Source organism: Pseudonocardia aurantiaca, assembly GCF_039526725.1.
Classification (GTDB): Bacteria; Actinomycetota; Actinomycetes; order Mycobacteriales; family Pseudonocardiaceae; genus Pseudonocardia; species Pseudonocardia aurantiaca.
This window is the reverse complement of record NZ_BAAAJG010000011.1, coordinates 335,298-391,945: the sequence shown is the minus strand read 5'-3', so window position 1 is coordinate 391,945 and position 56,648 is coordinate 335,298. Positions and strand designations below refer to the sequence as shown.

At 72.1% G+C, this 56,648-nt stretch carries 55 protein-coding genes (2 of these 55 cut by a window edge); 17 read left to right on the top strand and 38 right to left on the bottom strand.

Translation table 11 applies throughout. The features are described 5' to 3' along the window. The 4 genes in view from ABD143_RS19700 to ABD143_RS19685 are tightly spaced (at most 28 nt apart) and all read left to right on the top strand, a layout consistent with a single transcriptional unit that may run on beyond the window. Window positions 1-611 carry the final stretch of a hypothetical protein gene (locus ABD143_RS19700; RefSeq protein ID WP_343980196.1) on the top strand. 802 nt of this gene lie to the left of the window's left edge, so 611 of the gene's 1,413 nt are visible here — the last part of the coding sequence; the start codon falls outside the window, past its left edge; the stop codon is at window positions 609-611. Next, window positions 608-1,036: a hypothetical protein gene (locus ABD143_RS19695; protein ID WP_343980193.1), complete on the top strand. Its 429-nt coding sequence runs from the start codon at window positions 608-610 to the stop codon at window positions 1,034-1,036. The genes ABD143_RS19700 and ABD143_RS19695 overlap by 4 nt, the downstream gene beginning before the upstream one ends. Window positions 1,037-1,064: 28 nt before the next feature. Beyond that, complete coding sequence (locus tag ABD143_RS19690) at window positions 1,065-2,207, top strand: hypothetical protein (protein WP_343980190.1); 1,143 nt, start codon at window positions 1,065-1,067, stop codon at window positions 2,205-2,207. Further along, entirely contained in the window at window positions 2,208-2,840 is a 633-nt protein-coding gene (locus ABD143_RS19685) for a hypothetical protein (RefSeq protein ID WP_343980187.1), read from the top strand. 31 nt (window positions 2,841-2,871) lie between these two features. Here ABD143_RS19685 and ABD143_RS19680 read toward each other — a convergent pair whose 3' ends face one another. From ABD143_RS19680 to ABD143_RS19655, 6 genes are all read right to left on the bottom strand, one after another. Then, entirely contained in the window at window positions 2,872-3,480 is a 609-nt protein-coding gene (locus tag ABD143_RS19680; RefSeq protein WP_343980184.1) for an FAD-binding oxidoreductase, read from the bottom strand. A 173-nt stretch (window positions 3,481-3,653) separates the two neighbouring features. Next, window positions 3,654-4,907 (bottom strand): xanthine dehydrogenase family Fe-S subunit, encoded by a 1,254-nt coding sequence (locus ABD143_RS19675; protein WP_343980181.1) that lies wholly within the window; start codon window positions 4,905-4,907, stop codon window positions 3,654-3,656. Beyond that, on the bottom strand, window positions 4,904-5,785 hold the full coding sequence (locus ABD143_RS19670; RefSeq protein WP_343980178.1) for an FAD binding domain-containing protein: 882 nt from the start codon (window positions 5,783-5,785) through the stop codon (window positions 4,904-4,906). The genes ABD143_RS19675 and ABD143_RS19670 overlap by 4 nt, the downstream gene beginning before the upstream one ends. A gap of 19 nt (window positions 5,786-5,804) precedes the next feature. Then, a complete protein-coding gene (locus ABD143_RS19665) occupies window positions 5,805-6,584 on the bottom strand; it encodes an enoyl-CoA hydratase/isomerase family protein (RefSeq protein WP_343980175.1) in 780 nt (259 codons plus the stop codon). Window position 6,585: 1 nt separating this feature from the next. After that, complete coding sequence (locus ABD143_RS19660; protein ID WP_343980172.1) at window positions 6,586-9,018, bottom strand: xanthine dehydrogenase family protein molybdopterin-binding subunit; 2,433 nt, start codon at window positions 9,016-9,018, stop codon at window positions 6,586-6,588. Next, entirely contained in the window at window positions 9,011-10,531 is a 1,521-nt protein-coding gene (locus tag ABD143_RS19655) for a class I adenylate-forming enzyme family protein (protein ID WP_343980170.1), read from the bottom strand. The genes ABD143_RS19660 and ABD143_RS19655 overlap by 8 nt, the downstream gene beginning before the upstream one ends. A 175-nt stretch (window positions 10,532-10,706) precedes the next feature. On the opposite strand from ABD143_RS19655, the gene ABD143_RS19650 reads away from it, so the two are divergent. Beyond that, entirely contained in the window at window positions 10,707-11,291 is a 585-nt protein-coding gene (locus tag ABD143_RS19650; protein ID WP_343980168.1) for a PadR family transcriptional regulator, read from the top strand. A gap of 356 nt (window positions 11,292-11,647) precedes the next feature. Here the strand turns inward: ABD143_RS19650 and ABD143_RS19645 are convergent, their stop codons facing one another. The 12 genes from ABD143_RS19645 to ABD143_RS19590 all read right to left on the bottom strand — a co-directional run bounded on the left by ABD143_RS19645 (window position 11,648) and on the right by ABD143_RS19590 (window position 24,287). Further along, window positions 11,648-13,996 (bottom strand): xanthine dehydrogenase family protein molybdopterin-binding subunit, encoded by a 2,349-nt coding sequence (locus ABD143_RS19645; RefSeq protein ID WP_343980165.1) that lies wholly within the window; start codon window positions 13,994-13,996, stop codon window positions 11,648-11,650. Then, window positions 13,993-14,484, bottom strand: coding sequence for a (2Fe-2S)-binding protein (locus tag ABD143_RS19640; RefSeq protein ID WP_343980162.1), 492 nt, complete (start codon window positions 14,482-14,484; stop codon window positions 13,993-13,995). Before ABD143_RS19640 ends, ABD143_RS19645 begins: the two co-directional genes overlap by 4 nt. Then, window positions 14,481-15,350: an FAD binding domain-containing protein gene (locus ABD143_RS19635; RefSeq protein ID WP_343980159.1), complete on the bottom strand. Its 870-nt coding sequence runs from the start codon at window positions 15,348-15,350 to the stop codon at window positions 14,481-14,483. The genes ABD143_RS19640 and ABD143_RS19635 overlap by 4 nt, the downstream gene beginning before the upstream one ends. After that, window positions 15,347-15,661: a hypothetical protein gene (locus ABD143_RS19630; protein WP_343980157.1), complete on the bottom strand. Its 315-nt coding sequence runs from the start codon at window positions 15,659-15,661 to the stop codon at window positions 15,347-15,349. The genes ABD143_RS19635 and ABD143_RS19630 overlap by 4 nt, the downstream gene beginning before the upstream one ends. Window positions 15,662-15,754: 93 nt before the next feature. Next, complete coding sequence (locus tag ABD143_RS19625) at window positions 15,755-16,747, bottom strand: LLM class flavin-dependent oxidoreductase (protein ID WP_343980155.1); 993 nt, start codon at window positions 16,745-16,747, stop codon at window positions 15,755-15,757. Further along, window positions 16,744-17,868, bottom strand: a complete 1,125-nt coding sequence (locus ABD143_RS19620; RefSeq protein WP_343980152.1) for a branched-chain amino acid ABC transporter permease — start codon at window positions 17,866-17,868, stop codon at window positions 16,744-16,746. Before ABD143_RS19620 ends, ABD143_RS19625 begins: the two co-directional genes overlap by 4 nt. Then, a complete protein-coding gene (locus tag ABD143_RS19615) occupies window positions 17,865-18,746 on the bottom strand; it encodes a branched-chain amino acid ABC transporter permease (RefSeq protein WP_343980150.1) in 882 nt (293 codons plus the stop codon). Before ABD143_RS19615 ends, ABD143_RS19620 begins: the two co-directional genes overlap by 4 nt. A gap of 73 nt (window positions 18,747-18,819) precedes the next feature. Next, complete coding sequence (locus ABD143_RS19610) at window positions 18,820-19,551, bottom strand: ABC transporter ATP-binding protein (RefSeq protein ID WP_343980148.1); 732 nt, start codon at window positions 19,549-19,551, stop codon at window positions 18,820-18,822. Beyond that, a complete protein-coding gene (locus ABD143_RS19605; RefSeq protein ID WP_343980146.1) occupies window positions 19,544-20,299 on the bottom strand; it encodes an ABC transporter ATP-binding protein in 756 nt (251 codons plus the stop codon). Before ABD143_RS19605 ends, ABD143_RS19610 begins: the two co-directional genes overlap by 8 nt. A gap of 11 nt (window positions 20,300-20,310) precedes the next feature. Continuing rightward, complete coding sequence (locus tag ABD143_RS19600; protein ID WP_343980143.1) at window positions 20,311-21,516, bottom strand: ABC transporter substrate-binding protein; 1,206 nt, start codon at window positions 21,514-21,516, stop codon at window positions 20,311-20,313. Between the two features lie 130 nt (window positions 21,517-21,646). Beyond that, window positions 21,647-23,212 (bottom strand): hydantoinase/oxoprolinase N-terminal domain-containing protein, encoded by a 1,566-nt coding sequence (locus tag ABD143_RS19595; RefSeq protein WP_343980140.1) that lies wholly within the window; start codon window positions 23,210-23,212, stop codon window positions 21,647-21,649. After that, window positions 23,196-24,287 carry an S-methyl thiohydantoin desulfurase family protein gene (locus ABD143_RS19590; protein ID WP_343980137.1) on the bottom strand — a complete coding sequence of 364 codons (1,092 nt, stop codon included), beginning with the start codon at window positions 24,285-24,287 and terminating at the stop codon, window positions 23,196-23,198. Before ABD143_RS19590 ends, ABD143_RS19595 begins: the two co-directional genes overlap by 17 nt. Before the next feature lie 149 nt (window positions 24,288-24,436). Between ABD143_RS19590 and ABD143_RS19585 the strand changes: the two genes are divergently transcribed. Further along, on the top strand, window positions 24,437-25,963 hold the full coding sequence (locus ABD143_RS19585) for a PucR family transcriptional regulator (RefSeq protein WP_343980134.1): 1,527 nt from the start codon (window positions 24,437-24,439) through the stop codon (window positions 25,961-25,963). Between the two features lie 139 nt (window positions 25,964-26,102). Here ABD143_RS19585 and ABD143_RS19580 read toward each other — a convergent pair whose 3' ends face one another. Further along, window positions 26,103-27,803, bottom strand: a complete 1,701-nt coding sequence (locus tag ABD143_RS19580) for a dihydroxy-acid dehydratase (protein ID WP_343980131.1) — start codon at window positions 27,801-27,803, stop codon at window positions 26,103-26,105. Between the two features lie 103 nt (window positions 27,804-27,906). After that, window positions 27,907-29,442, bottom strand: coding sequence for a glycosyltransferase family 39 protein (locus ABD143_RS19575; protein WP_343980128.1), 1,536 nt, complete (start codon window positions 29,440-29,442; stop codon window positions 27,907-27,909). 96 nt (window positions 29,443-29,538) lie between these two features. Here ABD143_RS19575 and ABD143_RS19570 point away from each other — a divergent pair, with 96 nt between their 5' ends. Next, window positions 29,539-29,982: a group II truncated hemoglobin gene (locus tag ABD143_RS19570; RefSeq protein ID WP_343980125.1), complete on the top strand. Its 444-nt coding sequence runs from the start codon at window positions 29,539-29,541 to the stop codon at window positions 29,980-29,982. A 228-nt stretch (window positions 29,983-30,210) separates the two neighbouring features. On the opposite strand, the gene ABD143_RS19565 is transcribed toward ABD143_RS19570, so the two are convergent. After that, the gene (locus tag ABD143_RS19565) at window positions 30,211-30,873 is read right to left on the bottom strand and encodes a winged helix-turn-helix transcriptional regulator (RefSeq protein ID WP_343980122.1); all 663 of its coding nucleotides are present in this window, start codon (window positions 30,871-30,873) and stop codon (window positions 30,211-30,213) included. Between the two features lie 127 nt (window positions 30,874-31,000). Between ABD143_RS19565 and ABD143_RS19560 the strand changes: the two genes are divergently transcribed. Further along, a complete protein-coding gene (locus tag ABD143_RS19560) occupies window positions 31,001-31,459 on the top strand; it encodes a cupin domain-containing protein (protein ID WP_343980119.1) in 459 nt (152 codons plus the stop codon). Window positions 31,460-31,491: 32 nt separating this feature from the next. Here the strand turns inward: ABD143_RS19560 and ABD143_RS19555 are convergent, their stop codons facing one another. Beyond that, window positions 31,492-31,671, bottom strand: a complete 180-nt coding sequence (locus ABD143_RS19555; protein WP_343980117.1) for a hypothetical protein — start codon at window positions 31,669-31,671, stop codon at window positions 31,492-31,494. Between the two features lie 220 nt (window positions 31,672-31,891). Between ABD143_RS19555 and ABD143_RS19550 the strand changes: the two genes are divergently transcribed. Next, entirely contained in the window at window positions 31,892-33,328 is a 1,437-nt protein-coding gene (locus ABD143_RS19550) for a COG4705 family protein (protein ID WP_343980115.1), read from the top strand. 408 nt (window positions 33,329-33,736) lie between these two features. Here ABD143_RS19550 and ABD143_RS19545 read toward each other — a convergent pair whose 3' ends face one another. From ABD143_RS19545 to ABD143_RS19530, 4 genes are all read right to left on the bottom strand, one after another. Beyond that, window positions 33,737-34,084 (bottom strand): nuclear transport factor 2 family protein, encoded by a 348-nt coding sequence (locus ABD143_RS19545; RefSeq protein ID WP_343980112.1) that lies wholly within the window; start codon window positions 34,082-34,084, stop codon window positions 33,737-33,739. Window positions 34,085-34,240: 156 nt separating this feature from the next. Beyond that, window positions 34,241-35,008 (bottom strand): GAF and ANTAR domain-containing protein, encoded by a 768-nt coding sequence (locus ABD143_RS19540; protein ID WP_343980110.1) that lies wholly within the window; start codon window positions 35,006-35,008, stop codon window positions 34,241-34,243. A 358-nt stretch (window positions 35,009-35,366) separates the two neighbouring features. After that, window positions 35,367-35,654, bottom strand: coding sequence for a hypothetical protein (locus ABD143_RS19535; protein WP_343980107.1), 288 nt, complete (start codon window positions 35,652-35,654; stop codon window positions 35,367-35,369). A gap of 240 nt (window positions 35,655-35,894) precedes the next feature. After that, window positions 35,895-36,176: a hypothetical protein gene (locus tag ABD143_RS19530; protein WP_343980104.1), complete on the bottom strand. Its 282-nt coding sequence runs from the start codon at window positions 36,174-36,176 to the stop codon at window positions 35,895-35,897. A 205-nt stretch (window positions 36,177-36,381) separates the two neighbouring features. Between ABD143_RS19530 and ABD143_RS19525 the strand changes: the two genes are divergently transcribed. After that, window positions 36,382-36,642 (top strand): hypothetical protein, encoded by a 261-nt coding sequence (locus ABD143_RS19525; protein WP_343980101.1) that lies wholly within the window; start codon window positions 36,382-36,384, stop codon window positions 36,640-36,642. A gap of 201 nt (window positions 36,643-36,843) precedes the next feature. Here the strand turns inward: ABD143_RS19525 and ABD143_RS19520 are convergent, their stop codons facing one another. Continuing rightward, window positions 36,844-37,719 (bottom strand): hypothetical protein, encoded by an 876-nt coding sequence (locus ABD143_RS19520; protein ID WP_343980098.1) that lies wholly within the window; start codon window positions 37,717-37,719, stop codon window positions 36,844-36,846. Between the two features lie 518 nt (window positions 37,720-38,237). Between ABD143_RS19520 and ABD143_RS19515 the strand changes: the two genes are divergently transcribed. Next, window positions 38,238-40,859, top strand: coding sequence for a winged helix-turn-helix domain-containing protein (locus ABD143_RS19515; RefSeq protein ID WP_343980095.1), 2,622 nt, complete (start codon window positions 38,238-38,240; stop codon window positions 40,857-40,859). Window positions 40,860-40,954: 95 nt separating this feature from the next. Here the strand turns inward: ABD143_RS19515 and ABD143_RS19510 are convergent, their stop codons facing one another. Next, the gene (locus tag ABD143_RS19510; RefSeq protein WP_343980092.1) at window positions 40,955-42,397 is read right to left on the bottom strand and encodes a DUF2252 domain-containing protein; all 1,443 of its coding nucleotides are present in this window, start codon (window positions 42,395-42,397) and stop codon (window positions 40,955-40,957) included. Between the two features lie 79 nt (window positions 42,398-42,476). Next, on the bottom strand, window positions 42,477-43,001 hold the full coding sequence (locus tag ABD143_RS19505) for an NUDIX hydrolase (protein WP_343980088.1): 525 nt from the start codon (window positions 42,999-43,001) through the stop codon (window positions 42,477-42,479). A gap of 177 nt (window positions 43,002-43,178) precedes the next feature. Between ABD143_RS19505 and ABD143_RS19500 the strand changes: the two genes are divergently transcribed. After that, on the top strand, window positions 43,179-44,549 hold the full coding sequence (locus ABD143_RS19500) for a diacylglycerol/lipid kinase family protein (protein WP_343980085.1): 1,371 nt from the start codon (window positions 43,179-43,181) through the stop codon (window positions 44,547-44,549). Window positions 44,550-44,608: 59 nt separating this feature from the next. Here ABD143_RS19500 and ABD143_RS19495 read toward each other — a convergent pair whose 3' ends face one another. Beyond that, window positions 44,609-44,929, bottom strand: a complete 321-nt coding sequence (locus tag ABD143_RS19495) for an amphi-Trp domain-containing protein (RefSeq protein ID WP_343980082.1) — start codon at window positions 44,927-44,929, stop codon at window positions 44,609-44,611. A 97-nt stretch (window positions 44,930-45,026) separates the two neighbouring features. After that, window positions 45,027-46,223: an AI-2E family transporter gene (locus tag ABD143_RS19490; RefSeq protein WP_343980079.1), complete on the bottom strand. Its 1,197-nt coding sequence runs from the start codon at window positions 46,221-46,223 to the stop codon at window positions 45,027-45,029. 212 nt (window positions 46,224-46,435) lie between these two features. On the opposite strand from ABD143_RS19490, the gene ABD143_RS19485 reads away from it, so the two are divergent. The 3 genes from ABD143_RS19485 to ABD143_RS19475 are packed head-to-tail and all read left to right on the top strand — an operon-like array spanning window position 46,436 to window position 49,109. Beyond that, window positions 46,436-46,879: an SHOCT domain-containing protein gene (locus ABD143_RS19485; RefSeq protein WP_343980076.1), complete on the top strand. Its 444-nt coding sequence runs from the start codon at window positions 46,436-46,438 to the stop codon at window positions 46,877-46,879. Next, entirely contained in the window at window positions 46,876-47,412 is a 537-nt protein-coding gene (locus tag ABD143_RS19480) for a hypothetical protein (protein ID WP_343980074.1), read from the top strand. Before ABD143_RS19485 ends, ABD143_RS19480 begins: the two co-directional genes overlap by 4 nt. Before the next feature lie 44 nt (window positions 47,413-47,456). Further along, window positions 47,457-49,109 (top strand): MFS transporter, encoded by a 1,653-nt coding sequence (locus ABD143_RS19475; RefSeq protein WP_343980071.1) that lies wholly within the window; start codon window positions 47,457-47,459, stop codon window positions 49,107-49,109. A gap of 18 nt (window positions 49,110-49,127) precedes the next feature. On the opposite strand, the gene ABD143_RS19470 is transcribed toward ABD143_RS19475, so the two are convergent. The 4 genes from ABD143_RS19470 to ABD143_RS19455 all read right to left on the bottom strand — a co-directional run bounded on the left by ABD143_RS19470 (window position 49,128) and on the right by ABD143_RS19455 (window position 53,332). Further along, on the bottom strand, window positions 49,128-49,427 hold the full coding sequence (locus ABD143_RS19470; protein WP_343980067.1) for a DUF3040 domain-containing protein: 300 nt from the start codon (window positions 49,425-49,427) through the stop codon (window positions 49,128-49,130). A gap of 44 nt (window positions 49,428-49,471) precedes the next feature. Beyond that, a complete protein-coding gene (locus ABD143_RS19465; protein WP_343980064.1) occupies window positions 49,472-51,304 on the bottom strand; it encodes a glycoside hydrolase family 15 protein in 1,833 nt (610 codons plus the stop codon). Between the two features lie 419 nt (window positions 51,305-51,723). Beyond that, window positions 51,724-53,082 (bottom strand): chloride channel protein, encoded by a 1,359-nt coding sequence (locus ABD143_RS19460; RefSeq protein ID WP_343980061.1) that lies wholly within the window; start codon window positions 53,080-53,082, stop codon window positions 51,724-51,726. 40 nt (window positions 53,083-53,122) lie between these two features. Beyond that, window positions 53,123-53,332, bottom strand: coding sequence for a hypothetical protein (locus tag ABD143_RS19455; protein ID WP_343980058.1), 210 nt, complete (start codon window positions 53,330-53,332; stop codon window positions 53,123-53,125). Window positions 53,333-53,493: 161 nt separating this feature from the next. On the opposite strand from ABD143_RS19455, the gene ABD143_RS19450 reads away from it, so the two are divergent. After that, window positions 53,494-54,072 (top strand): potassium channel family protein, encoded by a 579-nt coding sequence (locus ABD143_RS19450; RefSeq protein ID WP_343980055.1) that lies wholly within the window; start codon window positions 53,494-53,496, stop codon window positions 54,070-54,072. Window positions 54,073-54,182: 110 nt separating this feature from the next. Further along, window positions 54,183-54,590: a YccF domain-containing protein gene (locus ABD143_RS19445; protein ID WP_343980052.1), complete on the top strand. Its 408-nt coding sequence runs from the start codon at window positions 54,183-54,185 to the stop codon at window positions 54,588-54,590. An 8-nt stretch (window positions 54,591-54,598) separates the two neighbouring features. Here ABD143_RS19445 and ABD143_RS19440 read toward each other — a convergent pair whose 3' ends face one another. From ABD143_RS19440 to ABD143_RS19430, 3 genes are all read right to left on the bottom strand, one after another. Beyond that, complete coding sequence (locus ABD143_RS19440; RefSeq protein ID WP_343980049.1) at window positions 54,599-55,942, bottom strand: hypothetical protein; 1,344 nt, start codon at window positions 55,940-55,942, stop codon at window positions 54,599-54,601. 111 nt (window positions 55,943-56,053) lie between these two features. Further along, window positions 56,054-56,515 carry an RDD family protein gene (locus tag ABD143_RS19435; RefSeq protein WP_343980046.1) on the bottom strand — a complete coding sequence of 154 codons (462 nt, stop codon included), beginning with the start codon at window positions 56,513-56,515 and terminating at the stop codon, window positions 56,054-56,056. A 74-nt stretch (window positions 56,516-56,589) separates the two neighbouring features. Further along, window positions 56,590-56,648 carry the 3' portion of a hypothetical protein gene (locus ABD143_RS19430; protein ID WP_343980043.1) on the bottom strand. It continues 754 nt past the right edge of the window, so 59 of the gene's 813 nt are visible here — the last part of the coding sequence; the start codon falls outside the window, past its right edge; it ends in the stop codon at window positions 56,590-56,592.

Below are 56,648 nucleotides of genomic sequence, written 5' to 3'. Positions count from 1 at the left end.
GGCCGGGCGGGCAGTTCGCCCACCTGCACCCGGCGCGGCTCGGGCCGGGCGAGCTCCGGGTGTGGTTCCGGCCGTCCTCGGGCGGCGAGCACCGCGTCTACGCGGAGCTGGAACGCCGGGGCGCAGGCACCGGACCGGGCGGCGTCCAGCTCGTACAGACGACCCTCTCCGCCGCCGGACCCGCGCTCGCCGAGACCACGCCCGCTGGTCTCGGCGACCGCGACCTCGCCGGTGGGACGAGCGTGCGCGTGGAGGCGTCGAGGCTGGTCGCCGGTGAGCCGAGTGTGCTGGCGGCGGAGTGGAGCGAGGACGGCCGCCCGGTGCGCGACCTGCAGCAGTGGCTCGGCATGGCAGGTCACCTCATCACCGTGGGCCCGGACGCCACCGTCGGGCACGTCCACGCGATGCCGCCCGCGGCGGTGACCGGCTCGGCGGCCGCTCCTGACGAGACGGTCGCCTCCGGTGGGCCGCGGATCGAGTTCGTCTACACCTTCCCGACGCCGGGCCGGCACCGGTTGTGGTTCCAGGTGGAGCGCGACTACGAGGTGGTCACCGTGCCGGTCGAGGTCGACGTGGCTGCGGCCGCGCCCCGGGCGGAGGCCGGATCATGACGGTCCGCGGCAGGTGGGGTGTTGCGGTCACGGCGCTGGCCGTCGTCACCGCGCTGGCGCTGCTCCTCTGGCCGCACCCGGCCGGGCCCGTCGACGTGGCCGGCGCGGCCGGGCGGCACCAGGTGCGGCTCGTCGTCGAGACACCCGCCGTCGGCGCGCGGGACCTGACGGTGGAGATCACCGGCCCCGAGCCCGTCGACCGGCTGGTGGTCGCCGCGGTGATGGCCGAGATGGGTCACGCCGCCGTGCCCGTCACCGCTGTGCCCGTGACCGCTGCACCCGTGGCCGCCGGCACTACCGCGCCCGGGCGGTTCCGGGCGGCCGGCGTGGAGTTCTTCATGGCCGGCCGCTGGGACGTCGCGGTCACCGTGCACGGCCCGGACGGGGCTGTCGAAGTGGTCCTCCCCGTGCTCATCACTTCCTGACACCGAGGCAAATCGAGAGGACGAGATCATGACCGAAACCGTGGCCCTGCGGCGCTCCGCGGGGGCCGGCGCGACCGGGAAGGGATTCCTGGCCCGCCCCTGGGTGCCGGCAGGCACGCTGCTGCTCGCGTCGGCCTCGACGCTGGTCGGCCTGGCCTGGGACCTCCAGTGGCACGGCGACGTGGGGCCGGACACGTTCTTCACGCTGCCACACCTGTTCATCTACGCGGGATCCGCCGTGTCCGGGCTGGTGAGCCTCGCCGTCGTGCTCGTCGCGACGGCCGCCACGCGTTCGGGCCGCGTGGTGGACAACGCCGTGGGCGGCCGCCGGGTGGCGGTGTTCGGTGTCTTCCAGGCGCCGCTCGGCTACCTCGTGTCTGGTGTCGGGTCGGCGTTGTTCCTGCTCTACGGGCTGTGGGACGAGTGGTGGCACGGCCTCTACGGATTCGACGCCGTGATCGCCTCACCCCCGCACGTCGGCCTCCTGACCTCGGTGATGCTCGCGATGCTCGGGTCGGTGATGACCTGCGCGGCGGCGGCGGGACAGAGGTGGTCCACCCCGGCACTGCTCGCGAGCGTGACGATCTTCCTCGGCTTCTCGATGGTCGTGCTGGTCGCGCTGCCGCCGTCGGGGATGGTCAACGGTCGAACCGTCACGATGGCGCTGCTGTCGATGACGGCCCTCTCGTGCGTCGCGTCGTTCACGCGCGGGCTGCGCGCCGTGCTCGGCACGGCCGCGGCACTGCTCGCCGTGCAGGTGGCACTGGCGTTCTTCAGCCCATGGGCGACCCGCCTCTACGCCGCATCGGAGGGCCTTCCGCTGCGGGACTACACGCGGGGACTGCCGCAGATGTCGATGCTCATGCCCGCCCCGCTGCCCCTCGCGGCCTGCGCGCTCGCGCTGGCCACGCTCCTGACCGGGCGGGCCGGCTCGCCCGCCGTGACGTTCGCGCTGGGTGGGGCGCTCGGCGGCGCCGCGCTCGCCGCGACCGTCCCCTGGCAGGTGCTTCTGTTCGGCGTCGACCGAGTGGTGACCGGCGGGGCCGCGCAGGCCGGCGTCACGATCGTCGTGGGTGCACTGCTCGGGGCAGCCGGCGGCCTGCTGGGTGCGCGCCTCGGCCGTGCGATGCGGCTGCTCGTCGCCGGCCCGGCCGTTCGCGAGGTGGTCTGAGTGCGGCGCCCAGTCCTCGGCCTCGTCCCCACCATCGTCCCCGCCATCGTCCCCGCCATCCTCACCGTGGGCCTGCTGCTCGGACTTGCGGTCCCGGCGCAGGCGGCCACCCAGGCCGCACCCGCCCAGACGTACGCGCCGGTGGTGGTCGTGCACCAGGAACGGCTCGACGTCGGTCCCTACGAGCTGACCGTCGGGTTCAGCGAGTGGCCGGTACGCGCGCAGCAGTCGCTCGACTTCACCTTCGAGCCGGCCGGAGGCGTCGAACAGGTCACCGGCACACTCGTCGCGGTCTCCCCCAGCGGAGCCGTGGACAACCTGCGCCGTCCGGTGGGGGTGGACGAGCTGCCCCGGCACCCGCGGCAGCCCGAGGTGTGGGGGCTCGACGTGTTCGCGCTCGACGAGCCGGGCGACTGGACGTTCACGTTCGGCCTCGACGGTCCCCACGGCGCCGCGACCGCGCAGATGACCCTGCCGGTGCTCGACCAGCCGGGACCGCCGTTCGCGCTGAGCTGGCTGGTCAGTTTGGTGCCGCTCGTCGTCATCGTGGGTGTGGTCGCCATCGCCGCCCGGCGGGGCGGTCGGGTACGGGCGGACGCCCCGGCCGGCGCTCGTCGTCCTCGATCACCGTGACGCGCACGACGGCACCGGCTGTCTCAGACGGCTAACGGAAGAGCACGAACGTCATCTCGGTGATCACACCGATGCAGGGCTCGGCCGGGTCGCTGCCGCACAGCTGCGCGAACAGGCGCCGGTCGCTCACCGGGGTGACGCGCCGCAGTTGCGCGTCGGGCGTGACGTACTCGATCGCCTCGACGTGCCCGGCGGCCCACCCGTAGTCCGGGCCGACCACACTCATGTCGCCGTACGGAGGCACCAGCGGGGCGAGACCTGCCTCGGCAGCACGGCGCACGACGTCGGACCACAGTGCCCCGGCCTCGGCGATCGCGGTGCGGTTCCTCCGGTCGATGTACACCCGGTTCATCCGGGAGGTGGTGAGGAGCAGGCCGCCGTCCTCGGATCCGCTGGGCTCGTGACCGGGCGACAGGACGATGAGCGGCAGCCCGAAGTCGGCGGCGAACCGGACCGCCGCGGTGACGTCGGTGGCGTCCGCGGCCCCGACGGCGATCGCGGGCTCGCCCTTGCATGCAGACGCCTCAGCACAGAGTTCGGGGCTGCCCGCTAGCAGCACCGGGCCCGTCGTCACGCCGGCGAGCGCGACGAAGTCCTGCGGCGTGAATCCGGGATCCCATCCGGGGATGCGGTGATGCATGCCTTCACGAGGAACTGGACAGGCGGTTAGAGACACCTCGAACCCAACAAATCGAGCGGCCGGGCCAGCGGCTCGCGTGACCAGTCCGTTCGGCGTGCTCAGCGGCTCGCGCGCGGCGTGGCGTAGAGGCCGTGGCCTCCTGCCCGACACACCCACCCCCTGAGGCAGTACGGCTAGGTGCGCCTTCGGACGGCGGACCGCATGCGCGCGCCGATCCTGGACAGCCTGCGCCGCAGCGCGTCCCGCAGAGCCGCGGCGGCGATCGCCACAGCACTCGGCCCGGTGGTCTCCGGGGCGGAGCCGGTGCGGGCGGTCTCGTCGACGGCGTCGGCGAACTGCTCGAACATCCGCCTGCTGACGTCACCCGCGAGTGCCCGCCCGAACTGCGCGATGCGGCCGGACAGGAAGAGGTCCACGTCGGCGCGCAGGCTCGTGCCGCCCCCGGCGTCCTGGTCAGCGGCCAGCCGGATGATCGCTTGGGTGGCGCTGCCGCTCGCGTCCGCGCCCTGGGCGAGCACCCGCATCCGGTGCCCGTCCGGGTCGTGCTCGACGACCTGGGCGAGCCCCTCGAACGACAGCTTGACCGGGCCGAGCGCCACGGTGGCGCGGCCCCGGTAGCGGTCCTCCCCCAGCACCTCCACGAGCTGCGCGCCGGGCAGGCAGCGGGCCAGTCGCTCGAAGTCGGCCAGCACCGGCCACACCTGATCGACAGGTGAGGTGAGCGCGCTGGTGACCTCGACGGTGGCCGACGGCGCGCCCGTCGGGACCCGCACCTCCTGCGGGAGCGCGGGCGCGTCCGCGGCGGGTTCCTCGGGCCCGCCTGCGGCCCGGGCACTCCCCCGCCCGACGAGCGTGCGTTCCCCGCAGTTCATCGGCGCGGGCGGCCCGTCCGGGTACGCGGCGGCCACGTCGGCGACGGCCGCGAGGATGCCGCGGTAGCCGGTGCAGCGGCAGAGCACACCCGACATCTGCTCCGGCAGGTCCGCCTCGTCCAGGCCCTCGTCGGGCCGGTTGACCAGCAGGTCGTAGCTGCTCATCAGCATCCCGGGGGTGCAGAAGCCGCACTGCAGCGCGTGGTGGGCGGAGAACGACCGCTGCAGCGGGTGCTGCTCGTCGGCGCTGCCAAGCCCCTCGACCGTCACGATCTCAGCACCGTCGCACTGCACGGCGAACAGCAGGCACGCCCGCGCGGCGTCGCCGTCGACGAGCACCGTGCACATGCCGCAGACGCCGTGCTCGCAGCCCAGGTGGGTGCCGGTGAGCCCCAGGTGCTCACGCAGCACGTCCGCCAGGTGCATCCGGGCCGGCACCGACACCGTCACCTCGGCCCCGTTGACGGTCATCGTCACCTCGACCGCCTCCCCGGCCGCGACCTTTTCCGGACGCGCGGGCGGGCGGCGCAGGCCCCGGTCGTCGAGCTGCGTCATGAGTGCTCCTCGTTCTTGCGTGCGCGGCGCAGGGCCGTGGCCAGCTCACGCGCGGCGAGCACGCCGAACAGCCTGCGCCGGTACCCGGTGGACCCGTGGGCGTCCCCGCCGGTGTCGACGACCTCGGCGGCCAGCTCGGCGGTCGCCGCCCGCAGCTCCCGCTCCACATCCGGGGCGTCCGCCGCAGCTCTCACCAGGTCGGTCACCGGCCGCAAGACCGGCCGGTCGGAGATCCCGAAGCCGGTCAGGCGCGCGTCGGCGACCGCGCCGTCCGCGACCGTCACCGCCGTCGCGACCCCGGCCAGGGCGAAGTCACCGTGCCGGCGCGCGATCTCGGCGAAGCCGAACCCCTGCCCTGCGGCGGCTACCGGAAACTCGACGGCCACGACCACCTCGTCGACGGCAGCCACGGTGGTCATCGCGCCGACGAAGAACTCGCGCGCGTCGACCGTGCGGCGACCCGAGGGACCCGCCAGCTCCACCCGCGCCCCGAGGCAGCAGGCGACGGCGGGCAGCTCGGCGGCGGGATCGGCGTGGGCGAGGCTCCCACAGACGGTGCCCCGGCTGCGCAGCTCCCGGTGCCCGACGAACGGGAGCGCCAGCCCGACGAGCGGGACGGCCGGCGTCTCCGCTGCGCGCTCCACGGTCCGCTGCCGGACGGCGGCGCCGACCCGCAGCGCCTGCCCGGCAGGACCGAACGCGTGCAGCTCGTCGACGGCGGTGATGTCGACGAGGGTGGCGGGCCTGCCCAGGCGCATGGCCAGCACCGGCACGAGAGACTGCCCACCCGCGAGCACCTTGCCGTCCCCGCCGGCCAGCTCGGCGAGCACGTCGTCGAGGGCGGCAGGGCGGACGTAGGCGAAGGGCGCGGCTTTCATGATCGGTGTCCCATCTCGGTCAGCGCCCGGTGAACTCCGGCTTGCGCTTCTCCCCGAACGCCTTGACGCCCTCAGCGAAGTCGCGGGTGGCGCGCAGCATCGCGTAGGCCTTCCGCTCCAGGTCGATGCCCGTGTAGAGGGGGCCATCGATGCCGCGGTCCAGCACCTCCTTCGCGGTGCGCTGCGCGGCCGGGGAGAACGTCGCCATCTTCGCCGCCAGCTCGTCCACGGCCGTGTTCAGCGCGTCCCGGTCGTCGTGCAGCCCGGCGACGAGGCCCCAGTCCAGCGCCTGCTGGGCCTGGATCCGGGTGGCCGTCATGATGTGGAACTTGGCCCGGGAGAGCCCGATCAGCCGCGAGAGCCGCTGCGTGCCGCCGGACCCGGGGATCATGCCGAGGTTCATCTCGGGCAGGGCGAACTGGCTGCGCGGGGTGGCGAGCCGGATGTCGCAGGAGAGCACCAGCTCCAGCCCGACGCCGAAGCAGTAGCCGTCGATCGCCGCGATCACGGGCCGTGTGCTGCGCGCCGGGGCGGTGATGTTGTGGCCGAGGTCGGTGAAGTCGATCGGGTCGACCTCCATGAACCCGGCGATGTCACCGCCGGACGTGAAGTGCTCGCCATCGCTGCGGACGACGACCGCTCGCACCTCGGGGTCGGCGTCGATCTCCGCGAAACGGTCCGCCACCAGCTGGCGCATCTGCCAGGTGACCACCGTGTACATGCCGTGCGACAGGGTCAGGTAGGCGATCCTGCCGTCGCTGCTGCGCTCGAGGAGGACGTCCCCGCCGGTCAGCGCCATGTCAGCTCTTCTCCTTCTGGTTGGTGGTGGTGGCGTCCAGCAGCCGGTGCAGGACCTCGCCGTGCAGCGGGAGCCGCGTGATGTCGATGCCGCGGGGCGCGAGCGCGTCGGCGACCGCGTTCGCGAACGCGACGGGGAAGCTCATCGACGAGCCCTCACCGCAGCCCTTGGCCCCCAGCGGGGTCAGCGGCGATGGGCTGACGACGTGGTCGGTGCGCAGGTCGTACCGGGCCTCCGCGCTCGTCGGGCACAGGTAGTCGAGGAAGGTCGCCGACGTCGGCTGGCCGGAGTCGGCGTAGGTGAACTCCTCGTACATTGCGCCGCCGAGCGCGTGGGTAAGCGCCCCGAGCACCTGGCCGTCCAGCAGCTGCTGGTTGAGCACAGTGCCGGCGTCGTGCACCGACGAGACCCGGTCGACGGTGATCTCCAGGGTGTCCGGGTCGATCCGCACGGCCACGATCTCGGCGACGAAGCCGTAGCAGAGCGAGGAGTTGATGCGGTCGTCCTTCGTCGCGGCGCGGACCTGCCGCGGGGTGAACGCGGCCTCCTCGTACAGCTGCGCCGACACCCCCTCCGGGAGCGCCCCGGGGTCCCAGTGGACGAGCCCGGCCGCGTGTCGGAAGAGCACCGCCTTCTCCGGGTCGCTGCGGTGGCGGACCTGCCCGTCGACCAGCTCCAGATCCTCCGGCGGCAGGCCGAGCAGCACGGACGCGGCGGCGCGGACCGTGATGGCGATCCGGTCGGCGGCCTCGACCACCGCGCTCGTGACGAGCGGGGCGAACCGCGAGGAGTAGCTGCCTGACGTGACGGTCCACGGGGTGGTGCTGGTGTCCATGTCCACGACCGCACGCACCTGCTCCTCGGGCAGGCCGAGGCGCCGCGCAGCGACCGAGCGGGCCACCGTGGCGTGCCCCTGGCCCTGCGGCACGCTCCCGAGCATCACCGTGACCTGGCCCTGCACGTCCACCGAGATGCGGACATGCTCGGTGGAGCCGGACTTGTCACGGCCCGGTTTCCGCTGCTCGGCGGGGGTCGCGAGCCCGACGTAGCCGATGTTCGTGCCGGACGGGTCGACGACCAGCCCGACGCCGATGCCGTAGAAGGCGCCCTCGGCACGGGCGGCGGCCTGTCGGGCCCGCAGCTCGTCGAGCTCCGCGTTCTTCTCCGCCAGCGCCAGCGCCGCTGTGTAGTCGCCCGAGTCGTAGACGCCACCCGACGGCGTCTCGTACGGGAACTCGCCCACGAGGTTGCGCCTGCGCACGTCGAAGACGTCGGCCCCGGTCGCGGCGGCCACGGCGTCCATCAGCCGCTCCAGCCCGAAGTAGAGCTGCTGGCCACCGAAGCCGCGGTTGAGCCCGGTGGGCATCGTGTTGGTGACGACGGCCCGCGCCCGCATCTCCACCGCCCCGATCCGGTAGGGCCCGGTGATGTTGCCGAAGCAGCGGTAGAGCGTGGAGGGCTCCGGCGGGCGCAGGTAGGCGCCGACGTTGTCGACGAGGTCGACCTTGAGGCCGGTGACCTGCCCGGCGGCGTCGACGGCCGCGGCGAAGCGCATCGCGCGGTCGGCCCCGGTGGAGCTGGCGAGCAGGTGCTCGATGCGGTCCTCGGCCCAGCGGACGGGGGTGCCCGCGTGCTTCGACGCCAGCGCCATCAGCACGACGTACGGGTAGATCCCGGCCTTGATCCCGAAGCTCCCACCGATGTCGGCCGGGACGTGCAGCCGCACCCGGGAGGTCGGGATGCCCAGCGCGCCGGCCATGACCGGGACCATCGTGAACGGGCCGTGGAAGTTCGCCCACGCCTCGACCGCGGGGCCCTCGCCCGTCTCCTGCCATGAGGCGATCACGGAGTAGCACTCCATGGGTACCGAGGAGTAGCGCGGGAAGTCGTAGTCGGCCTCGACGACGTGCGCCGCGGTCGCGAAGGCCTCGTCCACGGGGCCGAAGGAGAACGTGCGGTCGGTCGCCACGTTGGTCTCGGCGTCCTCGTGCAGCCGCGGTGCGTCCGGCTCCAGCGCCAGGCGCGGGGCGACGACCGCGTCGAGCGGCTCGTAGTCCACCGAGACGAGCTCGGCGGCGTCCTCGGCGGTGTACCGGTCGGACGCGACGACCACCGCAATCGGCTCGCCGACGAACCGGACCTTGTCCACCGCGGTCGGGTAGTAGGCCATCGGAGTGGCCGTGGACAGCGGGAACGGCCGGACGGCCGACCGCACCTCGTCCGGGCCGATCACCGCGGCAACCCCGGGGTGGGCGCGGGCGCGGGTCAGGTCGACCGACACCAGCCGCGCGTGCGGCTGCGTCGAGCGCACCACGGTGGCGGTGAGGGTGCCGGGCAGCGGGTCGAGGTCGTCGAGGAACCGGCCCTGCCCGGTGACCAGCGCGGCGTCCTCGACCCGGGCGGGAGTCCAGGTCGGCAGGGTGGGATCAGGCACGGGCCTCTCCCTTCGGGTCGTACTCGCCGGCCACCAACACCCTCCGCAGCGTCTTGCCGACACCGGAGCGGGGCACGGACTCGACGGCGATCACGCGCTTCGGCCGCTTCAGCGACGGCAGCGCGGTGCGGGCGAAGGCGAGTGCCTTCTCGGCGGCGGCGACCGGGTCGGCGCCCCGCGCGGGCACCACGAACGCGGTGACGGCCTGGCCCCAGCGCTCGTCGGGCATCCCCACGACGCAGACGTCGTCGATCTCGGGGCAACGGGCCAGCGCCGCCTCGATCTCGTCGGGGTACAGGTTCTCGCCGGCGGAGTTGATCATGTCGTCGACGCGGCCGGACACCCACAGGTCCCCGTCCTCGTCGGCGACGGCGAGGTCGCCGGTGTAGTACCAGCCGTCCCGGATGGACTTCTCGTTCGCGTCGGGGCGCTGCCAGTAGCCGGCGAACGCCTCGGGGCTCGCGAGCGACACGATGACCTGCCCCTGCTCGCCGTCGGCCACCACGGCGTCCGGCGGGGCGCCGACCTCCGGCGCAACCAGCCGCACGCGCGAGAAGATCCCCGCCCGCCCCGCCGACCCGGGCTTCGCGGCGACGTCGGGGTTGATCGTGAAGGTGTAGATCTCCGTGCTGCCGAAGTGGTTGACGAACGAGCCCGGGTGAAGCTGCGTGGCGAGCTCCTCGGCGAGCGACGGCGTCATCGCGGCCCCGGCGTAGGCGAGCCGGTCGAGCGCCCGGGCCTCCCCCAGCCGGCCGGTGCGCAGGAGCGACCAGTAGATCGTCGGCACCAGGTACAGCGACGTGACACCCTGGTCGAGGATCAGCTCCAGCGACCCGTTGGCGTCGAAGGCGGGCTGGGCGACCCACGTGCCGCCCACGACGATGCTGGCCAGCAGGGTGCGCAGGCCCATCGTGTGGAACATCGGCATCACGCCGAGCGCGACCTCGCCGATGCGCTGCTGGGTCTGCACGGCGTGCGCGACGGCGGCGGAGTGCTCCGCGCGGTGCGTGCGCGGCACGCCCTTCGGGCGCCCGGTGGTGCCCGAGGTGTAGAGCATGACGCTCACGTCGTTCTCGGCCGGCGAGTGCGAGAGGTTGCCGTCGGACTCCCCCGCCGCCAGCTCGTCGAGGTCGGCTGCCGTACGCAGTACGACGCTCCCGCCGTCGGCGGCTGCGGTCCCGCGCTCCTGGTTGGCCTCGTCCACGACGAGCAGCCCCGCCCCCGAGTCGCCGAGGCAGTACTGCAGCTCGTCCGGTCCGAACCTCGTGGAGAGCGGCACCGACACCGCACCCAGCTTCTGCGCCGCCAGGTGCAGGCTGGCGAGCGGCTCACCGCCGGTCAGAGCCAGCCCCACCCGGGCACCGGGCCGCACGCCCAGCCCGTGCAGGGCGCGGGCCAGCTGGTTGGTCCGCGCGTCCCACTGGCGGTAGCCGAGGTGGCGGCCGGCTCCCCGAACGGCCAAGCGGTCGGGATGGCGTTCGGCGGCCCATCGCATCGCCGTCGACAGGTCCATCGAACCCTCCAAGGTCTGAAACGGACCGTACAGTTCGAACCGTGAGGCAGCAACTCTCGACGCGGCAACTTTCAGACCGTACGGTCCGGACGGTCGACCGGCAGTCCGTATGCTCGCGACGCCGGGCTCGATGAACCGCCCGTCGCCGGGGCGTGGCGTCGAAACGAGGAGTTCCGTGCCCGAGGTCCGCCTGTCCCCGACGTCATACGTGGTGCTGGGGATGATCGCCCTGCGGGGCCCGTCCACCCCGTACGACCTCAAACGGGGCGTGAAGCACTCGGTGGGCTACTTCTGGAACTTCCCGCACGCGCAGCTGTACTCCGAGCCCGACCGGCTCGCCGCGCTCGGACTGCTCGCGCTGTCCACCGAGGATTCCGGCCGCAGGCGAAAGACCTACTCGCTCACCGAGGACGGCCGGGCGGCGCTGCGCTCGTGGCTCGCCTCGCCCACCGACGAGCATTTCGAGATGCGGGACATCGCCGAGCTCAAGCTCTTCTTCAACGAGGCGGGCGAGCCGGAGAACATCACCGCCCTCGCGCACGACCAGATCCGCCAGCACGAGAAACGCATCGAGGTCTACGAGGCGATGGTCGCGCGGTTCGGTGACGACGAGTCCGTGCGGCCCCGGATGCTCACGCTCGAACTTGGCCTGGAGATGGAGTACGCGGCGCTGCGGTTCTGGACCGCACTCGCGGGCGGCGACCTGGGTGTGCTGCAGGAGAGCCGGCGCGAAGGGATCGGCGTGCGCGCCCGGTCCTGAGCGGACACGGCGGGAACAGTATTTGCGGAGCAGGTCCGAGCGTGGCCGCGCTGCCGGGCATCGGGGACGCCGGTGTGGAGCTCCGGATTCCGCTGTGCGATCTCTCCGAGCGGCGAATGTACGTGAAGGCCCGCTGCGACGAGACTGCCGGCGGCATCATCAACCAATCAACCAGCGCCGGGCAGTCTCGGTCACTGCACAGGGCCGCTCCCCTACGCCCCCTCCCGTAACGCCCACCGGGCGAGATCAGCAAGATCCGACGCCACGACCGACTCCCGCGGCCTCCTCCACGAATATCGGCCGGGTCGCTTGGCGTGAGCCGGACACCAGCCCACGGCGGCCTCGGCGCCGACCCGTCAGCTGCCGGTGCCCCCGGCTGAGCCCCGCAAAGCGGCGAGCACGGCGAACGGGGAGATCGGCAGGTCGGTCAGCCTCGCGCCAATCGCATCCGACACTGCGCAGGCGATCACCGCTGCCACCGGCACGATAGGCGGCTCGGCCGCACCCTTGGCCCCGTAAGGCCCGGTCGGCAGCGGGCTCTCCAGGATCTCCAGGTCGATCGGCGGCACGTCCAGCGCGGTGGGGATCCGGTAGGTCTCCAGGCCCTGGTCGAGCACCTGCCCGTCCGGCCCGATCCGCAGATCCTCGTACAACGCGTACCCCACGCCCTGTGCGACGGCGCCGTCGACCTGGCCCGCGATCATCGCCGGGTTGACGGCCCGGCCGACGTCCTGGGCGACGACGTAGCGCAGCACCGTGACCTCCCCCGTGTCCGGGTCGACCTCCACCTCAGCCGCGTGTGCGTGCGACGAGGTCGCGTTGATCGTGCTGAACAGGCTGCCGATCAGGCAACCGGAGTCGAACTCGGGGGGCTGGGCAACGAACCGGCCGGTGGCCGACAGCGGACCGCCGGACCACATCGCCGCCGCGCTGACCGCGGCGAGCGTGACCGACGCGCCGGGGCTGCCGGTGACCCGCACGATATCGCCTGCGATCTCCAGGTCCGCCTCCGCCGCCTCCATCATGCTCGCGGCGGCTCGCAGGATCTGCTCGCGCAGCTCGCCCGCGGCCTGCCCGGCGGCGTTGCCGACCCCGTAGGTCGTGCGGCTGCCCTGGGCGCCGTTGTCGAAGCCCGCGGCGTCGGTGTCCGGGGCGGACACCAGCACGTCGTCGACATGCACGCCGAGCCGCTCGGCGACGATCTGCCGCACCCCGGTGAGGACGGCGCCGGTGCCGATCTCCGTGGCCGCGGTGGTGACGAGGACGGTCCCGTCGTCGGACAGCGATACCGAAGCCTCGCCAGGGCCCGGGTTGGTGAGCCAGGTCAGCGGCACGACGGCCTTGCCCCGCAGCTTCCCCGGTGCCGCCGGCCGCTCCTGGTTCCACGGAGCGCGGCGCTCCACCGACTCCATGGCCTCGACGAGGATCGCGTCGTCGAGGACCTGGCCGTTGATCATCGCCTCGCCGGCCCGCAGCACATTGCGCAGCCGCAACTCACGCCGGTCGACGCCCAGCTCGCGGGCGATGTGGTCGAGGTGCGATTCCTGCGCGAATACGACGTACGGCCCGCCGACCCCGCGGAACGCCGCCGTCGGCGGGGTGTTCGTGTAGACGACGCGGGTGCGATACCGGGCGAGCGGGATGCGGTAGGTCGACCCGAGGGCGAGCGCCGGCAGCCCGGCGCAGATGACCGTCTCACCGCTGGAGTTGGCGCCGTTGTCGGTGAGGACGTCCGCCTCCTGGGCGAGGATGCGCCCCTCGGCGTCGACGGCGGTGCGCAGCCGCAGTACCGCGTTCTCCCGCGGCCCGGCTGTGGCCAGCTCCTCGGCGCGTGTGTTGACGAGCCGGACCGTACGCCCGGAGCGCCGGGCGAGCAGGCACGCGATCGGTTCCAGCATCGCGTCGAGCTTGCCGCCAAACCCGCCGCCGACGGTCGGCACGATCACGCGGATCGCCGAGGGCCGGATGCCCAGCAGCTCGGCGGTGCGACCGCGGATCGAGTACGGGAACTGGGTGGAGGTGTGCACGGTGTATCGCCCGCCGCTGTGGCGGGCCACACAGGCGTGCGGCTCGAGCGGCGTCTGATGCTGGCGGGGCACGCGGAACTCGTCGCTCACCACCTGGTGCGCCGCGGCGAAGGCCCAGCCCCACTCCTCGTCCGTGCCTTTCTCGAGGCGGGCGTCCCAGGCGACGTTGCCGCCTCGGAATCCCTCTGCCGGCGCCTCGTAGTCGGCCCAGCCGGGGTGGATCAGCCGGGCACCGGGCGCCGTGGCCGCATCGAGGTCGACGACCGGGTCGAGCGGCTCGAGCTCCAGCGCGATCGCGGCCAGCGCCGCCGCGGCCTGCTCGGGGGTTTCGGCGGCGACGGCGGCGATCGGCTCCCCGGCGTAGCGGACGGTGTCGATCGCGAACACGGTCTGGTCCTTGACGACCAGCATGCCGGACAGGGCGGGCGCGTCCGCACCGGTGACGACGGCGTGCACGCCCGGCAGGCCGACCGCGGCGGAGGTGTCGAGCCGGGTGATCCGCGCGGCGGAGAGCTCCGCGCGCAGCACCGCAGCATGCAACATGCCCGCCTCGGCGAGGTCGACCGTGTAGACGGCGGCGCCGCGGACCTTGGCATCGGCGTCCGGCCGGGGGATCGAGCGGCCGACAGGGCCGGTCGCGGGGACGGCGCGGGCGGCGGGCTCGGACAGCGCGGTCACGGCCGGTCCTCCCTCGGGTTCGGGGTGGGCAGGGCGGCTGCTGCGGTCAGGGCGGCGTCGACGATGGTGTGGTAGCCGGTGCAGCGGCACAGGTTGCCGGTGAGCGCCTCGCGGACCTGCCCGGCGTCCGGTTGGGACACGGTGTCGAGGAACGTGTGAAGGGTCATCACCATGCCCGGGGTGCAGGCCCCGCACTGCACGCCGTGGCAAGCGACCATCGCCTCCTGCACGGGGTGCAGCGGCCCGTCGGGCGCGCTGAGCCCCTCGACGGTGGTGATCGGCTCGTCCTCGGCGAGGGCGACCGGCAGCAGGCAGGACGCGACGGTCCGGTCGCCGAGCCGGACTGTACAAGAGCCGCAGCGACCTGATCCGCAGGCGATCTTGGCGCCCCGTAGGTGCAGGTGCTCGCGCAGCGCGTGGGCCAGCGAGGTCGCACCGGGCACGTCGACCTCGGTGACGCGGCCGTTGACGGTCAGCTGGTAGCTCACCGGACCTCCTCGGTGACGGAATCGGCGAAACAGTCCGCCGCGGCGCGGACGAACACTGCGGGCATCACCGCGAGCCGGTACCAGCCGGGTGCCAGCAGGTCATCACGCGGCGTGAGAACCGCTGCCGCGGCCTGCCCGGCGGCGCGGGCGGCGGCCTCGTCGAGGGTGGTCCCGGCGAGCGCGGCCTCGGCCTCGGGGCACCGCCGGGCGCGGGCCTCCACCGACCCGACGGCGACGCGGACCGCGGACGCGACGCCCGTCCCGTCGAGGTCCGCAGAGATCGCCACGGACACGAGCGCGTACTCGCCGCCGCCGCGCACGATCAGCCGGGCGTACCCGGATCGGCGGCCCGCGGGGGCGGAGGCGCTCGCCGAGACCAGCAGCGCGGCCGGGTCGGCGGTGTCGCCGTGCGCGGCCCGCAGGTAGTCCCCGACGCCGATCCGGTGCCGTCCGGCCGCGGTCGCGACCTCCACGGTTGCGTCGAGCGCGAGCAGCGCCGGCACCAGGTCGGCCTCGGCGAAGCCGCGGGCGGCGAGGTTCCCGCCGAGCGTCGCCATGTTGCGGACCTGCGGGAACGCCGATGTCCGCGCGGCGGTGCGCAGGGCGCGGAGGGCTGGCGGCAGCGGCGCGGCGGCCAGCTCGGTATGGGTCGTCATGGCGCCCCACGTCCCGGTGGTGACTCCGCGCAGCTCGGGGATCCGGTGCAGCGCCACGAACATCCCTGGCGGTGTGGCCGACCGCATGAGCCAGGTGCCCCCGGCCAGCGGGGCCCCGTCGGGGCCGAGCTCGGCCAGTCGGCCCACCGCCTCGTCGACCGACCTCGCCACCTCCACCCGGGGCCGGGCGAGGAGCGCCGGGGCCGTCACTCCACCACCGTCCCCGCCACCGCGTCGAACGCGCTGATGTAGCTGCGGAACTGGTCGAAGAAGCTCGCCGGGGTCTCGGCGATCGACTTCTGGTAGGTCGCCAGGTCGCTGACCTCGATGATCTCGACGTAGCTGTAGGAGGGGGTGGCGACGCCGTCCATCACCGGGCCCGCCAGCCGCACCACGCGGTAGCGCTCGACGCCGGGCAGCGCCTCCGCGGTCGGCTGGTCGATCTCGCGGACCCACTGCTCGTAGGCCTCGCGCACGTCCTCGGACTGCAGGGTGGTCAGGAAGAACACGATCTCGCTCATCGCTCTCCCTCGCTGCGCTCGGTCGGCGTTGCGCGAAGGCGCTGTGACACTGGTTCGCTCGCAAGCTCGCTCATGGGGCCTCCCGGATCGGGGTCAGATATGGGGCAGGACGTCGGCGGCGGTCAGTTCGAGGATCGAGTCGTTGGCCTCGGCCGGGAACGGGGCCAGGACGACGGACGTGGCGCCCGCGTTGAGGAACGCCCGGATCTTGCCGACGCACTCCTTCGGCGTCCCGGCGATGGTGAAGGTCTCGACCCACTCCTCGGGGAGGGCGGCGCTGATCCGGTCGAGGTCGCCCAGCGCGAGGATCTCGGCGAGCCGCTCGTTGATGTCGTACGCGCCGGTCATCGGGGTCGGGCCGACGGCCTGCAGGTAGAAGGCGAGGGCCTCACGGGCGGCGGCCCGGGCCACGTCGCCGTCGAGGTCCGCCCGGTAGATGACGAAGGTGGGGATGCGGTGGGCGGCGGCGTCCCGGCCGGCCTTGGCGGCACCGACGGCGATGTGCTGCCGGGCGAACCGCAGGTACTCCGGCGCGGCGATCACCGACATGACCGTGCCGTCGGCGATCTCCCCGGCCAGCTCGAGGGACTTCGGCCCGATCACTCCGGCGTACAGCTGCGCCCCCGCCGGGTTGGGGTGGACAAGCGAGACGTTGTCGAACACGAACGGGCCGTCGTCGATGGTCAGGGTCTCCCCGGCGAGCAGCGCCCGGGTCGTCTCGATCACGGCGCGCAGCGACCGCAGCGGGGACTTCGGGTACAGCCCCATCTGTTTCGTCCAGAACGGCACACCGTGCCCGATGCCGGCGACCAGCCGCCCGGGATAGGCCCGGGTGAGGGTGGAGACCTCCATCGCGGTGACCGCCGGGTGCCGCACCACTGCGGACAGGATGCCGATCCCGACGGGGATGTCCCGGGTGGCCTGAAGGGCCATCGCGGCGCTCGTCGGACCGCCGAGGAAGAAGTAGTCCTCGCTGAGCCACAGCTCGCCGTAGCCCGCCTTCTCGATGCCGATGCAGACCTCGACAAGCTTCTCGGGCGGGGTGGTGCCGTGCACCAGGACGCCTACGGGGGAACGGTCGGTCATGGTGAGTCCTCTCGTCGGGAGTCGGAACCTGCACCGAGGGCGACCCCTGCCAGGGGGTCCGGTTCGGATGCCGTCGGGCTGACTGGCGGGGGGCGGTCGCCCGCGCCGTGTCGGCGCGGCCACCGCAGCTCGCGGCCGCCGGTGAGCCCGCCCGGGCGGCGTAGCAGCATCACCACAAGGACGATTCCGAGCACGACGTCGGCGAGGCCGGGACGGGCAGGCACAGGCAGGCCGAGCAGGGACCCGCCCTCCGCGCGGCGCAACACCTCCGCGAGCGCCGACACCGCGACGCTGCCGACCACGGCGCCGGTGAGCGAGCCCGCGCCGCCGAGCACCAACATCGTGATGATCAGGAACGTGTAGTCGAGGTAGAAGACCCCGGGGTTGATCGAGCCGAGCTGCAGGGCGAACAGCGCCCCACCGACTCCGGTGAGGAAGGCGCTGAGCACGAACGCCACCCCGCGCTGCACGGGAACCGAGATTCCCGACGCGGCCGCGGCGACCTCGTCGGACTTGGAGGCACGCAGCCGGATCCCGAACGACGAGCGCTGGTATGTCCATGCGACCAGCAGCGCCACCAGCACCCAACCCAGCGCCACCGGCATCGTCGTGCCCATGGGTATCGACGAAAGGCCCTTCTGTCCGCGGGTCACCGACTGCCACTGAGCGGCGACGACCGAGAAGGCGATCAGCAGCGACACCGTCGCGAGACCGGCGGAGAGCCCGCCGATCCGCGACAGCGGCACCGCCACCACCGCGGCGACGACCGCCGCGGCCAACCCGCCCACCACAACCGCGACGAACGGGCCGGCGTGCAGGTCGCGGACCAGAGCGGGGGCGTCGGGCAGCAACTGTCCCTTGAGCCGCACCGGCATCGCGAGCAGCCCGGCAACGTAGCCGCCGACCAGCGCGAAGCTCATGTGGCCGAACGACCAGACGCCGGAGTTGCCGACGAACACGTACAGCCCGACGACCAGCACGACGTTGACCAGCCCGCCCACCGCGAGCCGCTCGACCGAGGCCGGCCCGGTGGTGGCGAGCAGCGCCACCACGACGATCCCCACGAACAGCGCCAGCGGGACGCCGAGTGCGCCGCCGGCCCGTCCCAGCAGCCCGTTCACACCCGCACCCCCTGGCCGGACCGGATCAGTCCCCCCGGCCGGACGACCAGCAGGCAGAACACCGCTGCGAACAGCAACGCGTCGCGGAACGGGGTGAGCGCCACCGGGAGCACCTCCTGCAGGACCTGGCTCGCCCCGCCGAGCACGAACCCGCCGACGACGGCGCCGCGCAAGCTGGACAGGCCTCCCACGACCGCCGCGATGAGCCCGAACAGCACGGCGTTGACACCGAATGTCGGGGTGACCGAGCCGTTGGCGCCCAGCAGCAGCACGGCCGCGGCGGCGGCGAGCACACCGCTGATCGCGAACGCCAGGCTGATGACCCGGTCGGCCGCCACGCCCAGCAGCCGAGCAGTGGAGAAGTCCTCGGCCGCTGCCCGCATCCGCAGTCCCGCCGGGGTGCGGGTGAGGAAGAGCCCGAGCCCGCCGATGAGCACCGCGACCACGATCACCGTCACGACGTTGATCTTGGGCAGGTAGACCTGGCCGAAGGTCCAGCTCTCCCGGAACACGGGATCGACGTCGGTCGAGCGAGGCAGCGCGCCGAACAGGCTCTCCGCGAGGCTGGCCAGCAGCATGCTCACCGCGAAGGAGGTGACCAGCATCGTCTCCGGCGCCGCGGCGCGGACCCCACGGAAGGCGACCAGTTCCAGCACCAAAGCGAGCGCAACGCACACGGCGACGGTGAGCACCAGCCGCACGATCAGCGGGAGCCCGGCCGTGAACACCAGTGTGTAGCCGCCCGCCATGATCAGGCTGGAGTGCGCAAAGTTGACCAGCCGCAGGATGCCGAACACCATGGCCATGCCGAGGGCATAGAGGGCATACAGCCCGCCCAGGTTCAGCGCGTTGACCAGCGACTGAAGCAACGTGCTCATGAGTCCTCCTCGCCGGCGCTCGTCGGCCGCGTTCGCGGCGCTGCTGTGCTGAATGGTGAACGCGCAAGCTCACTCACGAACCCACCTCCGCCCCGCCCAGGTACTCAGCGGCCATGGCCGCGCCACCGCCCAGCTCCTCGGCGGTGCCGCTGCGCACGATCCGACCGCTCCGCAGGATCGACGTCCGGTCGGCCAGCTCGACGGCGCGGGTCGCGTTCTGCTCGACCAGCACGATCGTCAGTCCCTCCCGGCGCAGCTGCGCCACGGTTTCGAACACCAGGTCGACCAGGCGCGGCGCCAGCCCCAACGACGGCTCGTCGAGCAGCAGCAGCCGCGGCCGGGACATCAGCGCGCGGGCGATGGCGAGTTGCTGCTGCTCGCCGCCGGAGAGAAGGCCCGCCTGCTGCGAGCAGCGGTCCCGAAGGATCGGGAATCGGTCGAGCTGGCGCTCGAGGTCTGCGGCGACCCCGGCGGCGTCGCGCCGGATCGTCGCGCCGAGCGCGAGGTTCTCCGCCACGGTCAGCGAGGTGAAGATCTTGCGGCCCTCCGGGACCAGCGCCACCCCGTGCCGGACGACACGCTCGGGCGCCAGCCCGGACACCATGTCGCCGGCCACCGTGACCGTGCCCGCCGCCGGGCGGACCAGCCCGCTGACGGCGGCGAGCGTGGAGGACTTCCCGGCCCCGTTCGGGCCGACGAGGGACACCAGCTCGCCCTGGTGGACGTCGAGGTCGACGCCGTGCAGGGCGGTCACCGACCCGTAGCGGACGGTGAGCCCGCGGACGGAGAGCAGGGGGTCAACCATGGTGCGTCACCGTCTCCCCGGCTGCCTCGCTGCCCAGGTAGGCCTCGATCACCGCCGGATCGGCCCGGACATCGGCCGGGGCGCCGGCGGCGAGTGAGCGGCCGTGGTCGATGACGTGCAGCCGGTCGCACAGCCGCATGATCAGCCGCATGTCGTGCTCGATCACCACCAGCCCGCACCCGGACTCGGCCGGGACCGCCCGAAGCCGGGTGAGCAGCTCGTCACTCTCCTCCTCATTGAGCCCCGCGGCGGGCTCGTCGAGGACGACGTAGCGCGGCTCGCCGACCAGCGCGCGGGCGATCCCGAGCCGGCGCTCCAGCCCGTAGGGCAACGCTGTGGCCTCGACGCCGGCCAGCTCCGTCAGGTCGAACCGTTCCAGCAGGTCGAGCGACGAGCGGTGCGCGGCCGCGCGGCCCAGACCCACCCCGAGAGCCGCGGCCTCGAGGTTCTGGGCCACCGTCATCCCGGCGAACAGCCGGACGTTCTGGAACGTGCGGCGCACGCCGAACCGGCTCAGCCGCTGCGGCGACCACCCCGTCACGTCCTGTCCGTCGACGGCCACGGTGCCGGCGTGCCGCTGGAAGCCGGTCAGGACGTTCGTCAGAGTCGTCTTGCCCGCTCCGTTCGGGCCGATCAGACCCAGGATCTCCCCAGGCCGCACGGACAGTTCGATGTCCTCCAGTGCGGTCAGCCCGGCGAACCGGACCGTGACCCCGGACGCCCGGAGTGCCCGATCACCCTTACCCACCGGCACACCCATCAGCAGGGGGCCTGGCCCATGAGGGACTGCACGGTGCGCTCGCCGATCACCTTCGGCGTCCCGTCCGTGTAGGTCTTGAGCAGCATCGAGCGACCCGACGGGACGTGGCAGTCAGGGGTGAAGGTGGTCGGGCCGATCAGCAGGTCCTCGTTCGTGAACTTGTCCAGCTCGGCCTGGACGGCAGTGGTGTCGGTCGAGCCTGCCCGGTCGACCGCGCGGGCGATCGCCTGGACCATCGAGTACCCCTCGAGCGGGTAGTTCGCGCTGGCGGCGGGCTGGCCGAACCGCTGCTGGAAGCGGGTGAAGAAGTCGTTCCGCGCCGCGACCGGGTCGTCGCCGGTCAAGCCGCCGGCAGCGGGGATGGTGAAGTCCGAGATCCCGGGCACTGCGCCGGTCCAGTAGGTGCCGTCGAAGGCCGCTGTGCCGAGCAGCGGCTGGGTCAGGCCCGCGGCGCGCAACTGGCGCAGCAGGGTGGCGCCGCCCGGCGGGTAGCTGGCCGCGAGGATGACATCCGGGTTGGCGCGCTGCGCGTCGGCGATCTGCGCGGCGGCCGACTCGTCACCGTTCTGGTAGGTCGCCTTGCCCGCGAGCGTCCCGCCGAGGTCCGCCCACCGCTTCTCGAAGAAGTCTCCGACGACCTGGGGGTACTCCAGGCTCTGGTCGGTGATCACGAAGGGCCGGGTGTAGCCCTTCTCCTTCGCGTACTCGGCGAGCAGCGCGCCCTCCGTGCGCGAGCCGGGGTAGAAGTTGTAGGTCAACGGGCCGATGCCGTCGACGCCGTAGAGCGGGCCGCCCGCGCAGCCCATCGCGATCTTGCCGGCATCGTTGGCGACGCGGGCGGCGGGGCCGCCGATGTCGAAGTCGCAGGACGTCACCACGAACTCCGCCCCCTGGTCGAGGACGTCCTGCGCCGCCGTCTGGATCTTTGACACGTCGGTCTCGTTGTTCGTGGTGACCAGCTTGAGCTGACGGCCTAGCACGCCGCCCTGGGCGTTGATGTCGTCGATTGCCATCTGCATGCCCTGCTGCACCGGGATGTCGAAGACGGACATGAAGCCGGTGGTCCCCGCCGTCTGCCCGATGAGGATGGGTTGGGTGGAACCGGACTCGCCGCCGCTGGAACCCGCCGCGGCGGAGCAGCCCGCGGCAAGCGCGGCCAGGATCATCAGGGGCGCGAGCACGCGCCACGCGCGGGTGTATCGCATCGGGTAGGGCTCCGTTCGGGGAGAAGAGGCGGGGCACCCCGTCGTGCATCTCGCAGAGGTGTGTAGCCCCGGGTCGTTCGGGGGGTTGTGCCCTGTGACGCGCGGGGTCCGGGTGGCACGCGCCCGCGCGTCACATCTGGCCGAGCGGCCCGGCGGCCTTCACCCGGATCCGCACTACGGGTTCGGTGAGGTAGGCCATCGGGACCTCCTCGACCTCGACGATCTCGACGGCGGCCGGGTCGGCGCCGGCGCTGATCGCCTCGTCCTTCGCGGCCGCGCATGCGAGATCCAGAACCTCCTGGCGGTCGCGGCCGGAGAGCTTGAACACCTTGTCGACCTGCCCCGACACCGAAGCGATGGCGGCCCCGATGGCGTTGGCGACGTCGTAGTGGTCCGGGCGGACCGTCTGCGCGACGCCCGGCAGCTCCGGCGGGAGGATCACGCTGCCGCCGCCGACGGCGACCAGCGGGACCGGCCCGCGCGCGGTCTTGATCTGGTCGGTGGCGATGAAGACCAGCTCGTCGGCGGCGCGAAGCGCCGCAGCCAGCAGGTCCTCGTGACCGGCAACCGCGGTGGGGTCGCCCATGGTCGCGCGGCCGGCCGCGACTGCGGCATCGGACAGAGTGGGGGTCGTGCCGCCGAAGACCAGGGCCTCGTCGCGGAGCCGATAGCCCACACTGTCCGGGCCGACCCGGATCCCGTCCGCTGTCCCGGCGACTCGCGTACCGCCGCCGACCGCGATGGACACCAGGTCGGGCATCCGGAAGTTGGTCCGCACGCCACCGATGTCGGTCGGGGTGCTCGACTCGCGCGGGAATCCGTTGATCAGCATGCCGACGTCGGTGGAGGTGCCGCCGACGTCGACCACCACGGCGTCGCTGACTCCGGCGAGGTAACAGGCGCCGCGCATGCTGTTCGCCGGGCCGCTGCCGATCGTGAGCACCGGGAAACGCAGCACGTAGTCCAGGCCCATAAGGGTGCCGTCGTTCTGGGTGAGGAAGGCGACGGCGTCGATCCCGTTCAGCGCCAGGGCCGCGGTGAACCCGTGCACCACCTTGTGCGCCACACCGACAAGCGCGGCGTTGAGGATGCAGGCGTTCTCCCGCTCCAGCAGGCCGAGCGCGCCGATGCCATGGGACAGGCTGACCGGGATGTCCGGGCCGAGCACCTCACGCACGACTTGCTCGGCCTCCCGCTCGTGGTCGCCCGAGACCGGCGAGAACACCCCCGAGATCGCGACCGCCTCCGCGCTGTCACCGACCTTCTCCAAGAAGCGGGCCACCTCGTCGCGGCCGAAGGGGACCAGCGGCACGCCGGTGACCTCGCTGCCGCCAGGCACCACCACCTCGCCCGCGGACACCGCGTGCCGGAGGTCGTCGGGCCAGTCGGAGAAGGGCGGGATCGACACGGTGGCAGGCGCCCCGATCCGGACGACGGCGACCTTGAGCAGGTCGCGGCGCTCCAGGATCGCGTTGGTGGCGTGCGTGGTACCGAGCATGACGTGGGTGATCCGCTCGACGGGCTGGTCGATCTGGCCGAGCACCGCCTCCAGCGCGCTGGTGATGCCGCTCGTGAGATCAGGCGTCGTCGGGGTCTTGTGCTTGGCCAGCAGGCGGTTCGCGGCGTCGAGGACGACAGCGTCGGTGTTGGTGCCACCGACGTCGATGCCGATCCTGAGATCAACCGACCCGGGCATGGCGGTCCTCCACAGGGACGTAGTCGAGGTCGTAGCCGAAGGCGCGCGGGCCGACGACGGACAGGCCGCGCTCGCTGCGCCACTGTTCGGGCGCGCGGAACACCCCGACGACCACGCGCTGGCCGTAGCGGATGTGCTCGGTGACGATGCCGTGCGCGGAGTGGCGGTCGAGCAGGGTGATGATGTCCGGGACGGTGGCCAGCGCCTCGCCGTCCTCCATCGCGACCAGGTTCTCATTCTGGAACTCGATACGCACCAGGCGCCCGGCGTCCTGCTCGATGCCCTCGATCACGGCCGACCCGCGGACGAAGCCGCCGGCGGTGCGCCGGTCGACGTCGACGACCTTGCCGGTGAGCAGCGGGTACAGGTCGACCTGGGCGTCGAGGGCGCGGAAGGGATCGTCGGCTGCCGTGCGGATGGTTCGACCGATCTCAACGGCGCGAGACACCGTGCCGCGCAGCAGCGGGGTGGCCGCGGTGCGGGCGTCCATCGGGTAGAGGCCGGCGCAGGCGCAGCCGCCGAGCGTCGAGACGGCGTTGCGGGCCAGCCGCTCCAGCCACACGTTGTCAAGCGGCTCGAAGGTGATCACCTGGGAACGCTCGTCGACCACGACGCAGGGCCAGGAGGGGATGTCGTAGAGGTGCGGGGTGCACATCTGCAGCTCGGGAAAGGCGCGGCCCATCAGGTCGCCGTCCACCAGCGGCAGGCCCGCGAGGGCGGCCCAGGCGATCGGCAGGACTCCGTTGATCCCGCCCATCTCCATCGGCATCAGTGCGGCGATCGGACGGTTCAGCAGGGTCTCGAACGCGGCGCGGATGACCTCGCCCTCGTTACCGTTGGGGATCTTCTCGACCATCACCGTCGGTGCGCCGATCATGCCCGCGGGCACGACCAGGTCGTCGGGGGCGAGCGAGTCGAGGTCGATCAGCGGCACCGGGCCGGTGCGGCGTACAGCGTTCAACGCCATGAGCAACCCGATCCGCGGATCGCCGCCACCGCCACCCGCCAGCACCGTGCAGCCGACGGACAGGTCCAGCAGGTCCTGCTCGTCGAGCTTCGGGGGGTCGTTCGTCATAACGGGAAAGTATGTCCAGCCGCACCCCCACTCCATGGGCGGAACGCCGAAGTTCGGCCGTGGACTGTGCAGTTGGACGAAGTGTGTCCAGACAGCGTCGAGCGTGTTTCTTGTGCTCTCACTCCCGGTGAACGGGTCATACTGTGCGAGTGGGCACGCTCGGGTCTGTCGTCGATCTACTGGCCCACCGGCACCCCGGCACGGTCGAGGTGCTGATAGGCCCGGCCGACCGGCGCGTCAGTGAGGTGCGCCTGGTCGAGCAGGTCGACCAGGTCGACGACGCACCGGCGGGCGCGCTGCTCGTGCTGGAACGGGGGCTCGCCGCCCTGACCGGGGACTACCGGTTCGACGTCATGGTGCGCCGCGCCGCTGCCCGCGAAGTAGCGGCCTTGGTCGTGGTGCTTCCCGAGGGCGCGAAGCTGTCGCTTACCGCGATGGCGCTGGCCCGGCGCGCCGAGATCGCCGTGATCCGGCTCGCCCCGGAGGTAGACGTCACCGCCGCGTTGGGCACCATGGTCCGCCAGGCCACAGACCGGCTCAGCGTAACGGTGGGCCGGGCGCGGGCGGTCTGCGAGGCGATCGACGGGCGGTCGTTCGACAGCGTCGAGGCGCTGCTCGACCGGGTCGGCCTGCTACTCGGGCGCACGGTCAGCATCGGGCCCCGACCCGACGGCGACGGACAGGCGCTCACCGTGCCCGCCGGACCCATCAACGGCACCGACCGTAGCGGGGGTTGGCTGTGGACCGAGCGCCCCGGCGATGCGGACGCCGACGCACTGCTGGAGATGGTGCTGTGGCGGGTCGCCGCGGAGACCACCCGGCTGACCGACGAGCGGGTGCGCGCCGAGCAGGTCTCCCGCCGCTCCGCCGGCGAGGTGCTGGTCCAGCTGGTCGAGGCGGACCGCGCGGCCCGCGCCGCCATCGCCCCATCGGCCCGGCGGCTGGGCATCCCGGTCGACGGCTGGCACGTGGTCACCCGGATCGAGCCGGACAACCTGCTCGAGGTCGTCGGCGACGACGTCGCGGCCTTCGAGACCCGCGACGAGCTCGCCTCGCTCGCCTTGAAGGCCGCCGCGAGCATGCCCGGCACCTGGCATGTCGGGCATGAACCGGCCGGGGTGCTGCTGTTGTGGACCGGTGATAGCCCTCCCCGCCAGGAGACCCATGCGCAGCTCCAGCGCCAGCTCGCCTTCGTGCTGAAGGCGCTGGTCGGGCGGGTGCGCGGGCTGCAGGTGTTCTGCGGGACAGGAACCGCGCGGCCGGGCATCGCCGGGCTGGCGAGCAGCGCGACCGAAGCCCGGCTCGCGGTGTCGTCGGCCCGATTCCGCCAGCGCTACAACGTCCCGGTGCACTTCGACGCCGTCGGCATGCGCGCGACCCTGCTCGAGTGGTACGGCTCGCCGACGGTGCAGCAGTCGATCGACCGGCTCTTCGCCCCCCTTGCCGACCTCACCCCGGCCAAACGCCAGGCGATGATCGACACCGTCTGCACCTACCTCGACCTGCAGGGCTCGGCGGCCCGCACCGCGGAGGTGCTGCACCTGCACCGTAACGCGGTGCGGTACCGGATACAGCGCGCCTTCGAGGTGCTCGGGATCGACGAGCACGACGCCGACCAACGTCTGTTCCTGCATCTCGCCTGCCGAGCCCAGAGACTGGGCGACATCGGCGCTTGATGGCGCAACGAGCAGGAGATCCGGGCGGCCTGCCGCGCGTTTGGAAGGTGACGTTGCTGATGTTCAACGTCTGGAATGTCAGCTTCCAAACGTCAGGGCACATCGCGGCAGCGTGGTCGCCCTGGCCGGGGCGCTCGGGTCAGAGCGGCGCCTGCGGGACGCAGAAGTCGAGGTCGCAGCCGCGGTCGGCGCCCATCACGTGCTCGTGGAAGAGCCGCCCGTAGCCGGTGGCCGGGCCCGGGTCGGGCGCCGGCAGCTCCGCCCGGCGCCGGGCCAGCTCGGCGTCGTCGACGAGCAGGTCGAGCCTCGCCTCGCTGACCGACAGCCGGATCCGGTCGCCCGTCCTGACCAGCGCGAGCGGACCACCGATCGCCGCCTCGGGCGTGATGTGCAGGACGATCGTGCCGTAGGCGGTACCGCTCATCCGGGCGTCGGAGATCCGGACCATGTCGCGCACCCCCTTCCGCGCGAGCTTGGCCGGGATCGGCAGGTAGCCCGCCTCCGGCATCCCGGCGCCGCGGGGACCGGCGTTCTGCAGCACCAGCACGTCCGACGGCTCGACGTCCAGGTCGGGGTCGTCGACGCGGGCGGCGAGGTCCGCGAGGGAGCGGAACACCACGGCGCGACCGGTGGTCTCGAACAGCGCGGGATCGGCGGCGGACCGCTTGATCAGCGCCCCGCCGGGGGCGAGCGAGCCGCGCAGCCATACCAGCCCGCCCTTCGCCCGGCTCGGCTCGGCGGCGGTCCGCACGACGGCGCGATCGACCCAGCCCGGCCCGCCGCCCAGCGTCTCGCCGAGGGTGGCGCCGGTGACGGTGGGCGCGGACAGGTCCAACAGGTCCCGCAGCTCGTGCAGCACGGCAGGCAACCCGCCGGACGCGTGCAGGTCCTCCATGTAGTGCGCACCCGTCGGCTTCAGCTCGACGAGCACCGGTGTGGTCTCGCTGAGGGCGTTCAGCTCGTCCGGGTCGACGCCGATCCCCAGGCGCCCAGCCATCGCCGTGAGGTGCACCAGCGCGTTGGTCGAGCCCCCGATCGCCAGCAGCACGCGCAGCGCGTTGCGCACTGACGCCGCCGTCACGACCTGGTCGGGCGTGCGCCCCGCCGCCGCGATCTCCACCGCGGCCGCGCCGGTCGCCTCCGCGATGCGCAGCCGGTCGGCGTGCACCGCGGGCGCGGTCGCGCTTCCCGGCAGCGCCATCCCGAGCGCCTCCACCACGCAGGCCATCGTGCTGGCGGTCCCCATCACCGCGCAGGTGCCGGCGGTCGTGGCGAGGTTGCGCTCCACCTCGGCGATCTCCGCGGCGCCGACCGCGCCGCCCCGGAAGTCCGCCCAGAACCGGCGGCAGTCCGTGCAGGCACCCAGTCGCTCGCCGTGGTACCGGCCCGTCGACATCGGCCCGGCGACGAGCTGGACCGCCGGACGCCCGGCCGAGAACGCGCCCATCAGCTGCGCCGGCACGGTCTTGTCGCAGCCGCCGACCAGGACCACCGCGTCCATCGGCTGCGCCCGCACCATCTCCTCGACGTCCATCGCCATCAGGTTGCGGAACATCATCGCGGTGGGGTTAAGGAAGCCCTCGCCGAGCGAGACGGTCGGGAACCGCATGGGCAGCCCACCGGCAGCGGTGACGCCACGCACCACCGACGCGACCAGCTCCGGCTGCGCCCGGTGGCACGGGTTGAAGTCGCTCTCCGACGTCGCGATCCCGATCACCGGCCGCTCCAGCGACTCCGGCGCACGCCCCGTGGAGTGCAGGAACGTCCTGCGCAGGTAACGCGAGAACTCCCGGTCACCGTAGTTCGTCAGCCCGCGGTACAACCCGGTCTCGTCGGACAATGCGTCTCCTCCGGTCGGCCGACGGGCGGCGCGGGGCCGCCGTCGCGCAGGATCAAGTACCCGCTCCGGTGTACTCCTGGGCCTGCCCCGTCGGCGCCCACCGTCAGCCGACGTGACGCAGGTGCGGCCAGATCTGCGCCCAGGGGGCCTGGCGCTCCCGGCAGACGCGCACCGGCGTGCCCTGCTCCTCGTTGCCGAGACCGACCCCGTTGTCGATGCGTGCCGCCTCGGCGCAGGAGCCGAACCACTGCTCGATCGGCTGCCCGTCGAAGCCGATGACGATCGTGGTCGTGGCGCTCTCCGGCGGTGGGCCCCAGTCGGCGTAGCTGTTGTGCCCGCTGTACGCGCGCGGCAGGCCCAGTTCCCCGCCGTAGTGGTCGACGGCGCCTGCCTGACCGTAGTTGGCGGTGAGCACAACCGCGCCGGCGCGTTCGGCGGCGGGGAGCGCGGTGTGCACCGCGGCGACGGTCCGCACGAACGCGGGCCAGCCGACGGTCTCGCCCGCGTCGTAGTTGATGTCGGTGATCGGCGTCGCGGCCAGGTGCTGGACCGGCACGAGAGGCAACATGAGCACGGCGTTCACGGCCGCGCCGAGCACGATCGCCGACGCGAGCAGCGCCGATCGCAGGACGGACGCGCGGGCGCGGACCCAGCGCAGCACCGGCTCGGCGCCTGCAGCCAGCAGCACCGGATAGAGCCCGGCCAGGTAGTACGGCTTGCCGCCGGTCGCCATGAACACCACCGCCAGCAGTGGGTACGCCACGGCGAACCCCCGGTACGGGCGCAGCCGCGGGTCCCGGGCCAGCCGCCACAGCCCGACGGCCCACGCCGGAACCAGCAGCGGGCTGACGAGCACGAGCTGGAAGGGCAGGAACACGTACCAGGGCTCGCTCGTGCCTGAGCTCCCCGAGGCGATCGCGGCCGAGAGCGCGAGCATCGGCCAGCCGTTCGCGGCCTGCCACACCAGGTTCGGCGCCCAGAGGATCAGCGCGGTCGCCGCCGCCGCCCACGGCCACGGGCTGCGCAGCACCCGCCGCGGTCCGGCGACGAGGATTCCCGCCGCCAGCCCGAACAGCAGGAAGGCCACCAGCAGCTTGTTCTGCAACCCGATCCCGGCGACGAGACCCACCCACAACCACGCCCGTCCCCCGTCTCGCAGGGCGCGGACCGTCAGCCACGACAGCGCCGCCCACGCGAGCAGGTCGAACGTCGTAGTGGAGAGCATGTGCCCCGCAATGAGCAGGATCGACGACACCCCGGTGCACGCGGCCGCCAGCACCTGCGGCCCGCGGCCACCACCGAACTCGCGGGCGATCAGACCGGCAAACATCACGACCAGCCCGGCCGCGACCGCCGACGCCAGCCGCAACCCGACGAGCGAGTCGCCGAACAGCTCGCTCGCCGCGCGTGCGAGCAGCGGCGTCAAAGGCGGCTGGTCGAGGTAACCGAACGCCGGGTGCTGCCCGGCCTGCAGGAAGTACAGCTCGTCACGGTGGTAGCCGTATCCCCCGCTGGTCGCCACGAGTACCGCGGTGACGGCCGCACCGGCGACGGCCAGCGGAACCCGGGCGACCGGGGGGCGGTCCGCCGTCAGCCCGGATCCGGTGTCGGGTCTGGGCGCGACACTCGGTTCGGTCATCTGATCACCTTTGCGCAGCGATCGGCCGCCGTCCACGTCTACGCTGTTGATCTTTCCACCGTGGACGGGTCCGCCGGCAGCTGCAAGGGTGTAATCGTGAAGTCCCTCTACGACCACGCCGGCGGCCACGAGGCCATCCACCGGTTCGTCGACGTCTTCTACGCCAGCGTGCTCGCCGACCCCGTGCTCCAGCCGCTGTTCGGCGCGGGCCGCCCGGAGCACGTCGCCCACCTCACCGCCTTCGACGCCGAGACGTTCGGCGGGCCGACGGAGTTCACCGAGACCACGGGGTTCGCCGGGCTGATCGCAGCCCACCGCGGCCTCAAGATCACCGAGCCCCAGCGACAGCGCTTCGTGGAGCTGTACCTGCTCGCCGCCGACACCGTCGGGCTCCCGGACGACGCCCCGTTCCGCGAAGCGCTGCGGTCGCACGTGGAGTTCGGCTCACGAGTGGCGATGCAGAACTCGCACGCGGAGACCGACGACCAACTGCACCCGCTGCGCGAGGTACCGATCTGGCGCTGGCCCGGGGAGGAGTAGCTACTGAGGTGTCCTGGCACCGGCCCACCGACGCAGTTGGGCCCGGTCGGCACATCCGGTATCAGGTAGGGTCTGCCGGCTCCACTTCCCACCCCGAAGCCGAGAGCCCCTGGATGGCCGCCTCGACGTCGGCGGACATCGGTGCCGGCTACCGAGTTAGCGACGCGGGCCACGACCTTCGCACCGGACCCCAGGACCAGAAGCGCGCTGAAGACCTTCAGCGCCCTCCTACTTCTCCCGGGCGAACGGGCTCGGCCGGATCCACGTCGTGAACGCCCGGGTGAGCGCGGGTGCCCCGTCGAGGACCAGCCGGCCGGTGCGGACAGCCTCGGCGTAGCTCGTGCGCGACAGGTGGATGTCGACCAGGCAGGCGGCATCGGCGTGGGCGACGATGTCCTCGACGTGACCGACTCCCCTGGTGCACAGCTCCGGCTGCGGCTTCCGCAGTATCAGCCAGTACTGGTCCGCCGGTCTGTCGCGCATGTCGAACCGCACCACCACAGTCCGGTCTGGAAGGCGCGACACGTCCACGAGCTTCGTGGTCGCCCACAGCACGTACGCCGGATCCAGATGGTGGGGCTCGATCTCCAGCCACCGGGCGCCCCACTGCCCCATCGCCTCGCACACGCTCTCGAGGTCGCGGCCCCTCTCCGTCAGCTCGTACGACCGCCCGCGGCGCGCCGGGATGTACCGGCTCTCGACGATCCCGTGCCGCTCCAGTGTGTCCAGCCGCTTGGCGAGCAGCGCCGGGGAGATGCCCGGTGCGCCCTGCCGGATCTCGGTGAACGTGCGGCAGCCGTGGAGCAGGTTCCGCACGATGATCGGCGTCCAGCGCTCCGCGATCAGCTCGGACGTCCGGGCGATCGGGCAGAACTGGCCGTAGGTGCGCACCGGTCGAGCGTGGGCGTGAACCCAGCCGGAGGCAACTTCAGTTTCTGAATTGCTCCGCCCGCGCAGGACGAGGAGTGTCGTCGGCGACCGGGCGGACCGGCCCGGGCAAGCCCACCACGGAAGGTGGATGAGCACGATGCTTCTTCCCGGACGAGCTCACACGGTCGCCCCCGGCGCCGGGCGCGTCGTCGACCTCGGCATCACCCGGATGCGTGTCCTCGCCGCCGGTGACGAGACGACGGGCCGGGCGTTCACCCTCGCAGAATTTGCGGGTGCCGAGGGCCCGTGGACGGTTCCGCACCTGCACGAGCGCATGGACGAGTCGTTCTTCGTCCTGGACGGCGGCTTCACCTTCACCGTCGGCGACGAGGAGATCCCCGCCGGTCCCGGCTCCTACGTGCTGGTGCCGCGCGGCACACGGCACCTGCTGGCCGCGGGAGCGGCGGGCGGCCGGTGTCTCGTGCTCATGGTGCCCGGCGGGCAGGAGGACATGTTCTTCGAGCTCGGCGAGCTCGGAGCCGACAGCCTGCGCGATCCCGCGGTGCGCGCGGCCATCGCCGCCCGGTACGACTCGGTGCCGGTCTAGCTCTTCGCTAGTCTCCGCGACGGAGTTCACGGTCAGACCAAGCGGCGGTCGATCGCCACGGTCACGAAGAGGAGCAGGACGTCCGCTCGACGCTCGGGCGGGTCGGGAGCGGCGACGCCGACGCGGAGCTCGACTACGTCACCGACATCCGGGACGCGGGCGACGTGGAAGTACCCGCGGCTCGCGCCCACAAGTCGCGCCGGTTGGGACACCCGGCGCACGCGGTCGTCCGGCGCTGCCGGCGTTCGCGGTGCCCGGAGGCGCGGGACCGACGACTCACCCCGGCCGCCGCGCAACCCCCGATGACGGCGGGTCCGCCCAGAGCGGACCGATCCTCTCGAACCACGTTTCGGAGCTATTGAAGCCCCTCCGGCACCATCGTTTGCCATCCTCTTACCAACGACCGACGAATGGATAACCCGGCGCCCCCTAGTGTCCGACGCGCTGTGGCTCGGCGTACCCGCCGTTCCCGTGATATCGGGCCACGGTCACGTTTCGGTCGGACCCACACTTTCCATATCCACGGACGTCGCAGGCCGGTCCCCGAAATGCCGGTCGGCGCCCCGGCAGACGGCCCGAGAAAGAGGCTCAATGACGTCGCAACACGCCCTAGCACCGAGCCGCCAGCTCCTCAGCAAGGTCCCAGAAGTGACGATCTACTTCTGGATCATCAAGGTGCTCTGCACGACAGTGGGCGAAGCGGCCGCCGACTTCCTCAACGTCAACATGAACTTCGGCCTGACGGGCGTGTCGGTGGTCACCGGCGTCCTGCTGGCCGTCGCACTGTTCTTCCAGTTCGCTGCCCCGCAGTACAGGCCGGGCAGGTACTGGCTGACGGTGGCCCTGGTCAGCGTCTTCGGAACCTTGGTGACCGACAACCTCACAGACAACGCCGGACTGCCCCTCGAGGCGAGCACGCTGATCTTCAGCGTTCTCCTCGCTCTCACCTTCGCCGGATGGTATCTCTCCGAGAAGACGCTCTCCATTCATTCCATCTTCACCCGGCGACGGGAAGCGTTCTACTGGCTGGCGATCCTCTTCACCTTCGCACTCGGCACCGCGACCGGTGACCTCATGGCCGAGGTGCTCGGGCTCGGCTACCTGGTGACCGGAGTCATCGTGGCGGCCCTGATCGCCGTCTTTGCGATCGCGTGGCGATCCGGACTCAACTCGGTGCTCGCCTTCTGGGTCATCTACATCCTGACCCGCCCGCTGGGGGCATCGGTCGGCGACTACCTTTCGCAGCCGCCCACCCAGGGCGGGCTGGGCCTGGGTGCCACGGTGACGAGCCTGATCTTCACGGCCGCGATCGTCGGCACCGTCACCTATCTCGCGGTGACGAAGGCCGACATCATCGCGAGCGAAGCGGCCGTGGCCACGGACGAGGCAGCGGAACGCGGAGGGCTGCTGCAGACGATCGTCGTCGTGGCGATCGTGGTCGTCGCGGGAGGGGCGGGGTACTTCGTCCGCACGTCCGCACTCCAGAGCGACACGACGGGCTCGGACAGCACGGCGCAGTCGGTCGCGACCGGGGGCCAGGCAGCCGGCGCAGGCCAGGAAGCGCAGGCCGCCGGTGGAGGCCAAGCGGCACCGGCCTCGACCCTGGGAGACCTCTCGACGTTCCGCGGCATCACACAGGACACGCTGAACCTCCTCGACGGCGGCGACCAGGCCGGCGCCACGGCCCGCGTCGATGATCTGGAGATCGAGTGGGACAACGCCCAGTCGCGCCTGAAGCCGAGGGACAAGGCGGCGTGGACCGAGATCGACGGCAAGATCGACACGGTGCTGCGTGAGCTACGGTCGACGAGCCCGAACCCGGCAAGCGAGAAAACCGCGCTCACCGCGCTGCTGACCGCGCTCGGGTGAGCTGACGCTTTCACTGATCGAGTCTCATCGCGAGCGGGCCGACCGGGGTCGCCGGTCGGCCCGCCCGCGTTCTTAATCCTGGGATGCGGTGATGATTCCGTACTTTCTCCGCAGATGCGGCGATCTCGTCGGCTAGGCTCCTCCAGCGTTCGTGCCCCGCGAGAGGCGGCGCGTCAGGGGAGGCTGATGTGAAGCTTCGGATGCCGGTCGTGCTGGCCGCCGTTGTGGCGGCAACGGCTACGGCCTGTGGGGGCGCCGCGCCCGCACCCGGCGCGCGCGAGCTGACGGTGTTCGCCGCCGCGTCGCTGACCGAGACGTTCTCGGCGATGGAGAGGCAGTTCGAGGCCGAGAACCCCGGCGTCGACGACGCTCCAGGACGCGGGCTTCGGCACCCCGTGACCGACCCTCCTAGCCCTTGCGTTCCAGCGTGTAGCGGACCGTCTGGGCCCGGATGCCGTCGTCGGTGAAGACGAACGTATCGATGCCGTCCATCGCCTGGGTCGTCGCGGACACGGCGCTCCACTCGATGAACAGGATGTCGCCCTCGAAGATCTGCGTCGGGACGCTCCAATCGGCGTCGGGCAGGTCGGCGAGCAGCTTCACGAAGCCCTCGCGCACACCATCCTTGCCCCGCTTGACCCCGGACGGCGTGATGAACACGGCGTCCTCGGTGTAGTCGGCCACGATCTCTTCCACGTCACCGGCGATCAACGCACCGGCGTGGTGCTCGAAGATCTCCTGCGGGGTACGCGCCATCGTCGTCTCCTCCGTGTGCAGCCGAAGGTCGGCCAAGGTCGGTCAGGACCGTCCTGAGTGTTCACCCAGACCGCGCCCACGCACAGCAGCCGTGCCGGGAGGTGGGGCCTTTCGATCTCGAGGGTGAACATCCGCCCTCGAGCACGGCCCCCGCCGTCAGCGCCCGGCTGCCGCTCGGCCCGAACCCGGAGCGGGCCCGGCCCGCCGCTGCTCGCCGACGCCGTCGATGACCGCGCGGGCCATCGCGGTGAGCCGACGGTTGCCGGCGCGGGCAGACCCCCGCAGCACCCCGAATGCCTGCTCGGTGTCCATGCCCAGCCGTTCGGCGAGCACACCCTTGGCCTGCTCGATGACCACCCGGCTGGAGAGGGCATCAGTCAGCTGCGCGATGAGCATCTTCTGCTTGTACTGCTCACGCCACTGCAGCAGGCCCGCCGTGGCCACGTCCGCGAGCGCCTGAGCGATCCGCACCGCGGCCCCATCCACTCCACCGGCGGTGCACCACATCAGGCTGACCACACCCAGCACCTGCTCGTGCCGCCGCATCGGTACTGCGAGCAACCCGACGTACCCCGCGCCCCGGCAGCTCGGTCCGAACCGCGGCCACCGTCGGGTGGTCCGGTCCGCTCCCAGGTCCGCTACCGCGAGCGCCCGCCCGCTGCGATAACAGTCGACGACCGGACCCTCGTGCCACTGCAGCTGCCACTGCTCCAGCAACCGAGCCTGCTCGCTGGTGCAGGCCAACACATCCAGATTCCCCTGTGGATCGGCCAGCACGAGCCCGGCCGCATCCACCTCCAACATGGCCACGGACCGGTCCACGAGCTGCCCCAGGTACCCCACGACGTCCGACCCGGTCGTCAAGCCGCCCGCAACCCGCACGAACGCCTCGGCCAGTGACTCATTGCTCGGCAAATTGCCCATCCGCCCCTCGTTGAGCTCCGATCCGAGGGCCACCGGCACGGCGAGTCGTCACGCCGCTAGCCGGTGCCTGGTCGCTGTTCGCGAACGCACTCGCCCACGCGTACCGCGCGAGCCGGCCAGCTGTCGGTGCCTCGCATCGCCCCTTCGGAGCGAGGCCTTTGCTGTTTGCGTTCCGGGCCAACGTAACCCGTCCCCCGGGCAATGGGCCACAACGTGACCGACCTCAGAGTCGCGGGTGGCCAGAACCCCTCCGCATCTCCGGGCAAGTCGGACATCCATGGTCCTCGCAGGTCGAACGCCTGCAGGACACAGCCGGAACGAGCCGCGGGGCTTCAACCGGAGCCCGAGCACCGTCTGATCACCCCGCCGCGTTCGTCGGCTCCGCGGACGGCCCGGCGACCTCGCCGGCGAGCGCGCCCAGCGCCTCCGCGAGGCTCGGATCGGCGACAGGCCGTGCCCGACCCGCAGGAGCGCGCATCGGCCGCGCCCCGGCCCGACCCGCCGGACGGGGAGCCAGCAGTGCGTGGTCGAACTCAGCGGTGGGAACCGTGTCGAGTAGTCGGAACTCGAGCCGCTCCATCGCAAGCAGGAACATTCCGATCATCACCGGCGCCAGCAGCACGAGCGCGAGCACAAGCAGGACCACGCGACCCTCCAAGGTGGGTGCGGCAGCGGATCCATCAGACCTGCCGGCGCCGCCGGGATGACAGGACCCACGGTTCTCCGGAGACCCGCTCCCGCGCATCACCCGCCACGAAGGAGCCGGGCCCGAGAGTGTGCGCCGAGCGGACTGACACCGGAGGTGCCAACGGCCCTAACCCCAAAGCCGTTCAGTTGGGCGGTGGGCGGTGGTGTCAAGGACCGGCGCCGGCAGCGAGGGACGCGATCACTCCACGAACCACACGTCGGCGAGATCCACCGCGGCCACTCCCTGGTCGGCGGCGATCCGCTCGATCGCGGAGGCAAGTATCAGCGACAGATCGACTGCGACGTCGGCGAGTCCGTCCACCCCTGCTTCGGCGAGCACGGCAGCGGCGACGCCGCGCGCCGCGAACACACCTTGTTCGTAGTTGTGGTCGTCCGAGAGCACGGCCCGCACGGACTCGTACGCCCGCGCCCGGGCGTACAGGTCGATGGACTCGCCTGGAACTCTTCTGTCCTCACTCACGCTGTGCTCCTCCGGGCCGGCCGTGGATCGTCGCTCCGACCGGTGACCAGCCCCGGGTGCCCGGGCACTGTGACGCAGAGTACCCGGGAATGCGGCTACTCATCCGTCGTGGAGACCGTCAACCACTCGACCGTACGGGCTACAGTCACGCCGCCGGCCGGCCGAGGTAGTGGGCCGTCCTTCGGCACCCGTGAGGAGCACCAGCGTGGGCCATGTTCCCGAGGCGCATTCCCACCGGAAGATGCCCGATGCCATCCGTGCGGTGCTGTCGGACGACCACAGCCACGAGCGCGGGCTGGCCGCCTTGCAGGACCTCATGGACCAGATCGTCCGCGATGAGGGCGCTGCAGGACTCCGCGAGCTCACGGTGGCGCTGGCACTCGGCCTGGCAAGCGCGCTCGAGCAGATCGCCGTCGAACAGGGTGTCGCCGCCGCTGACCTCGCGGAGGTCTGGTTCACGGACTGACGGTTGACGCCGGACGCTCCTGCCGATCGGCAAGAGCGTCCGGCCCCAGCTGGTCAGCCGCGGCGCCTGCTCACGCGGCGCGCGGTCCGTCGCGACGTACGCCGCGCGACCCTGCGGGATCCGAACATGGTCCACCTCCTCCCACCGTCCGCCGGCCCGGCCGATGCGGCCGGACGAGCGCCGACCGGGCGCTGACCGACCTCACCGTGCGCCGACGCCGGCCGTCTCGAGGTCGTGCAGGTCCGTTGCCTCCTGCGCGGACACCATCCCGATCCCGACCAGGTCGAGCGGGCTGATGAAGGCGTCGCCGATGCGGTAACCGCCGGCGGCGGCCACCGCGTCCCGCAGTGGGACGGCCCAGGCGTGCTCGAGGAGGAGCAGCGCCGCCGCCGAGCCGTTGGGGATGTCCTCCAGCACGTCCCATGCGTCCTCGTCGGAGAACACGCGAGCACCGCTCGCTGCCGCGGCGGCGCCGGCCTCCGCGCCCGGTTCGATGCCCGCCTCCCCCTCGATCCCGAGCCCGATCAGCGCCCCGACCTTGCTGCCGAGCTCGACCGCCTCGTCGTCGGTCAGGTTGCTGAGGTGGGCCACCTCGACCTCGCCGTTGGCGTCCTTGTGAACCGCCAGCGCGTCGATCACCCGAACGGTGTCGCTCTCCCGCAGGCGCTCCAGTTCCGTGATGATCCCGCCGTGGAAGTCCGGTTCGGGGAACCCCAGCACGATCAACTGCACAGGTCCGATACTCATCTCTCTCCCTCTCCGTCGCGGCCGGCGCTCCGGGTCGTGCCTCCGGGTGCCGGGAGGGCCAGGGTCGACGCATCCGACCGTCGCGACCTCATCCCCGGCGGGTGACCGGGCAGGAGCGTCGGACGGGTCCGGCAGCCGTTCCAGGGAGATCACCTCGAGACCCATGGCGCTGCACTGGGCCAGCAGGCCGTACAGATCGGACTGTTCGATCACTTCCCCGAACATGATCGTCTGAGGAGGGACCGCCTGGAAGTCCATCGCGCTGAAGGCGCTCCGCACCCGCTCGGACACCCAGCCGCTCACCCGCACCTCGTATCGCGCACGCACCATCGAACTCTCGCTTCCTTCGGGCCCGGCCGGACCGGCGCAAGGTGCCACCCTCCTCCGCCGGAGCCCGCCGGGCATCGCCCTGCCCGGATGATCCGGGTGCGTCCTGAAGCCCAGGGAAACGCATGTGAGACCCCGTGGCGCACGGCAGCCGCCAGATCGTTCTGCACTTTCGTCACGGCGATCAGGTTCGCGGGATATTGATGTTCCCGGCCCGTCCATAGGTTCAGCATTCCCACTGCGGGAGCACGAACAGATCTGACCCCTACCGATCAAAGCCGAAGGCTGCTACCTGCAACGACATGCCGAAGCGTTACATTTTAGCCGCAGATTCACAGAGGGTTGTCGCAGCTTCATGTCGATGGACACCAACCTGTCCGTAGCTCTATCGTGATTCTCCCACCGCCACGCGCTGAAGATCGAATGTGAATCAGACCCGCCGGAGATCCAGCCGAACGTCGAACAAGGCGATCGCGTGGACTACCCGGGGGGGCCGGACGGCCTGTCGGGAGTTGATCGCTGTGCCGCTCGTACCGCACACCAAGATCGCGATTCCGCCGCTGCCTCCCGAGTTCGTGGAACGGGCTGCCCTTCGCGCGGAGCTCGACGCGAGTGTGGCCGCCGATATGGCGCTGGTGTGTGCCCCCGCCGGCTACGGCAAGACGCTGCTGCTGGCGGACTGGTCGCGCACGAGCCCGGGCGTGGACACGGCATGGGTCAGCCTCGACCGCGACGACAACGACCCGAGGAGGTTGTGGGCGTCGATCGTGGCCGCGCTCGCAGCCTGCCCGTCGGTTCCCGACTCGAGCCGCCTGCACGGGCCTTGGGTCTGGCGGGCCGACGCCCAGCCCGAGTTCCTCGCCGAGCTCATCGACGCGCTCGGGGCCTTGCCCCGGCCCATCCGGTTGATCCTCGACGACGTGCACGAGCTGGTCGACACCGAGGCGCTGCACGGCATGCAGATCCTCACCCGCAACCGCACCCCCGGGGTACAGCTCGTCCTCTCCAGCCGGCTGGATCCCCCACTGTCCCTCCCCCGGCTGCGCCTTGCGGGAAGGCTGTGGGAGCTGCGGGCCGCGCAGATGCGCTTCTCGGTGAGCGAGACGACGGCGCTGCTGGAGAAGTCGGGGCTGCACCTCACGCCCGCCCAGGTCGACCTGCTGCATCAGCGAACCGGCGGGTGGGCCGCCGGGTTGCGCCTGGCCGCAACCGGTGCGGCCGAGTCCGCCGACCTGGACGCGTTCGTGACCCAGTTCTCCGGCAACGAGAGCTCCGTCGCCGACTACCTCGTCGGGGAGGTTCTCAGCGGGTTGCCCGCGGACGTGCAGGATTTCCTGCGGGCGATCAGCATCAGCGAGCCGATCCCTACGGACCTCGCCGCCGAGCTGTCCGGGCGGCAGGACGCCGGCCGCCTGCTCGACCGGCTCGAACGCCAGACCTCCCTGCTGTCACCCACCGGGTGTCAGCGCGACGCCTACAGCGTCCAGGAGCTCCTGCGGGCGCATCTGCGCGCCGACCTCCACAGGCAGGGGGTGCAGCGAGCAACCGACCTGCACCGCGTCGCCGCCCGGTGGTGGGCGGGCAGGCTCGAACCGGTCCAGGCCCTGGACCACGCGGCGCTGAGCCAGGACGCGGGATTGCTGAAGGGCCTGCTGCACCAGTTCGCCGTTCCGCTGATCCTCGCCGGGGACCACGGGCCGCTTCGGCGCGCCCTGGCCACCGCGGGCGCGCAGGCTGTCGCGACGAATCCCTGGCTGGCGCTGATCTCGGCGCTGACCCACTTCGAGGCGGGCGAGCTCCGCGCCGCCCGCGGGGATCTGCGCCATGCCCGGCAGTCCTGGCCCGCCCACGGCTCCGCGGGCCTGTCCGTGCTCCGCGCCGTGGCCGAGCAGTTCAGCGCCGGGGTGGCCCAGACGCCACCGTCGCCGCCCAAGTTCGCCGTCAGGGACATCAGTGAGCTGCCCACCGAACCCGAACTGGAGGCGCTGGCCCGGCTGAGCCGCGGCACCACCCGACTCGAGCGGCACGACCTGGCCGGGGCACGCGTGGAGTTCGAGGCCGCGCTGCATCTGAGCCGGAGCCACCGCTTCGACTACCTGACGCTGCAGTGCCTCGCGCTCTTGGCCGGCGTCGCGGGCAGCGCGGGCGAGGTGCAGACGATGCGGGCGTTGAGCGTCCAGGCCGTCGCGAAGGCGGGCGAGCACGGATGGGAGGACTCGACGTGGTCCGGCGCGGCCATGGCGATGTTGGCCTACTCCGCGCTCATGCGGACCGATACCGACGAGGCCGAGCGCCTCGCGACCCAGGGCCTGGCGCTGGGGGGCGCGGCGTCGTCTCCCCGGTTGCGATTCGCTCTGCACGCCGTCCAGGGCGCCGCCACCTTCGACCTCGGGGACCGAGCGGGCGGGCTGGCCCAGCTGCAACAGGCCCGCTCCGAGTTCGGCGACGTTTCGGCGAGTGCGGAGCAAGTCGGTTCGCTCGCGATGTTGGAGTTCCGCGCGGCGCTGCTGCTCGGGCACTCCGCTGCGGCCCGAACGGTGCGGGGGTGGCTGGCCGACCGCACCAGCGACAACGCCGAGCTGGTGGTGATGCAGGCGTGGACCGAGGCGACCGGCGGCCGTCACGAGCACGCGCGGTCGCTTCTCCGCCCCGTGCTGAACGGAGCCGTGCCGGCCCTTCTTCCGCACACCCTGGTGGACTCGTGGCTGCTGGAGACGTCGCTCGCCGTCGCCTCCGGGGAACGGCCCGCCGCCCGCAGGGCCCTGCAGAGCTCGCTGGCCGTCGCCGAGCCGCTCGACGCGCTCCGCCCCTTCGCGCATGCCGGCCCAGGTATCCGCGAGCTGCTCGTGCACCAGCACGGCAGCTTCGGCGCCTCGGACGCGTTCGCCGAGCGTGCGATCGCGGCGGGTGCCGGTGGCGCGGAACGGCGGGCGATGCTCAGCGAGCGGGAGCTCACCGTGCTCGGGCTGCTCCCGTCGATGCTGTCGCTCGACGAGATCGCCGCCGACCTCACGGTCTCGGTGAACACCGTGAAGAGCCACGTGAGGTCGATCTACACCAAGCTGGGCGTCAGCAGCAGACGCCTGGCGGTGCTCACGGCCCACGAACACGGCCTGCTGACAAGCACCCTGCGCCTGGGCTAGTGTCCCGCGCCGACGGCACAGCACACACCCAGCCGGTACCGGACACCCGATGGACGGTGTGTGCAGCACCGGGGCGGTGTGTGCCGTCCCGCAGGTCACAGGCCGGACTCGGCCTTCACACGGCCCGAGTAGATCGCTTCCACCAGCGCGCTGTGGTCGCGCTCGTTCTGGTCGGCGTACAACGCCGCGAAGTCGCCTACGGCCTCGTCGAACGCCGGGCCCGAGCCGAGGTACGCGGCGATCGCCACGCGGTCACCGCTGCGGGCGTGCGCGCGGGCAAGGGTCCAGCCGCACAGCTCCCCGTACGCCCGCATCCCCTTGGGGACCATCGCGCTGAGCTCGGCCGATCCCTTCCAGTCCCGCAGCTGCCGCAGGTAGAAGTCCCGGGTCTGCCCGTCGAAGCCCTGCACCTGGACCCAGCCGAGGAAGATGTCGCCGACGGCCTGCATGAGCCGCTGCCCGACGACGACACGCTGGCCGCAGTTGTCGTACTCGCTGGCTCCGGCGTACTCCTCCAGCACCGACGGGCAGGCCTCCTTCGCCTGCAGGAACAGCGGGTCGTGCTCGTCGTCGCCGAGCAGGAGCGCCATGTAGCAGCGGGTGCCCACGCTCCCGACGCCGACGACCTTGCGAGCGAAGTCCACGAGCCAGTACCGGTCCAGCAGTTCGCGGCGTTCCGGTTCCAACGACGTCCGATAGGACTCGAGCATGCCGCGCAACTGCTCCGTGACCTCGGCCGGGTGCATGCCTTCGCCCACGAGGTCGCGCAGGGGCACGATCAGCGGTGGGTCGCCGATGATCGCGGGCCGTCCGCCATCGGTGCCGGCGAACCGCCCGAGCGCCCCGAGGTTGTCCTTGGTCCTCGCCTTCACGAAAGAGCGGGACATGTTCCGGCGCAGCGCGCCGCTGAGCTCCGGGCCGAACCGGGCCTCGATTGTGGACGCGTTGGCGTGGGCATACCAGACCTCGAGCGCGGTGCGGTCGGCGAACTCCCGCATCGTGCGCCGGTACGCCGACGTCGCCGCCAGGACGATCGCCCGCCGCTCCTTGGAGGAGAAGTCGTTGTCCCGCCCGGCGATCTCCAGGCTGGCCGCAAGCCGCTTGACGTCCCACTCCCATGGCCCCGGAAGGGTCTCGTCGAAGTCGTTGATGTCGAAGACGAGGTTCCGCTCCGGTGAGGCGAACAGGCCGAAGTTGGCCAGGTGGGCGTCGCCGCAGGCCTGGACGGTCAGCCCGGTCCGCGGGGTGCCCGCGAGGTCGTTCGCCATGGGCAGGGCCGCGCCGCGGAAGAACGTGAAGGGGGAGACGGCCATCCGCCCGTACCGGATCGGCAGGAGCTCCGGCACCCTGGACGCGGCCTGGGCCGCCAGCAACGTCACCGGGTCGGGCCGCCGAGCAGCCGGCTTGAACTCCGCGTGGCTGGAGCGCGGCACCTCGGCTCGGGCCGCCTTCCCCCGCGCCACCCGCTGCTCGCGGGTCGGGCGGGGCATCGCGTCGGTCCGCAGACCGCCGCTGCCTCGGGTTGTCACCTGTGTCATCGCTGGTCACTCCTTCGCACGACTGGACGCCCCGCTCCGGGCTCGTTCCAGGCTCCGGGCTCAGTTCCTGGTTCCGGGCTCATTCGAGGTGGGGTTCGCTCGCCCCGGCGAGTGCGTGGTGGATCCACCGGCGGGCCCCGGACTCCAGCCGCAGGGCCGTCACGTCGGACGGGTCGAACCAGGCGGCCTCGGCGATTTCGCGCCCGTCCGGGCGGGGCCTGCGCCATTCGCTCCAGCCGTGAAAACACACGACGAACTGCTGGCGGACCTGACCGCCGGACGCGGCCCGGACGACGTGCGCCGGGTCGGTGAACAGCCCGACGAACCCGGTGATCCTCACCTGTAGGCCGGCTTCCTCGGCCGTCTCACGTACCGCGGCCTCGACCGCGCTCTCCCCGACGTCGACGCGCCCGCCGGGAAGCTCCCACGCGCCGCTGTCGGCCCGCCGCACCAGCAGCAGCCTGCCCTGTACCTCACGCACTGCGACGAACACCGACGGCGCGACAACCGTCGCCACCGGAGCGTCGGGGTCGTGGAAGTGCACCCGCCTGGCCACCCTCCCGCCATGGCGTCCCGGTCCAGGCGTGATGCTGACGTCTGTCATGACACGCCTCGCCTCGGTCCGCCGCTCGTCCGCGGCCCACAGGTTCGGACACAGCGGACGCTCCCGGCATCCCCCGAGCCGGGTGAGACCACGGGTCATCCGGCCGGGGTGACGACGGGCGCGACCCTCGGCGCCACGGTGGTGGTCCGCAGTCGGGCCCGGAGGAGGCGGAGTGTCATGGACCTCGACGCAGAAGGCCGGACCGCATCGCCGTCTCCACCGCCCCCTCGAGCCAGACGGCGGGCGGCGGCGGCCGTGGCGCTCGTGGCGCTGCTCGCCGCCGTGGTGGTCGTGGCCGCAAGTCTCGTGCAGAACCCGTGGCGGTTCCTGCTCGCCCTGGTGCTCGTCGTCATCGCGGTCCTCGCCGGATGGACCGCGCTGGTGAACCGCGGTGGCCGCAGGATCGCCGCGACCGCGGTGGCATTGCTGGCACTGGTCGGGATCGTGTTGCTGCTCATCAGCTCCGTGGCGCAGGTCGCGGTGCTGATCGGTCTCGTGATCCTGTCGACCGCGACGGCCCGGGTCGCGCTTGGGCACGACCTGGTCCCCGCGCCCGCGGGGACCAGGTCCGTCGGCCCGGCCCGCCGCGGAGTGCTGCTGATGAACCCGTGGTCGGGCGGCGGGAAGGTCGAACGGTTCGCGCTGGAGGACGAGGCGCGGCGCCGCGGCGTCACGCCGATCGTGCTCCGCCGCGGCGACGACCTGCGAAAACTTGCCGAGCACGCAGCCGAGCAGGGCGCGGACGTCATCGGTATGGCAGGCGGCGACGGGTCACAGGCATTGGTCGCCGACGTCGCACGTCAGCACGACCTCCCGTTCGTGTGCGTGCCTGCCGGCACCCGCAACCACTTCGCGCTCGACCTCGGGCTCGACCGCGACGACGTCCGGGCCGCGCTGGACGCCTACGGCCCGGCGGTGGAACGCCGCATCGACCTGGCGCTGCTCGGCGACCGCGTCTTCGTGAACAACGCCTCGCTCGGCGTGTACGCCAACGTCGTGCGGTCCGACGCCTACCGAGACGCGAAGCTCGCGACGACCGCGCAGTTGCTTCCCGACATGCTCGGGCCGACCGCGAAGGGCTTCGACCTCCGCTTCACCGGCCCCGACGGCGCCGAGAGCAGCTCGGCGGACGTCGTGCTCATCTCCAACGGCGTCTACCGGCTCGACACGCTGGGCGGGTTCGGCACCCGGCAGCGGATGGACGCAGGCATCCTCGGCGTGGTCACAGTGACGGTGGACCGGGCGCGGGACATCCCCGCTCTGGCCTCAGCAGAGGCCACCGGGCGCATCGCGCAGTTCCGCGGCTACCGCGAGTGGACGACGCCGGAGTTCGCGGTCGACTCGGCCGACGAGCTCGTCGCCGTCGGGGTCGACGGCGAGGCGCTGGCGCTTCCACCGCCGCTGGTGTTCCGGTCGCTCCCCGGAGCGCTGCGCGTGCGCACTCCGGTGGACGCGCCGGGCGCCTCCCCCGCGGCCGCGGCGCCACCCGGGATCGGGAGTACCGTCCACGCGCTCGTGCGGGTGCTCGCCGGACGCCCGGCACGCTGAGGCACGCTGAGGCGCCCGGGGAAGTTGCTCGGCCACGCCGACCGCCTACGGTCAGACGGTCAGGAGCGCGCCGACCCGGCCTTGCCGGCCCGGGGGCGAACGGGCTTCGCCACCGCGGGCTGGACGGCCGCCGCCGAGTTCACCGTGGCCGCTGAGGCGGTCGACCAGGTCAGCTCGACCTCGAGCTCCACCTCGTCGCCGTCCACCTCCACCTCCACCTCGCACTGGATGTTGTCGGGGACATGGAGTTTGAGCGTGCTGGAACCCAGCTCGACCTCCACCTTGCCGTCCGCGCTGAGCGCGTCGGCCAGGGCCGAGAGCAGGCGCGCGGCCTGCTGGCGCGTGAGGGACTCGGTGCGACTGATCTCAACGTCCGACATGGAACGGCTCCGTCCTTGTTCGATTGCCGGTAGTCGCCCTGCCCTGCTCGGCCGCGGCCTGCGCTCGGCGCAGCCGCGTTCCCGACGGCGGGGTCGCTCAGGTGGGCGCGGTGGTCATGTCGGCCGTGGGCTCCGCCTGGGCGCGGCGCTTGCGGCGCGGCTTCTTCGTCGGCGTCGGCGCCGACGGGTCCGGCTCCTTCGGCGAGGAGCGCAGCAGGGCATCGGCCCACCGGGCTTGCGGGTCGATGTCTACGAGCAGGGCCTTGGCCAGCAACGTCAGCGGGATGGCGAGGATCGCCCCGAGCGGGCCGATCAGCCACGCCCAGAACACCAGCGCGAGGAACGTGACGGTGACCGACAGCCCGACCGCGTCGCCGATGAACCGGGGCTGGATCAGCGACTGCACCACGAAGTTGAGCGCGCAGTAGACGATGATCACGATCACCATCAGCTGCGGCCCGCCGGTCAACAGCCCGAGCAGGGCGGGCGGCACCACGCCGATGATGAACCCGACGTTGGGGACGTAGTTCGTGACGAACGCCAGTAGGCCCCAGGTGATGGCGAGCGGGATGCCCAGTATCGCCAGCGCGATCGTGTCGAGCACGGCGACGATGAGCCCGAAGATGGTGGTCACCAGCAAGTACTGCCGGGTGCCCCAGGCGAAGTGGCCCAGCGCCTCGGCGATCCTCGGCCGGTCCGCCGCGATGGACGCGAGCCGGTCGCCGGTGCCCCCGGCCTCGACGCTGAGGAACAGCAGCAGCGCGAGCAGGAACACGAAGTTCGTCGCCAGCCCGGCGATGCTGCCCAGCAGCGACCCGAGCACGCCCGCGAGGTTGCCGAGGTTCAGGGAGCTCTTCACCTGGTTGATCTGGTCCGGTCCCACTCCCAGCGAGGCCAGCTCCGCCGAGGCGGACTTCAGCAGGCTGTCGGCCGCCGACGCGTACTGCGGCAGCTCGGTCGCGAGCCGGGCCACGGAGATGATGATCCCCAGGGCGAGGCCGAACAGGATCGCGTAGACGAGCACGACCACCACGAGCGACGTCGCCCACCCGGGCCAGCCGTGGCGTCGCAGCCAGCCCTGCACCGGCGCGACCGCGATCACGATGATCAGCGCCATGAACGCCGGGCCGATCAGCCACGCAACGGCCTGCACCCCGGCGACGACCACCACGGTTGAGGCCGCGCCGATGAGGATGACCAGGGCGCGCGGCAGGCCGCTCCCGCGCGGGCCCGCGCCGTTCCGCGGCGACGGGACCGCAGGGGCGGCCGGGGGGTCGATAGCCGAAGCGGTCACGCCGCGACGCTAGGCGCGTATCCGGTCCGGCGGCGTCACCCGCCGCGGGTGGATGACGGCGCCGACCAGTGCCGATCCCGGTCCGGACGGGCCGGCCCGGCCGGGTCATCCGCGGCGGGTGATGCCGAGCAGGCGCGTGCGGGCGACCGTTGCGCGATCAGTGGCTGCCTCGCACCCGTAGCGGCGCCCAGGCGTGTTTGAAGGAGCTCGAAATGCCTCTGTGGGACGTGGTGGTGTCCATCTTCTGGTTCATGATCCTGTTCACCTGGATCTGGCTGCTGATCGCGATCTTCAGCGACATGTTCCGGGACCACGAGCTGTCGGGTTGGGGGAAGGCGTTGTGGACGCTGTTCCTGGTCGTCTTGCCGTGGCTGGGTGCCCTCGTGTACCTGATCGTCCGCGGCAAGTCGATGAACGAGCGCGCCAGGGCCCAGGCGCAGCGCAACGAGCAGGCCTTCGGGCAGTACGTCCGGGAGACCGCCGGAACCAGCACAAGCACGGCTGACGAGTTGGCCAAGCTCGCGGACCTGCGGGACCGCGGAACCCTCACGCCCGAGGAGTTCGAGCGGGCCAAGGCGAAGGTGCTGGGCCAGGAACCCGCGGCGGCCGCTGCCGGACGGCACGCCGACCAGCGCCCGGTCTCCGCCACGCCGTGACCGGGGCGGACGCCGGCGAGAGCAAGGCCCGGCCACGCCGACGCTCCGCAGGGTTCCTCAGTTCCCGCTGGGCCGACGAGCGGGAGCTGACAGACGCGATCCACGGGTTGGTGGTCGGGTCGGGGGTCATGGTGGCCGCGAGCCTGCACGGCACCCTCGGGCAGGTCGTGGTCGCCGTGGTTGCCACGCTGCTCGTCTACTGGGTTGCCGAGCGGTACGCGGAGGTCCTCGCCGAAGGTGTGCACGGGCGGGCGCTCAACCGGAGGCGCATCGGCCAGGCGCTGCGGCGCGGCTGGCCGATGCTGCAGTCGTCGTACGCCCCGGTTGTCGTGCTGCTCGTGACGTCGGCGCTGGGAGCCGAACTGCCGGGCGCCGTTCTCTCGGCGCTGGGGCTGTCGACGGCGCTGCTCGCCGGCATCGGGTATGACGCCGCGCGCCGCTCGGGCACGCCGGTCGGGGCCTCGCTCCTGTGGGCGGGCGGGACGGCCCTGCTCGGCGTGGCCGTCATCGTGCTGAAGCTCGCACTGCACTGATCTTCCTGATCTTCACTGCACTGATCTTCACGGGGTTGGCAGGTATGAGCAGGAGTGAGGCGGCACCGCAGGCCGCGGCGGCGGCAGCGGGCGGGGTCTTGCTGACGCTCGCCAGCGGCCAGTTCCTCATGACCCTCGACAGTTCGGTCATGAACGTGGCGATCGCGACCGTCGCCGAGGACGTCGGCACCACCGTCACCGGCATCCAGGCCGCAATCACCCTCTACACGCTGGTGATGGCGATGCTGATGGTCACCGGCGGAAAGATCGGCTCGATCATCGGCAGGCGGCGGGCCTTTGCGATCGGGTGCGTGATCTACGGCCTTGGTTCGCTCACGACCGCGCTGGCCCCCAACCTGGCCATACTGGTGCTCGGCTGGTCGGTGCTCGAGGGGATCGGAGCCGCGCTGATCCTGCCGGCGATCGTCGCGCTCGTCGCCGGGAACTTCCCGGCGGAGGGCAGGCCCCGCGCGTACGGCCTGGTGATGGGCGCGGGCGCAGTCGCGGTGGCGGTCGGCCCGCTGATCGGCGGGATCGCGACGACGTACTTCTCGTGGCGCTGGGTGTTCGTCGGCGAAGTGTTCGTCGTCGTGGGGATCCTGGCCCTGGCCCGCCGCGTCCAGGACGCGCCGCCGGAGGCCCGGCGCCCCTTCGACGTCATCGGCTCCGTGCTCGTCGCCGTCGGTTTGGGCGCGGCGGTGCTGGGTGTCCTGCAGTCGGCGGAGTGGGGCTGGGTGCAGCCGAAGCCGGGCGCGCCGTCCCTCCTCGGGATATCCCCCACGGTGTGGCTGGTCCTCGCCGGGCTGCTGGTGATCTTGGGCTTCCTCGAACAGGAGTCCCGGCTGGAGGCGGCGGGCGGGGAACCGCTGGTGCGACCGTCGATGTTCGGCAACCGGCAGATGACCGGCGGGCTGTTGATGTTCTTCGTGCAGTACCTCGTGCAGGCCGGGTTGTTCTTCATCATCCCGCTGTTCCTGTCGGTCGCGCTCGGGCTCTCCGCGCTCGAGACCGGCGTGCGCATCCTGCCGCTCTCGATCACGCTGCTCGCAGCGGCCGTCGGCGTTCCGCGGTTCTTCCCCGACGCTTCACCCCGCCGCGTGGTCCGGCTGGGGCTGCTGGCGATGTTCGCCGGGATCGTGGTGCTGGTGGCCGCCATCGACCCCGCTGCCGACGCCCGCATCGTGACGATCCCGCTGCTGCTCGCCGGCCTGGGGATCGGCGCGCTGGCCTCGCAGCTCGGCGCCGTGACGGTGTCCGCGGTGCCCGACGATCTGAGCCCCGAGGTGGGCGGCCTGCAGAACACCTCCACGAACCTCGGCGCGGCGATCGGCACGGCACTCGCCGGCTCGATACTCATCACCGCGCTCACCACCTCGTTCCTCCAGGGCGTCGAGCAGAACCCGGCGATCCCGGAGCAGGTCAAGTCCCAGGCGACCGTCCAGCTCGCCGGCGGGGTCCCCTTCCTCTCCGATGCCGCGCTGCAGCAGGCGCTGGCGCAGGCCGGCACCCCTCCGGCCGTGGCCGAGGCCGCGCTCGACGTCAACCAGCAGGCCCGGGTCGACGGGCTCCGGTCAGCGCTCACGGTTCTCGCGATGATCACGCTCGTCGGGCTCTTCGTAGCGCGGCGAGTGCCGGACCGCCCCCAGCGCTCGGCAGCGTCAGACGCGGCGCCACCGAGTCCGACCGAGGGGAGGTGACCGCCGCGCACGGCTCGCTCAGCCGTCGCCCCGCTCACTGTCGTCCTCGCCCATCAGGAACGCGACCAGCCACAGTGTGGGCGGGAGGAAGACCATCATCAGCAACCCGCTGGTCAGCAGGCCCGCATCGGAGAGGAAAAGGCCGAGTACGACCAGCGGCACCGCCACCCCGAGGGCCAGCTTCATAATCATGCGCAGTACGCGCTCGCGCCGGGTCCGACCGGACGTGTGCATCAGGACCGCCAGCGCCGGGTCCTCCGCGGAGAGGCTCTCCTCGATCTCACGTAGTGCGCGCCGCTCCCGCCGGCTGAGTGCCATCACCGGCTCCTACCCGTGCTCGACGGCGGACGTGCTGTTCCCCGTCATTTCCGTGCGGCCCGGTCGAGCGCCTGGTCGAGGGTGATCGCGGCGTCGATCAGGGCGAGGTGGGTGAAGGCCTGCGGGAAGTTGCCGATCTGCTCACCGGTCAGGGCGATCTCCTCCGAGAACAACCCCACGTGGTTGGCGTAGGTGAGCATCTTCTCGAACGCCAACCGCGCGTCGTCCAGCCGGCCCGCCCGCGCCAGCGCATCGACATAGGTGAACGAGCAGAGCGAGAACGTGCCCTCCGAACCCCGCAACCCATCCGGCGACGCCCCCGGGTCATACCGGTACACCAGGCTGTCGGTCACCAGCTCCGCATCCATCGCCCGCAACGTCGACGCCCACATCGGGTCATACGGGGAGATGAACCCGACACTCGACATCCGCAGCAGCGACGAGTCCAGCACCGAGCTGCCGTAATGCTGAACGAACGCCCCCCGCTCGGCGTCCCAGCCCTTCTCCATGATCTGCTCATAGATCGCGTCACGCGCCGCCGTCCACGTCTCCACAGCCGCCGGGCGCCCCCGCGCCGCTGCCATCCGGATGCCGCGGTCGAACGCCACCCAGCACATCAACCGGCCATAGGTGAAGTCCTGCCGCCCGCCGCGGGTCTCCCAGATACCCTCCTCCGGCTGGTCCCAATGCGCGGCCAGCCAATCCAGCAGCTCCCGGATCGCGGACCAGCCGCGATGCCCGACCTGCAGCCCGCGCGCATCGGCGAAGAAGATGCTGTCCGCCGCCTCCCCGTAGATGTCGAGCTGCAACTGGTCGGCGGCGCCGTTACCGACCCGCACCGGACGCGAGCCGCGGTAACCCGACCAGTGCTCCAGCGAGTCCTCCTTGAGGTCCGAGGACCCATCCACCCGGTACATGATGTTCAGCGGGCCGCCCTCGCCCCCGGCGCGCTCCTCCACGCGGTCCCGCAACCACAGGCTGAACTGCGCCGACTCCTCGACGAAGCCGAGGCGCAGCAGCGCGTACACCGAGAACGACGCGTCACGCACCCACGTGTAGCGGTAGTCCCAGTTGCGCTCGCCACCAACCTGCTCAGGCAGCCCAGTCGTGGGCGCAGCGACCAGCCCGCCGGACGGGGCATAGGTCATCAGCTTCAACGTGATCGCCGAACGCTCCAGCGTCTCCCGCCAGCGCCCCGAGTAGGTGCAACGGGACAGCCACGAGCGCCAGAACGCCACCGTGTCGTCGAAGAGCCGCTCGAACTCCGCCACCCGGATCTCCCGCGGCGGCCCCGCGGCGCCCGACTCCAGCACCACACCCCGCACGTCCCCCGCCGCCAGCTCGACCGTCACCCGCAGGTCGCCCTCATCCACCCGGACGTGCGCCAACCGCGCGTCATCGGGCTCCCGCACCGGGTGCAGGGTCAACGTCAGGGCCTCGGTGCTGAACACCGCCCCCTGCGCGGTCAGCTCCGTCCGGTGCGCCCTACGGCCGTAGTCGAACCGCGGGGCGATATCGACCTCGAACGTCATCGAGCCGCGGACGCAGCGCAGCATCCGGACCAGCCGGTGGTTCCCGGTCGCCTCGCGGCCGGTGGGCGGCATGAAGTCGACGACCTCCCCCGCCCCCGCCTCGGTGCTGAACCGCGTGACGAGGATGGCGGTGTCCGGGATGTACATCTGCTTCGTCGTGTAGGCCCGGTCGGCGGGCCGCACCCGGAAGTGCCCGCCGCGCTCGTCGTCGAGAAGCGCACCGAACACGCTGGGCGAGTCGAACCGCGGGCAGCAGAACCAGTCGACCGACCCGTCCGTGCTGACCAGCGCGGCCGTCTGCAGGTCACCGATCAGGCCATGGTCGGCGATCGATGCCTCGGTCATAGCTGCCTCCTCGGCGGTGCCCGGAACACGGCGTCCGGCCGACCGTGAACCGTGCCGCGGACCGGACCCCGAGGCATCACCCGTGCCGGAGGACTACTCGCGGTGCCCGGGCGGCTCCGCACGCTCACCTGGGCAGGGTGATGCGGCCTGTCCGCGGCCGCCGCACGGTGACAGTCCCGGACCGCTGTGAAGGGAGGCACGCCACATGACCGCAGCGACGCCAGGACCGGCGGGGACGTGGACGCACTTCGTCACTACGCCGCGCGGTCCCTGCATCACAACGGCATCGACGCGGACTCGACGGCGGCGCCGCCGACACCCGGGTTGCTCCGATACGTGGACGGGGACCTCGACAACCCGGCTGGAGCAGCTCACCCGCGCCCTGGACCGCGCGAGATCGACATGAGCGGGGGCCGGCCTCATCCGGCGGGCACGTCCGGTGCGGCAGGCGCTGGGGCGAGCCACGCCGCCACCACGTGCGCGACGACGACCGCCACGATCACGAGCGGCATCACGGCCAGCCCGTCGGAGGCCAGCAGCAGCGTCGCCAGCAGCACCGAGGTCAGCGGCAACCGCAGCATCACCACGCACATCGCGCCGATCCCCATCGCCACCCCCGCGACGAGCGGCAGCCCGGGCAGGTGCGACAACGCCAGGCCGCCCGCCGCGCCGAGGAACATGGCCGGAAAGATCGGGCCGCCCCGGAAGCTCGCCAGCGACACGCCGTACGCCAGCCCCTTGCACACCAGCAGCATCAGCAGGGCGCCCACCGAATACCCGGCGCTGTTCTGCAGCAGCGGCCCCATCGCCGCCTCCCCGGAGAACAGCACGTCCGAGAGCTTGCCGCCGGTCGCAGCGACGTAGGCGATCGCGAGACCTGCGACGGCGAGCCCGGCCACCGGGGCGAACAGGACGATGTGGGGCGCGATCCGGTCGCGCAGGCCGAGGGCGATCCGATGCACAGCCGTCCCCACCACGGCGGCGAGCACCCCGATGACCAGCGCCCAACCGAACTGCGCGAGGTCGGGATGGTCGAACGGCGGCAGCCCGGGCAACGCCAGCGACGCCTCCCCCAGACCCGTCAGGGCGTCGAGCCCGACGAAGATCAACGCACCGATGCCGGCGGCCAGCAGGCCGGGGAGCAGCACCAGCCCGAGCGCCGCCCCGCCCAGTCCGGATGCCTCCATCAGCAGGAACGCGCCGAGGATCGGGGACCCGAGGAGTGCGCTAATCGCGGCGAAGCTTCCGGCTGCCCCTACGACGGCGCCCACCTGCGGGGGCGCGTCGCGGGCGGTCAGGCGTACCGCGCAGACGGCGAGCCCCGCACCGAGGGCGATCAGCGGCGCCTCGGGCCCGAGCACCACCCCGAGCCCGAGGGTCGCAAGTGCGGCAAGTAGCACACCCGGCAGCTCGGACGGCGTCGGTGCGCCCCGTGGCTGGAACCCGTCGGCCGGCGAGTGGCCGCCCCCGCCGGGGAGGTGCCGGATGGTCAGCCCGACAAGCACCCCGGCGATCCCGAGCACGGGCAGCGGCCACCACAGCGGCGTCGCGGCGAAGCCGAGCGCGCGCGGGAGGTCAATGAAGACCCACCGCTGGAGCGCGTCGACGAGCTGCAGGAAGAAGTACGCCGCCGCCGAGATCGGGACGCCGATCAGCGCCGCGAGCAGGAGCAGCCTCAGGTAGGCGGGCGACCGCAGCTGTTCCGCGGCGTCCGGGGGCGGTGCCCCCTGTGCCGCCGCCCCGCCCGCCGGAGCGGCGGGAGGTGCCGTGTCGGACATCGTCCGGTCCTCCTCGTGCTCGCGCCCCGTCGGCTCGGGCTCAGCCGGGAACCGGGCGCACGGACACCACAGTCATCCCGAGCGCCTGGAGCTGGGCGAGGATGCCGTGCAGGTGCGACTCGTCGAGCACCTCGCCGTCGATGAGGGTCTGCCGCGGAGCCTCGGTGATGCGCATGCCGAGGAACGCCGACCTCGCCTCGTCGCTCAGCGGCCCGTCCACACAGAACACATAGCGCGTCGTCGTCGCCATCAGGTCTCATCTCCGCAGGCTTGCGGCCGCCCCGGGCCGCCAGCGCACGGTGCACCCACCGCGCCGAACCGGACATCGCCCGGGCAGGGTGAGCGGCACGAGGATCGAGCGCCGCATCATTGGCCGGGATCCACGGCCGGCAGCGAGAACGGAGCGGGCCGATGACGAGGAAGCCTTACGACCAGCTGGCTCCAGCAGCCCGCAGGCGCCTCGCCGCGGCGTCCCTGCTGCGCGCAGGCGCAGCGGTGACGGCGCTGGTGGTCGTGTACTACCTCCTCCCGCTGGACCGCCCGCTCAAACCGGCCACCCTGATCTGGTTCGGGCTCGGCCTGGTTGGCTTCGCCGCCGTCATCGCCTGGCAGGTGCGGGCGATCATGGTGTCCGATGTGCCGCGGTTGCGCGCGGTCCAGGCCATCGCGGTCGGCCTTGCGGTGCTCCTGCTGCTGTTCGCCTCGATCTACCTCCGGCTCGCGAACGACAACCCGGACAGCTTCACCGAGTCCCTGAGCAAGACGGACTCGCTCTACTTCACGATCACCGTCTTCACGACAGTCGGGTTCGGGGACATCACCCCGCGAACCGAGCTCGCACGCATCATCACGATGATCCAGATGCTCACGGGGCTGCTCGTGGTCGGCGTGGTCGCGAGGATCCTGCTGGGCGCGGTGCAGACGGCGGTGCAGCGACGGGAGCGCGACGGCCGGGCCGAGAACGACAGCGACCGGGCCGGAGACGGGTGAGCGGGCGCGGGAGCGCCGCCGCGGTGCCCACGTCCCGCCCGCAGGGGGTGAGGCGGCCGGACCCCGAACTGGTGGACGCTCCCCCCGGACGTCGTCGTTGGAGGACCGTGATGCGCACCCTGCTCAACGTGATCTGGCTGCTCCTGTGCGGGATCTGGCTCGCCATCGGCTACGTGATCGCCGGGGTGATCTGCTGCCTCCTGATCGTCACGATCCCGTTCGGGCTGGCGTCGTTCCGGATCGCGGACTTCTCGCTGTGGCCCTTCGGCCGCCAGCTCGTCCGGCGCCCGGACGCCGGGGCGCCGTCCACGATCGGCAACGTCATCTGGATCATCTTCGCCGGCTGGTGGCTCGCACTCGCGCACCTGACCACCGCGGTGGCACTGGCGGTCACGATCATCGGGATCCCGCTGGCGCTGGCCAACCTGAAGCTGATCCCCGTCTCGCTCGTCCCGCTCGGGCGGGTCATCGTGCCGCGGGACGCCGGGCAGGACACGCGGTACCCCGTGGTGCGCTGACCCCTTCCCTACCCGACCGCAGGCGGGGGCGCGGGCGCCGCCGCCGGTTCCTCCCCCCGGCCCAGGAACTCGATCAGCCCGAGCACGACCAGCAATCCGGCCGCGATGGCGACGATCGTGACGCCGGTGGGCCGATCGAGGAAGACGAACACCAGCGCGGCGACCGCGACGGCCGCGATCCGCAGCCCCCGAATGCGGGGCCGCACCCAGGTGCTGACCGGGCCGGTCGCCGACGGGCCGCCGCGAATCCGGTGCAGCAGCCCGGTGGCCCAGCGGCGGATGCCGACGGCGGTCGCCGACGAGCCGGCCAGGAACGCCCCCAGTGCGACGACCAGCGCGAGCACGATGAGCGCCCGCCCGGAGTCGCGGAGGAACCGCACGATGATGTCGAAAGCGGAGGCCGCGGCCGGCGCACCGGCCTGCGGGACGGCACTGACCAGCAGGCCCCGTACCACGAGCAGCGCGGCTGCCAGCACCACCAGTGCCACCGCGACTCCGAGCGCCGCGCCGATGACCGCCCGCATCCGGACCCGGGCCAGGTACACACCAACGGCGAGCAGCAGCAGGCTGATCCACGGCAGCACGGTCGCGAGGGAGCCCAGGACGTTGTAGGCCGTCTGGGCGCGCACCAGTTGGTCGGCGGGCGTTATCGCGATCGTCGGGTGCACCTCGGGCACCAGGTTGACAGCGGTGATCCCATCGGCACTCAACCGCTGCTTGGCCACGTCGATGAAGGGAGCGAGATCGAGGTAGACCGTGTCACCCCGCACCACCACGGATTGGCTGTTGCCGGAGAGCACGGTCACCGCTTGCTGGTGGGCGACCCGGACCGCCTGGTCCCACGCCGCGGCGAACTGAGGGCTCGCCACCACCTGGCCGACCTTGTCCCGCACGAAGCCGGTGGTCGCGGTCGCGAGGCTGGGGGTGAAGACCTCCAGCCGCTGCACGATCGGCGGAGGCAGGCCCTGCGCGGCGAGCGCCGTGATCGCATCGTTGGCGAGTGCCTGCACGTCGACGTGCTCGAAGATCGTCGTGGTGATCCGGTTCGTCAGTGCCCCCTGCACCGCGGGGTCGGCGACCAGCGGCCGCACGGTCTGCACGAACCGGTCGGTGTTGGAGAGCTCGTCACGCGCCCAGGTCGCGACGAGCGCCACCGGCGCGAGGGCGCAGCCCAGCACCAGCAACACGACGGCGAACACCGATCTCCAGCGGATGCGCCGGGTCGGGGGACGCGGCCGGCTGCGCAGCTCCGCGTTCTCCAGGCGAAGGCGTTCCAGCTCGGCGCGCTCGTCCGCCGTCATCACGGGCCGGGTCCCGTCGGGCTCGATCTCGCGGCCCTGCACCTGCGACATCTCCGGACCTCCGCAACAAACGATGGCAAGCGTGGAGGGTCGTCGGGCCGCGGGCGGTGCGCCTCGCCCGCTGCGGATGAGATCGCCCGATTGGGGGCTGCCGCTCGTCGGTCAGGTGCCCGGCCCGGCGCCGGGATCTCGCGATCCGCCGGTCACCCGAACACCGGGGTCGGGGTGTAGCTCGTAGATCACGACCGAGCCGAGCAGGAGGTCCTGTACCGAGCGGCGGGTCGGGCTGATCGCGCACCACAGCAACCCGACGGGGAAGAAGATGCACGCCAACGCGCGCAAAGTAGCCCGCGCCCAGCCGAGCGGGCCGCCCCGCCGCCCGAGCACCCGCACTCCGAGCAGGCCCGCGCCGTAGGTGCGCCCGGTCGTCGCCCACGCGACCGTGAGATAGACCGTCGCGATGAGTCCGGCGACGACGACCGTGACCGGAGTCGTCGGCCGCGGCCAGGTGAACGCGAGGGGAAACCAGACGAACCGGGCCGCCACCAGGGCGAGGTAGACCCCGGCGGTCAGCAACACGACCACGAGGCCGTCCGCCGCGGCGGCGAGGCTCCGCGTGACCACGCCGGCGCGACCCTGCCCTGAACCGGTCTGCCCTGGACCGGTCTGGCCTGAACCGGTCTGCCCTGAACCGGCGATCATGGCAGTGCGGGCCGCCCGGCATCCGGGCGCCGGAACACGCGGCCGACGAACCTGG

Coding starts and splice junctions, on each gene's coding strand:
- ABD143_RS19465 (WP_343980064.1), bottom strand. CDS start 51,304: ATGACCGAGGCATCGATCGCCGACCATGGCCTGATCGGTGACCTGCAG.
- ABD143_RS19450 (WP_343980055.1), top strand. CDS start 53,494: ATGACGAGGAAGCCTTACGACCAGCTGGCTCCAGCAGCCCGCAGGCGC.
- ABD143_RS19615 (WP_343980150.1), bottom strand. CDS start 18,746: ATGAGCACGTTGCTTCAGTCGCTGGTCAACGCGCTGAACCTGGGCGGG.
- ABD143_RS19575 (WP_343980128.1), bottom strand. CDS start 29,442: ATGACCGAACCGAGTGTCGCGCCCAGACCCGACACCGGATCCGGGCTG.
- ABD143_RS19595 (WP_343980140.1), bottom strand. CDS start 23,212: ATGCCCGGGTCGGTTGATCTCAGGATCGGCATCGACGTCGGTGGCACC.
- ABD143_RS19590 (WP_343980137.1), bottom strand. CDS start 24,287: ATGACGAACGACCCCCCGAAGCTCGACGAGCAGGACCTGCTGGACCTG.
- ABD143_RS19500 (WP_343980085.1), top strand. CDS start 43,179: ATGGACCTCGACGCAGAAGGCCGGACCGCATCGCCGTCTCCACCGCCC.
- ABD143_RS19610 (WP_343980148.1), bottom strand. CDS start 19,551: ATGGTTGACCCCCTGCTCTCCGTCCGCGGGCTCACCGTCCGCTACGGG.
- ABD143_RS19505 (WP_343980088.1), bottom strand. CDS start 43,001: ATGACAGACGTCAGCATCACGCCTGGACCGGGACGCCATGGCGGGAGG.
- ABD143_RS19470 (WP_343980067.1), bottom strand. CDS start 49,427: ATGGCACTCAGCCGGCGGGAGCGGCGCGCACTACGTGAGATCGAGGAG.
- ABD143_RS19460 (WP_343980061.1), bottom strand. CDS start 53,082: ATGTCCGACACGGCACCTCCCGCCGCTCCGGCGGGCGGGGCGGCGGCA.
- ABD143_RS19665 (WP_343980175.1), bottom strand. CDS start 6,584: ATGGCGCTGACCGGCGGGGACGTCCTCCTCGAGCGCAGCAGCGACGGC.
- ABD143_RS19545 (WP_343980112.1), bottom strand. CDS start 34,084: ATGGCGCGTACCCCGCAGGAGATCTTCGAGCACCACGCCGGTGCGTTG.
- ABD143_RS19540 (WP_343980110.1), bottom strand. CDS start 35,008: ATGGGCAATTTGCCGAGCAATGAGTCACTGGCCGAGGCGTTCGTGCGG.
- ABD143_RS19655 (WP_343980170.1), bottom strand. CDS start 10,531: ATGGACCTGTCGACGGCGATGCGATGGGCCGCCGAACGCCATCCCGAC.
- ABD143_RS19630 (WP_343980157.1), bottom strand. CDS start 15,661: ATGAGCGAGATCGTGTTCTTCCTGACCACCCTGCAGTCCGAGGACGTG.
- ABD143_RS19560 (WP_343980119.1), top strand. CDS start 31,001: ATGAGCACGATGCTTCTTCCCGGACGAGCTCACACGGTCGCCCCCGGC.
- ABD143_RS19675 (WP_343980181.1), bottom strand. CDS start 4,907: ATGACGCAGCTCGACGACCGGGGCCTGCGCCGCCCGCCCGCGCGTCCG.
- ABD143_RS19600 (WP_343980143.1), bottom strand. CDS start 21,516: ATGCGATACACCCGCGCGTGGCGCGTGCTCGCGCCCCTGATGATCCTG.
- ABD143_RS19690 (WP_343980190.1), top strand. CDS start 1,065: ATGACCGAAACCGTGGCCCTGCGGCGCTCCGCGGGGGCCGGCGCGACC.
- ABD143_RS19625 (WP_343980155.1), bottom strand. CDS start 16,747: ATGACCGACCGTTCCCCCGTAGGCGTCCTGGTGCACGGCACCACCCCG.
- ABD143_RS19440 (WP_343980049.1), bottom strand. CDS start 55,942: ATGTCGCAGGTGCAGGGCCGCGAGATCGAGCCCGACGGGACCCGGCCC.
- ABD143_RS19680 (WP_343980184.1), bottom strand. CDS start 3,480: ATGCATCACCGCATCCCCGGATGGGATCCCGGATTCACGCCGCAGGAC.
- ABD143_RS19455 (WP_343980058.1), bottom strand. CDS start 53,332: ATGGCGACGACGACGCGCTATGTGTTCTGTGTGGACGGGCCGCTGAGC.
- ABD143_RS19445 (WP_343980052.1), top strand. CDS start 54,183: ATGCGCACCCTGCTCAACGTGATCTGGCTGCTCCTGTGCGGGATCTGG.
- ABD143_RS19510 (WP_343980092.1), bottom strand. CDS start 42,397: ATGACACAGGTGACAACCCGAGGCAGCGGCGGTCTGCGGACCGACGCG.
- ABD143_RS19475 (WP_343980071.1), top strand. CDS start 47,457: ATGAGCAGGAGTGAGGCGGCACCGCAGGCCGCGGCGGCGGCAGCGGGC.
- ABD143_RS19695 (WP_343980193.1), top strand. CDS start 608: ATGACGGTCCGCGGCAGGTGGGGTGTTGCGGTCACGGCGCTGGCCGTC.
- ABD143_RS19520 (WP_343980098.1), bottom strand. CDS start 37,719: ATGGTGCGTGCGCGATACGAGGTGCGGGTGAGCGGCTGGGTGTCCGAG.
- ABD143_RS19485 (WP_343980076.1), top strand. CDS start 46,436: ATGCCTCTGTGGGACGTGGTGGTGTCCATCTTCTGGTTCATGATCCTG.
- ABD143_RS19495 (WP_343980082.1), bottom strand. CDS start 44,929: ATGTCGGACGTTGAGATCAGTCGCACCGAGTCCCTCACGCGCCAGCAG.
- ABD143_RS19670 (WP_343980178.1), bottom strand. CDS start 5,785: ATGAAAGCCGCGCCCTTCGCCTACGTCCGCCCTGCCGCCCTCGACGAC.